Origin of the sequence: Rhodopseudomonas palustris, from assembly GCF_003591005.1 — a bacterium.
Classification (GTDB): domain Bacteria; phylum Pseudomonadota; class Alphaproteobacteria; order Rhizobiales; family Xanthobacteraceae; genus Rhodopseudomonas; species Rhodopseudomonas palustris_K.
In genome coordinates, this window is sequence record NZ_QYYD01000020.1 from 1 (window position 1) to 56,800 (window position 56,800).

The 56,800-nt window shown below is 66.1% G+C and carries 50 protein-coding genes and 2 riboswitches; of the genes, 19 read left to right on the top strand and 31 right to left on the bottom strand.

The window, feature by feature from the left end; genetic code table 11:
* Nucleotides 1-319: 319 nt before the first annotated feature.
* From D4Q52_RS18405 to D4Q52_RS18430, 5 genes are all read right to left on the bottom strand, one after another.
* Nucleotides 320-673 (bottom strand): hypothetical protein, encoded by a 354-nt coding sequence (locus tag D4Q52_RS18405; protein WP_119858035.1) that lies wholly within the window; start codon nt 671-673, stop codon nt 320-322.
* Between the two features lie 351 nt (nt 674-1,024).
* Nucleotides 1,025-1,858, bottom strand: coding sequence for a hypothetical protein (locus tag D4Q52_RS26270; protein ID WP_147407820.1), 834 nt, complete (start codon nt 1,856-1,858; stop codon nt 1,025-1,027).
* Between the two features lie 6 nt (nt 1,859-1,864).
* Nucleotides 1,865-4,900 carry an excinuclease ABC subunit UvrA gene (uvrA, locus tag D4Q52_RS18420; RefSeq protein ID WP_119858038.1) on the bottom strand — a complete coding sequence of 1,012 codons (3,036 nt, stop codon included), beginning with the start codon at nt 4,898-4,900 and terminating at the stop codon, nt 1,865-1,867.
* Nucleotides 4,901-5,364: 464 nt separating this feature from the next.
* Complete coding sequence (locus D4Q52_RS18425) at nt 5,365-6,174, bottom strand: outer membrane protein (RefSeq protein ID WP_119858039.1); 810 nt, start codon at nt 6,172-6,174, stop codon at nt 5,365-5,367.
* Nucleotides 6,175-6,790: 616 nt separating this feature from the next.
* Nucleotides 6,791-7,537: an outer membrane protein gene (locus D4Q52_RS18430; protein WP_119858040.1), complete on the bottom strand. Its 747-nt coding sequence runs from the start codon at nt 7,535-7,537 to the stop codon at nt 6,791-6,793.
* Nucleotides 7,538-7,991: 454 nt separating this feature from the next.
* Here D4Q52_RS18430 and D4Q52_RS18435 point away from each other — a divergent pair, with 454 nt between their 5' ends.
* Nucleotides 7,992-8,519 carry a single-stranded DNA-binding protein gene (locus D4Q52_RS18435; RefSeq protein WP_119858138.1) on the top strand — a complete coding sequence of 176 codons (528 nt, stop codon included), beginning with the start codon at nt 7,992-7,994 and terminating at the stop codon, nt 8,517-8,519.
* 76 nt (nt 8,520-8,595) lie between these two features.
* Here D4Q52_RS18435 and D4Q52_RS18440 read toward each other — a convergent pair whose 3' ends face one another.
* The 3 genes from D4Q52_RS18440 to mazG form a co-directional block, all read right to left on the bottom strand.
* Complete coding sequence (locus D4Q52_RS18440; protein WP_349627414.1) at nt 8,596-8,859, bottom strand: hypothetical protein; 264 nt, start codon at nt 8,857-8,859, stop codon at nt 8,596-8,598.
* Between the two features lie 94 nt (nt 8,860-8,953).
* Entirely contained in the window at nt 8,954-10,249 is a 1,296-nt protein-coding gene (locus D4Q52_RS18445) for a hemolysin family protein (protein ID WP_119858041.1), read from the bottom strand.
* Between the two features lie 84 nt (nt 10,250-10,333).
* Nucleotides 10,334-11,167 (bottom strand): nucleoside triphosphate pyrophosphohydrolase, encoded by an 834-nt coding sequence (gene mazG / locus D4Q52_RS18450; RefSeq protein WP_119858042.1) that lies wholly within the window; start codon nt 11,165-11,167, stop codon nt 10,334-10,336.
* Nucleotides 11,168-11,277: 110 nt separating this feature from the next.
* On the opposite strand from mazG, the gene queC reads away from it, so the two are divergent.
* Together queC and D4Q52_RS18460 are read left to right on the top strand one after the other, a co-directional pair.
* Nucleotides 11,278-11,991: a 7-cyano-7-deazaguanine synthase QueC gene (queC, locus tag D4Q52_RS18455; protein ID WP_119858043.1), complete on the top strand. Its 714-nt coding sequence runs from the start codon at nt 11,278-11,280 to the stop codon at nt 11,989-11,991.
* Between the two features lie 316 nt (nt 11,992-12,307).
* Nucleotides 12,308-13,597, top strand: a complete 1,290-nt coding sequence (locus tag D4Q52_RS18460) for a serine hydrolase domain-containing protein (protein WP_119858044.1) — start codon at nt 12,308-12,310, stop codon at nt 13,595-13,597.
* Nucleotides 13,598-14,064: 467 nt separating this feature from the next.
* Here D4Q52_RS18460 and D4Q52_RS18470 read toward each other — a convergent pair whose 3' ends face one another.
* The 3 genes from D4Q52_RS18470 to nthA are packed head-to-tail and all read right to left on the bottom strand — an operon-like array spanning nt 14,065 to nt 15,751.
* Nucleotides 14,065-14,457 (bottom strand): nitrile hydratase accessory protein, encoded by a 393-nt coding sequence (locus tag D4Q52_RS18470; protein WP_119858046.1) that lies wholly within the window; start codon nt 14,455-14,457, stop codon nt 14,065-14,067.
* Entirely contained in the window at nt 14,457-15,113 is a 657-nt protein-coding gene (nthB, locus tag D4Q52_RS18475) for a nitrile hydratase subunit beta (RefSeq protein WP_119858139.1), read from the bottom strand. Before nthB ends, D4Q52_RS18470 begins: the two co-directional genes overlap by 1 nt.
* Complete coding sequence (nthA, locus tag D4Q52_RS18480; RefSeq protein WP_182915353.1) at nt 15,113-15,751, bottom strand: nitrile hydratase subunit alpha; 639 nt, start codon at nt 15,749-15,751, stop codon at nt 15,113-15,115. Before nthA ends, nthB begins: the two co-directional genes overlap by 1 nt.
* Before the next feature lie 90 nt (nt 15,752-15,841).
* Here nthA and D4Q52_RS18485 point away from each other — a divergent pair, with 90 nt between their 5' ends.
* The gene (locus D4Q52_RS18485) at nt 15,842-16,648 is read left to right on the top strand and encodes an enoyl-CoA hydratase/isomerase family protein (RefSeq protein ID WP_234831245.1); all 807 of its coding nucleotides are present in this window, start codon (nt 15,842-15,844) and stop codon (nt 16,646-16,648) included.
* A 22-nt stretch (nt 16,649-16,670) separates the two neighbouring features.
* A complete protein-coding gene (locus tag D4Q52_RS18490) occupies nt 16,671-17,012 on the top strand; it encodes a YdhR family protein (RefSeq protein ID WP_119858048.1) in 342 nt (113 codons plus the stop codon).
* A gap of 226 nt (nt 17,013-17,238) precedes the next feature.
* Here D4Q52_RS18490 and D4Q52_RS18495 read toward each other — a convergent pair whose 3' ends face one another.
* Both D4Q52_RS18495 and D4Q52_RS18500 read right to left on the bottom strand, forming a co-directional pair.
* Nucleotides 17,239-17,457 (bottom strand): hypothetical protein, encoded by a 219-nt coding sequence (locus tag D4Q52_RS18495; RefSeq protein WP_119858049.1) that lies wholly within the window; start codon nt 17,455-17,457, stop codon nt 17,239-17,241.
* 88 nt (nt 17,458-17,545) lie between these two features.
* Nucleotides 17,546-19,603, bottom strand: coding sequence for an ATP-dependent helicase (locus D4Q52_RS18500; RefSeq protein ID WP_119858050.1), 2,058 nt, complete (start codon nt 19,601-19,603; stop codon nt 17,546-17,548).
* 282 nt (nt 19,604-19,885) lie between these two features.
* Here D4Q52_RS18500 and D4Q52_RS18505 point away from each other — a divergent pair, with 282 nt between their 5' ends.
* From D4Q52_RS18505 to D4Q52_RS18515, 3 genes are all read left to right on the top strand, one after another.
* On the top strand, nt 19,886-20,395 hold the full coding sequence (locus D4Q52_RS18505; protein WP_425328497.1) for a collagen-like protein: 510 nt from the start codon (nt 19,886-19,888) through the stop codon (nt 20,393-20,395).
* Between the two features lie 146 nt (nt 20,396-20,541).
* Nucleotides 20,542-21,240: a RibD family protein gene (locus D4Q52_RS18510; protein ID WP_119858052.1), complete on the top strand. Its 699-nt coding sequence runs from the start codon at nt 20,542-20,544 to the stop codon at nt 21,238-21,240.
* Between the two features lie 57 nt (nt 21,241-21,297).
* The gene (locus D4Q52_RS18515) at nt 21,298-23,073 is read left to right on the top strand and encodes a thiamine pyrophosphate-requiring protein (protein ID WP_210210148.1); all 1,776 of its coding nucleotides are present in this window, start codon (nt 21,298-21,300) and stop codon (nt 23,071-23,073) included.
* Between the two features lie 150 nt (nt 23,074-23,223).
* On the opposite strand, the gene mnhG is transcribed toward D4Q52_RS18515, so the two are convergent.
* From mnhG to D4Q52_RS18550, 7 genes are all read right to left on the bottom strand, one after another.
* On the bottom strand, nt 23,224-23,589 hold the full coding sequence (gene mnhG, locus D4Q52_RS18520) for a monovalent cation/H(+) antiporter subunit G (RefSeq protein ID WP_119858054.1): 366 nt from the start codon (nt 23,587-23,589) through the stop codon (nt 23,224-23,226).
* The gene (locus D4Q52_RS18525) at nt 23,586-23,867 is read right to left on the bottom strand and encodes a K+/H+ antiporter subunit F (protein ID WP_119858055.1); all 282 of its coding nucleotides are present in this window, start codon (nt 23,865-23,867) and stop codon (nt 23,586-23,588) included. The genes mnhG and D4Q52_RS18525 overlap by 4 nt, the downstream gene beginning before the upstream one ends.
* The gene (locus D4Q52_RS18530; protein WP_119858056.1) at nt 23,864-24,352 is read right to left on the bottom strand and encodes a Na+/H+ antiporter subunit E; all 489 of its coding nucleotides are present in this window, start codon (nt 24,350-24,352) and stop codon (nt 23,864-23,866) included. Before D4Q52_RS18530 ends, D4Q52_RS18525 begins: the two co-directional genes overlap by 4 nt.
* On the bottom strand, nt 24,349-25,980 hold the full coding sequence (locus D4Q52_RS18535; protein WP_234831246.1) for a monovalent cation/H+ antiporter subunit D: 1,632 nt from the start codon (nt 25,978-25,980) through the stop codon (nt 24,349-24,351). Before D4Q52_RS18535 ends, D4Q52_RS18530 begins: the two co-directional genes overlap by 4 nt.
* A complete protein-coding gene (locus tag D4Q52_RS18540) occupies nt 25,980-26,321 on the bottom strand; it encodes a Na+/H+ antiporter subunit C (RefSeq protein WP_119858058.1) in 342 nt (113 codons plus the stop codon). The genes D4Q52_RS18535 and D4Q52_RS18540 overlap by 1 nt, the downstream gene beginning before the upstream one ends.
* Nucleotides 26,321-29,239 carry a monovalent cation/H+ antiporter subunit A gene (locus tag D4Q52_RS18545; RefSeq protein ID WP_119858059.1) on the bottom strand — a complete coding sequence of 973 codons (2,919 nt, stop codon included), beginning with the start codon at nt 29,237-29,239 and terminating at the stop codon, nt 26,321-26,323. The genes D4Q52_RS18540 and D4Q52_RS18545 overlap by 1 nt, the downstream gene beginning before the upstream one ends.
* Nucleotides 29,240-29,453: 214 nt before the next feature.
* Complete coding sequence (locus D4Q52_RS18550; RefSeq protein ID WP_210210149.1) at nt 29,454-30,368, bottom strand: LysR family transcriptional regulator; 915 nt, start codon at nt 30,366-30,368, stop codon at nt 29,454-29,456.
* 314 nt (nt 30,369-30,682) lie between these two features.
* Here D4Q52_RS18550 and D4Q52_RS18555 point away from each other — a divergent pair, with 314 nt between their 5' ends.
* From D4Q52_RS18555 to D4Q52_RS18565, 3 genes are read left to right on the top strand one after another with little or no spacing between them, the layout of a single operon-like run.
* Nucleotides 30,683-31,240 (top strand): flavin reductase family protein, encoded by a 558-nt coding sequence (locus D4Q52_RS18555; protein WP_119858061.1) that lies wholly within the window; start codon nt 30,683-30,685, stop codon nt 31,238-31,240.
* Complete coding sequence (locus D4Q52_RS18560; RefSeq protein ID WP_119858062.1) at nt 31,237-31,626, top strand: nuclear transport factor 2 family protein; 390 nt, start codon at nt 31,237-31,239, stop codon at nt 31,624-31,626. The genes D4Q52_RS18555 and D4Q52_RS18560 overlap by 4 nt, the downstream gene beginning before the upstream one ends.
* A 19-nt stretch (nt 31,627-31,645) precedes the next feature.
* A complete protein-coding gene (locus tag D4Q52_RS18565; protein ID WP_119858063.1) occupies nt 31,646-33,226 on the top strand; it encodes a 4-hydroxyphenylacetate 3-hydroxylase family protein in 1,581 nt (526 codons plus the stop codon).
* Between the two features lie 281 nt (nt 33,227-33,507).
* Here D4Q52_RS18565 and D4Q52_RS18570 read toward each other — a convergent pair whose 3' ends face one another.
* On the bottom strand, nt 33,508-34,380 hold the full coding sequence (locus D4Q52_RS18570; RefSeq protein WP_119858064.1) for an EcsC family protein: 873 nt from the start codon (nt 34,378-34,380) through the stop codon (nt 33,508-33,510).
* A 64-nt stretch (nt 34,381-34,444) separates the two neighbouring features.
* On the bottom strand, nt 34,445-34,864 hold the full coding sequence (locus tag D4Q52_RS18575) for a DUF1810 domain-containing protein (protein WP_119858065.1): 420 nt from the start codon (nt 34,862-34,864) through the stop codon (nt 34,445-34,447).
* Between the two features lie 76 nt (nt 34,865-34,940).
* Between D4Q52_RS18575 and D4Q52_RS18580 the strand changes: the two genes are divergently transcribed.
* The 4 genes from D4Q52_RS18580 (at nt 34,941) to D4Q52_RS18595 (ending at nt 38,784) form a co-directional block, all read left to right on the top strand.
* Nucleotides 34,941-35,747 (top strand): NAD-dependent protein deacetylase, encoded by an 807-nt coding sequence (locus D4Q52_RS18580; RefSeq protein WP_119858066.1) that lies wholly within the window; start codon nt 34,941-34,943, stop codon nt 35,745-35,747.
* Between the two features lie 107 nt (nt 35,748-35,854).
* A riboswitch (cobalamin riboswitch) is annotated at nt 35,855-36,053 on the top strand.
* Nucleotides 36,054-36,095: 42 nt separating this feature from the next.
* The gene (locus D4Q52_RS18585; RefSeq protein WP_119858067.1) at nt 36,096-37,127 is read left to right on the top strand and encodes a FecCD family ABC transporter permease; all 1,032 of its coding nucleotides are present in this window, start codon (nt 36,096-36,098) and stop codon (nt 37,125-37,127) included.
* The gene (locus D4Q52_RS18590) at nt 37,124-37,912 is read left to right on the top strand and encodes an ABC transporter ATP-binding protein (protein WP_119858068.1); all 789 of its coding nucleotides are present in this window, start codon (nt 37,124-37,126) and stop codon (nt 37,910-37,912) included. The genes D4Q52_RS18585 and D4Q52_RS18590 overlap by 4 nt, the downstream gene beginning before the upstream one ends.
* Complete coding sequence (locus D4Q52_RS18595) at nt 37,912-38,784, top strand: ABC transporter substrate-binding protein (RefSeq protein ID WP_119858141.1); 873 nt, start codon at nt 37,912-37,914, stop codon at nt 38,782-38,784. Before D4Q52_RS18590 ends, D4Q52_RS18595 begins: the two co-directional genes overlap by 1 nt.
* Nucleotides 38,785-38,824: 40 nt before the next feature.
* On the opposite strand, the gene D4Q52_RS18600 is transcribed toward D4Q52_RS18595, so the two are convergent.
* Together D4Q52_RS18600 and D4Q52_RS18605 are read right to left on the bottom strand one after the other, a co-directional pair.
* Complete coding sequence (locus tag D4Q52_RS18600; RefSeq protein WP_119858069.1) at nt 38,825-39,154, bottom strand: cysteine-rich small domain-containing protein; 330 nt, start codon at nt 39,152-39,154, stop codon at nt 38,825-38,827.
* Between the two features lie 185 nt (nt 39,155-39,339).
* Nucleotides 39,340-39,544: riboswitch (cobalamin riboswitch) on the bottom strand.
* A gap of 57 nt (nt 39,545-39,601) precedes the next feature.
* On the bottom strand, nt 39,602-40,117 hold the full coding sequence (locus D4Q52_RS18605) for a tyrosine phosphatase family protein (protein WP_119858070.1): 516 nt from the start codon (nt 40,115-40,117) through the stop codon (nt 39,602-39,604).
* 58 nt (nt 40,118-40,175) lie between these two features.
* Here D4Q52_RS18605 and D4Q52_RS18610 point away from each other — a divergent pair, with 58 nt between their 5' ends.
* Nucleotides 40,176-41,789, top strand: coding sequence for a cobyric acid synthase (locus tag D4Q52_RS18610; RefSeq protein WP_119858071.1), 1,614 nt, complete (start codon nt 40,176-40,178; stop codon nt 41,787-41,789).
* A 334-nt stretch (nt 41,790-42,123) separates the two neighbouring features.
* Here D4Q52_RS18610 and D4Q52_RS18615 read toward each other — a convergent pair whose 3' ends face one another.
* The 3 genes from D4Q52_RS18615 to D4Q52_RS18625 all read right to left on the bottom strand — a co-directional run bounded on the left by D4Q52_RS18615 (nt 42,124) and on the right by D4Q52_RS18625 (nt 45,126).
* Nucleotides 42,124-42,864, bottom strand: a complete 741-nt coding sequence (locus D4Q52_RS18615; protein ID WP_119858072.1) for a phenylalanine--tRNA ligase beta subunit-related protein — start codon at nt 42,862-42,864, stop codon at nt 42,124-42,126.
* Between the two features lie 66 nt (nt 42,865-42,930).
* A complete protein-coding gene (locus tag D4Q52_RS18620) occupies nt 42,931-44,184 on the bottom strand; it encodes an MFS transporter (protein ID WP_119858073.1) in 1,254 nt (417 codons plus the stop codon).
* Between the two features lie 114 nt (nt 44,185-44,298).
* Nucleotides 44,299-45,126 carry an AraC family transcriptional regulator gene (locus D4Q52_RS18625; protein WP_119858074.1) on the bottom strand — a complete coding sequence of 276 codons (828 nt, stop codon included), beginning with the start codon at nt 45,124-45,126 and terminating at the stop codon, nt 44,299-44,301.
* 791 nt (nt 45,127-45,917) lie between these two features.
* Here D4Q52_RS18625 and D4Q52_RS18630 point away from each other — a divergent pair.
* Genes D4Q52_RS18630 through D4Q52_RS18640 form a run of 3 tightly spaced genes read left to right on the top strand, consistent with a single transcriptional unit; the run spans nt 45,918 to nt 50,524 of the window.
* Nucleotides 45,918-46,937 (top strand): TRAP transporter substrate-binding protein, encoded by a 1,020-nt coding sequence (locus tag D4Q52_RS18630; RefSeq protein WP_119858075.1) that lies wholly within the window; start codon nt 45,918-45,920, stop codon nt 46,935-46,937.
* A gap of 6 nt (nt 46,938-46,943) precedes the next feature.
* Nucleotides 46,944-48,827, top strand: a complete 1,884-nt coding sequence (locus D4Q52_RS18635) for a TRAP transporter large permease subunit (RefSeq protein WP_119858076.1) — start codon at nt 46,944-46,946, stop codon at nt 48,825-48,827.
* 47 nt (nt 48,828-48,874) lie between these two features.
* The gene (locus tag D4Q52_RS18640; RefSeq protein WP_119858077.1) at nt 48,875-50,524 is read left to right on the top strand and encodes an acyl-CoA synthetase; all 1,650 of its coding nucleotides are present in this window, start codon (nt 48,875-48,877) and stop codon (nt 50,522-50,524) included.
* A gap of 486 nt (nt 50,525-51,010) precedes the next feature.
* Here D4Q52_RS18640 and D4Q52_RS18645 read toward each other — a convergent pair whose 3' ends face one another.
* The 4 genes from D4Q52_RS18645 to metG all read right to left on the bottom strand — a co-directional run bounded on the left by D4Q52_RS18645 (nt 51,011) and on the right by metG (nt 56,776).
* Complete coding sequence (locus D4Q52_RS18645; RefSeq protein ID WP_147407821.1) at nt 51,011-52,747, bottom strand: putative bifunctional diguanylate cyclase/phosphodiesterase; 1,737 nt, start codon at nt 52,745-52,747, stop codon at nt 51,011-51,013.
* Between the two features lie 873 nt (nt 52,748-53,620).
* Complete coding sequence (locus tag D4Q52_RS18650) at nt 53,621-54,421, bottom strand: MBL fold metallo-hydrolase (protein ID WP_119858079.1); 801 nt, start codon at nt 54,419-54,421, stop codon at nt 53,621-53,623.
* A 22-nt stretch (nt 54,422-54,443) separates the two neighbouring features.
* On the bottom strand, nt 54,444-55,232 hold the full coding sequence (locus tag D4Q52_RS18655) for a TatD family hydrolase (RefSeq protein WP_119858142.1): 789 nt from the start codon (nt 55,230-55,232) through the stop codon (nt 54,444-54,446).
* Nucleotides 55,232-56,776 carry a methionine--tRNA ligase gene (gene metG / locus D4Q52_RS18660; RefSeq protein ID WP_119858080.1) on the bottom strand — a complete coding sequence of 515 codons (1,545 nt, stop codon included), beginning with the start codon at nt 56,774-56,776 and terminating at the stop codon, nt 55,232-55,234. The genes D4Q52_RS18655 and metG overlap by 1 nt, the downstream gene beginning before the upstream one ends.
* Nucleotides 56,777-56,800 lie beyond the last annotated feature (24 nt).

The window sequence follows — 56,800 nt, forward strand, 5'->3', positions numbered from 1 at the left end:
CATAATATCCCCACCCCCCCAACGCCTTGCTGGGGCGGCGGGGGGGGGGCGGGGGGCCCCCCCCCCCCCCGCCGGGCCCCCCCCCCCCCCCCCCCCCCCCCCCCAATCCCGGGCCCCCCCCCCCCCCCCCCCCCACGAACCCGGAATCTCGGCACCGCTCGGTCGGCCACCATCTCGGGATTCCGGATCGGCGCGCTGCGCGCACCGTCCGGAATGACGGCGTGTGCGGCGAGCGGCCCGGCCATGACGCGTGGAGGCGTCTTTTGTTCACAGCCGCCGCAGCGAAGTGTCGAGCGCCGTTACCGCGCGCGTAATCGCCTTACTGCCCGCAATTCCACACCGGTCCGATCGGCGTCTGTGTCCAGCACGGCCCGATGCTGCCGCCGTTGTAGCGGCCGCGGTAGAAGCCCGGCCGGCCGAGATAGCGCCAGTCGCCGTTCCAGCGTGGATAGTCCGGCGTCGGGTCGATGTACCACGGCCGCGGCTTGTGCAGCAGCGCCAGCTGCGCGCGCGACAGTTTTTGCATGAACAGCGGCACCGAATTGCTCGGCGGCTGCACATAGCCGGGCAGGCCGCTGCTCTGCACGCGCTTGGCCTTCTTGGAGGCCGCCGAAGCGGTGAGGGGAACGAGCGCGAGCGTGGCGGCGAGCGTGAGGGAGGTGAGGCGGGTCATGGCGGGAGTTTAGACAAGCGGGGGCGGGAGGGCGAGACACATTCGGGTGCAACAGGCCGTAGCCAGCATGAAGCGAAGCGGAATGCGGGGGTCTTTGACCTACCAGCCCCGGATTGCGCTTCGCTCCATCCGGGCTACGCTCGCTTTGAACAGTGCTCGTCCGTAGCCCGCATGAGCGAAGCGAGATGCGGGAGCGCTCAGGCCCCGGGTGTCGCTTCGCTCACCCGGGCTACGCTTGCTAGCTTGTTTTCATGTACTGAAGGAATGTGAATGCCACCGAGGTCGTCAATTTGCTGTTCACCAAGTTGATAGTATGTGAACCATGGTCGCATATCTGGAAATTTCCATGTTTCATTTTCCCTCATCATCTCGGCGAGCTTTCCAATATCGGGATGCTCGCTCATTCTCTGTATGATGTGGGGGTCGTGAAACTCCGCGTCGCTCGAAAGATAGCTGAGGAAGACGTCGTTTTCGCTTTGCCGCAGAAGGAACGGATGGATCAACCCACCGCGACTGCCGACTTCCGAGGCTATACGTGCCATCAATATTGGAATGAGCGAAATCTGCAAATTGGCGCTCCAATTTTAAAGTGCAGGCGCGGCGGATATTTTCGTCTAGGACCAGAGCCACGCCATTTGCAATTACTTCCCATACAGGGCGATCATTGTACTGTTTGCCCTCCCAGTATCGCGAAATCCATTCGAGGCTATCGATTGGTATCCGCCCAGACTTGTCCACTTCTGCAAAAGTGATCCAATTCGCGTCCACGACAGTCGGCATTTCGTCGCAATGCAAATCGAATTCGACCAGATTCTCAGGCTTAAAGTAGGCCGGCCAATCGGCGTCGTTGATCCGTGCTTCAGCTTCAGCGCGAGATCCAAAAAAATACATTCCTCGCATTCGCGATTGATTCTTCTGAAAATTCTTCTGTCGATACAGCTCGATGATTGCTTCGTTGAAAAGACGGGCATTGTTGCCAGCAGCAACTATGCCCGCTTGCATAAAAGAAACGAACCCCTCTGAATCAGAAACGTGAGAAGAGGACACGAGCATTCCTCTCATCACTGCCCACTGGACGGCAGGATGATCTACATCCAAGAAGGCGTATACACTTCCTATGCTTTGAAGAGATTCAAACGGAAGCGCTGTGTTGTCTGCCGATTCCAAGTCTAACGACGACGACATAGCAGCTCACTCCGCCGCCTCGTCCGTCCTCCGCTTCTTTGCCACCGCCTTTGGCCCCTTCTTCTCCAGCACCGGCTTCAGAAACTTCCCCGTGTAGCTGCGGGGGGCCTTGACGATGTCTTCCGGCGGGCCCCAGGCGACGATTTCGCCGCCGCCGTCGCCGCCTTCGGGGCCGAGGTCGATGACCCAGTCGGCGGTCTTGATGACTTCGAGGTTGTGCTCGATCACCACCACGGTGTTGCCCTGGGCGACCAGCTCGTGCAGCACCTCGAGGAGTTTCGCGACGTCGTGGAAGTGCAGGCCGGTGGTCGGCTCGTCGAGGATGTAGAGCGTGCGGCCGGTGGCGCGCTTGCTGAGTTCCTTGGCGAGCTTGACGCGCTGGGCTTCGCCGCCGCTGAGCGTCGTGGCTTGCTGGCCGACATGGATGTAGTCGAGGCCGACGCGGTGCAGCGTCTTGAAGGTCTCGCGGACGCGCGGCACCGCCTTGAAGAAGTCGGCGGCTTCCTCGACCGTCATGTCGAGCACGTCGGCGATCGACTTGCCCTTGAACAGCACTTCGAGCGTTTCGCGGTTGTAGCGTTTTCCTTTGCAGACGTCGCAGGTGACGTAGACGTCGGGCAAAAAGTGCATCTCGATCTTGATGACGCCGTCGCCCTGGCAGGCCTCGCAGCGGCCGCCCTTGACGTTGAAGCTGAAGCGGCCCGGCTCGTAGCCGCGCGCTTTGGACTCAGGCAGGCCGGCGAACCACTCGCGGATCGGCGTGAACGCACCGGTGTAGGTTGCGGGGTTAGAGCGCGGGGTGCGGCCGATGGGCGACTGATCGATGTCGATGATCTTGTCGATGTGCTCGAGGCCTTCGATACGGTCGTGCGGCGCCGGCGGCTCGCTGGCGTTGTTGAGCTTGCGGGCGATCGCCTTGTACAGCGTGTCGATCAGCAGCGTCGACTTGCCGCCGCCGGACACGCCGGTGACGCAGGTGAACAGGCCGAGCGGGATCTCGGCCGAGACGTTCTTGAGATTGTTGCCGCGGGCGTTGATCACTTTCAGCGTGCGGCGATGGTTCGGCGGCCGGCGCTCCGGCACCGGAACGAACATCTCGCCGGTGAGATATTTGCCGGTCAGCGATTTCGGATTGGCCATCACTTCGGCGGGCGTGCCTTCGGCGACGATGTGGCCGCCATGGGTGCCGGCACCGGGGCCGATATCGAGCACGTAGTCGGCGAGGCGGATGGCGTCCTCGTCGTGCTCGACGACGATCACGGTGTTGCCGAGGTCGCGCAGCCGCTTCAGGGTGTCGAGCAGCCGGGCATTGTCGCGCTGGTGCAGGCCGATCGACGGCTCGTCCAGCACGTAGAGCACGCCGGTGAGGCCGGAGCCGATCTGCGAGGCGAGGCGGATGCGCTGGCTCTCGCCGCCCGACAGCGTGCCGGCGGCGCGCGCCAGCGTCAGATAGTTGAGGCCGACGTCGAGCAGGAAGCTCAGCCGCTCGCGAATCTCCTTGAGGATGCGGACGGCGATCTCGTTCTGCTGGGTGTTGAGCACGCCGGGCACATTGGCGAACCACTCGCCGGCGGCCTTCACCGACAGCTCGGAGACTTCGCCGATGTGCTTGCCGCCGATCTTGACGCTGAGCGCCTCGGGCTTGAGCCTGTGGCCGTGGCAGCCGGCGCAAGGTACGTCGGAGAAGTACTTGCCGAGCTCCTCGCGGGCCCACTCGCTTTCGGTCTCGCGGAAGCGGCGTTCGATATTGGTGACGACGCCTTCGAACGGCTTCCTGGTGTCGTAGGAGCGCACCCCGTCCTCGTAGGAGAACTTGATCTCGTCGTCGCCGGAACCGTACAGCAGCGCGTTCTGCGTCTTCTTCGGCAGGTCCTTCCACTTGGTATCGAGCGTGAATTTGTAGAACTTGCCGAGCGCAGTCAGCGTCTGGACGTAGTAGGGCGACGACGACTTCGCCCATGGCGCGATCGCGCCCTTGCGCAGCGTCAGGTCCTTGTCGGGCACGACGAGGTCGGGATCGATGTGCTGCTCGATGCCGAGGCCGCCGCATTCCGGGCAGGCGCCGTAGGGGTTGTTGAAGGAGAAGAGTCTGGGCTCGATCTCCGGAATGGTGAAGCCGGACACCGGACAGGCGAACTTCTCCGAGAACAGGATGCGCTCGGCGCCGCTCTTGTCGTGGATCTTGGCGACCTTCTTGTCGGCCTTCTTCTTCTTGCCCTCGGGCTCCTCTGCCGGGACCGGCGCGGGCGCGGCTGCCGCAGCGGGCGCGTCGGCGAATTCGATCACCGCCAGGCCTTCCGCCAGCTTCAGCGCGGTCTCAAAACTCTCGGCCAGGCGCTGGCCGATGTCGCTGCGCACGACGATGCGGTCGACCACGACGTCGATGTCGTGCGGGAATTTCTTGTCGAGCACCGGGGCTTCGGCGAGCTCGTGGAAGGCGCCGTCGATCTTGACGCGCTGAAAACCCTTCTTCAGCCACTCGGCGAGCTCCTTGCGGTACTCACCCTTGCGGCCGCGCACCACCGGCGCCAGCAGATACAGCCGCGTGCCTTCCGGCAGCGCCAGCACGCGGTCGACCATCTGCGACACGGTCTGGCTCTCGATCGGCAGGCCCGTGGCCGGCGAATAGGGCACGCCGACGCGCGCCCATAACAGGCGCATGTAGTCGTAGATCTCGGTGACGGTGCCGACCGTGGAACGCGGGTTCTTCGAGGTGGTCTTCTGCTCGATCGAGATCGCCGGCGACAGGCCGTCGATCTGGTCGACGTCCGGCTTCTGCATCATCTCGAGGAACTGCCGCGCATAGGCCGACAGCGATTCGACGTAGCGGCGCTGGCCCTCGGCATAGATGGTGTCGAACGCCAGCGACGATTTGCCGGAGCCGGACAGGCCGGTGAATACGGCGAGCTTGTCACGGGGGATGGTGACGTCGACGTTCTTGAGATTGTGCTCGCGGGCGCCGCGAATGGTGATGGAGGTACGGCTCGAGGGCGCCGCCGGCTGCTGCGACGGCTGACGCTTGGCCTTGATCACTTCGTCCATGCAGGGTGTCCAGGCGCGGCAGGCGCGCGAGTTGGGGCGCCGTCGCACACGGGCCGACGCCGAAGGGAGCTTTGCTGGAACATAGGAAGAACGGCGATGGATTTCCAGTGGTCGGGCGCCGCCATCAACCGATTGTTGCGCACGGTCGGCAATGCCGGAGCGGGGGGCGATGTTCCGGAGGGCGTGGCAGAAGCATCAGGGTGCGGCTGGCACTTCCGCCCCGCCCATCTTCTCTGGGGTACTGGGTCCTCCGCTTGCTGCGGAGGATGACGGCTGGCGGCAGTGGCGAGCCGGTGCTTTGCGACCGGCCCCCAATGCTGCCCCGTCACCGATCGTCGTCGCCCGCTTGTTGGGGCGAGTCAGTATCGCAAAGCGCAGGCTGCTTAATGCGAGGTCTTGGCCACGGAGCCAAAAAATAGGCCGGCGCGAGGCCGGCCTTGGAAAGCTCCTGGAGTTCGGCCCACTCAGTACTTGGCGAGGATCGGGCCGCCCCAGCGATAGTTGATGCCAACGCGGACGAGATCGCCGCTGGTCTTCCAGTCATACGCGACCTGGAAGGGCGGATTGGCCGGGATCGGGTTGGCAATCGTGCTTTCGTTGCCGAGGTCGTAGTGCAGATATTCGAGCTTCGCCGACCAGTTCGGCGCGAACGCCCACTCGGCGCCGGCACCGACGGTCCAGCCCACCTTGGTCTTGGAGAACGAGGTCGGATACTGGATCGTGCCAATCGGCAGGAAGCTGGTGTTGGCGGCATATTCGACTTCGCCATAGGCGAGACCGCCGGTGGCGTAGAGCAGCAGAGTGTCGGTGGCGGTGAAGCCGGCGCGGCCACGGACGGTGCCGAACCATTTGATCTTCTCGGAGGTCGCCAGATACGAACCGGCGCCGAACGGCGCCAGATTGTTGGCGATGATCGGGGTGACGATGGCGTCGGCGCGGATATCCGACCACTGGATATCGGCTTCGAGGCCGCCGACAAAAGCGCCCGACTGCCAGTTGTAGCCGGCCTGACCGCCCGCGAGCGCTCCCTTCGGCTTCAGCCCGAGCGTGGTCGGCGCCAGATCGATGAAGGCGACGGGGTTCGGCAGCGGGTCGTAGTTGGTGTCTCCCGTGCCCCAGCCGTAGCCCGCGTTGGCGCCGAGATAGAACCCGGTCCAGTTGTAGGCCACCACCAGCGGAGGCGGGGCCTTGTAGGGACGGGGAGCAAGATCCGCAGCGACGGCGGGAACGGCGAACGCGACTGCGGCGACGCCGGTGAGCAACAGCCTTTTCATAGCATTCTCCACTGAAAGATTCGGACTTCCAGTTGCAACGATAGTCGAGCACCGAACCAAGCGCTGTAACGCGGCCGCAACAGTTGGTTCCAAAATACAATCAGTAGTTTTACTTGAGCAGAAATGCACAACGTATACGAGTACCGCAGGGAGGCTTGGTTCGAGGCTGGCCCGGCATTGCACGCGGGCGCAGCTCACGCTGGAGCCTATTCTCCCCGCTGCAGTAGGTGTCGACGCTATCCGCCACCCGGCGAACCATCGTTCGAGGCCTCATCTCCAGGGCGCCAGGCCGCCGGAGGTGGCCGTGCGCAGATCTTGCCAGCGCGCGGCTGGCAGCCGCTGGGCCAATGGAGGTGCACCGCTCCGAGCGTCAGATGGTGGATGCGATCAAGGTGCCGTCGGCCGGAAAGTGCCTCAGAGCGGGGTACGATGTCCGATCGAGCCGCATCGACCGTCCCGGCGGCGGCCAATCGCGCTACATATGTGCGTCCGGCTGCGAAGCCGCATTCGAAACCAGCAACGCGTCCAAAGCAAGCAACGCATTCAAAACAAAAAGGCCGGCGCGAGGCCGGCCTTCCGTGGGTCGATGATCGTCTCTCGAAAGAGAAACCTGATCTCAGTACCTCGCGACTACCGGGCCGCCCCAGCGATAGTTGATGCGGGCGGTGACGATGTCGGCGTCCTGCTTGATGCGGTCGACGGTGGTGGCGGGCGACGTGAAGGTCACGTCCTTGCTGTCCAGGAACAGATGGTTGTACTCGACCGCGAACGACCAGTTCGGAGTGAAGCCGTATTCGAAGCCGGCGCCGACCGTCCCACCCCAGCGGGTCTCCGACGCGGTACCCGTCGTCAGGCCGCCGAGCGTGGTGTAGTAGTTGTACTTGTCGCTGACCACCGCCGCGCCGCCCTTGGCGTAGAGCAGGGCGTTGTTCCAGGCATAGCCGATGCGGCCGGTAAACAGGCCGAAGGCCTCGATCTTGGACTCGTTGGTGAAGCCCGGGAACAGCGTGCTGACGTTCGAGCCCTTGAAGTCGGCCCAGTTGCCCTGCGCTTCGATGCCGAACACCCAGGTGGAGAACTGCCAGTTGTAGCCGATCTGACCGCCCGCGGTGGCCCCCGACGCGTCATGGCAGCCTTCGCCGATATTGGTGACGAGGGGAGCCGCGGCCGTACCCGCATAGTCCCAGCACTTGCGGCTGGTACCCCAGCCGCCGTTGCCGCCGATGTAGAAGCCCGTCCAGTCATACACCACCGGGATGATCGGCGGAGCCTTGGTGTAGGGACGGGCGGCGAGATCCGCCGCCATCGCCGGCGCCGCGCCCAAAGCAATCAGTGCAACTGTACCCAGGAAAAGCTTTTTCATCTGAAAACCCCATCCAGCTGGAGCCTGCTGTGTCATCCCCGTCGCAGGTCAGGCTCGGCGCGAGCGCCTTCTCAATTCATGATGGAACTATACCGTGTTCCGCGGAAAACGCAGTCGCTGAAAAGTCACACTCGCTAACCAAGTTGAAACTGGAACGTCCTGAAATCCCACAGACAATTCCTGGCAGGAATGGCATTTTGTTACCGGCGCGCCGCCTGCTGTCGGATTAGCCGCGCTCCAGAGACAGAAACGCCAAAGTATCCGACGGTTGGGTCTTGCGAAGAACAAAACTGGAACATAACTTGGAGCGATCCCGGTGGATAACGGGGGCAGCGCCGTGGTTTCCCGGCCCTGGAGGATGGGCGCCGCGTGGCGGACAGCGTAAGCGCTAGGGCATCAAGACTTGCGCGCGCGCGGCAGGCCCGGCGCGACGATCGATTCGAAGGAGACGGCGATGGCTGGAAGCGTGAACAAGGTGATCCTGATCGGCAATCTCGGCGCCGATCCCGAGATCAAGCGGACCCAGGATGGCCGGCCGATCGCCAATCTGCGCATCGCCACCTCGGAGAGCTGGCGCGATCGCGCCACCGGCGAGCGTAAGGAAAAGACCGAGTGGCATCGCGTCGTGATCTTCAATGAAGGGCTGTGCAAGGTCGTCGAGCAGTACCTCAAGAAGGGCGCCAAGGTTTATATCGAGGGCCAGCTGCAGACGCGCAAATGGACCGACCAGAGCGGCGCCGAGCGCTACAGCACCGAGGTGGTGCTGCAGAACTTCAATTCGGTGCTGACCATGCTGGACGGCCGTAGCGGCGGCGGCAGTGGCGGCGGTTACGGCTCGGACGATGCGGGCGGCGATTTCGGCTCGGGCGGTCCGTCGGGGGGCGGCTATAGCTCCGGCGGCCAGTCGCGCCGGCCGGTCGCGGCCAGCGGCGGCGGTGGCGGTGGCCGCGCCAGCGACATGGACGACGATATCCCGTTCTGAGGTTGTCAGCGGGTGGGGAAGGCGCGGCCGCTCGGGCAACCGGGCGGCCGCTGCCGTTTTGGCGGGGCGCTTGGGATCAGTCGCGCAGCAGCGCGTGGCCGAGCAGCAGCTGGCCTGCGGCGAACAGCGTGCCGAAGATGCGCTGATTGTGGCGGGCCAGCCAGCGCGGCAGCCAGATGTCGAAATTGTCGGCGCGATCAGTGGTGTAGCGCGCCGCGATGTCGGTCAGCGGACAGCGCATGCGGTTGAGCAGCAGCACCAGCACTTCGCCCCAGACGAACACGCTCATCCATAGTGCGGCGACAAATTCGCCGCGCAGCGTGGCGATCGGGATCAGCACGATCGATCCGGCAAAGAACGCCAGATCGCCGTGTGCGCCGCGCGCACCGCCGTCAGCGCCCGGGCGCGGCTGTGCGCCGAGCCTGCGGACGACGTCATGCCGCCGCCTCGATCTCGGCGATCCGGGTGGCCATGATCTTGTCGATCCGCCGGCCATCGAGATCGAGGATCTCGAGCTGCCAGCCCTGATACTCGAACTTGTCGCCGATGTTCGGCAGCGCGCCGTAGTGCTGCAGCACCAGGCCCGCGACGGTGTGATAGTCGCGATGCTCGGGAATCGACACCGGCAGCAGATCGCCGAATTCGTCGACCGGCATCCAGCCTGCGATCAGATACGAGCCGTCCTCGCGACGCACCGCGGCGGGCTCGGGCGGGCCTTCCTCATTGCCGAACGCGCCGACGATCGATTCCAGAATGTCGGCGGTGGTGACGACGCCTTCGAAGGCGCCGAACTCGTCATAGACCAGCGCCATGTGCACCGACGATTGCCGCAGCGTCGCCAGCACGTCGCGGGCGTCGGCCGAGGACGGGATGATCGGGGCTTCGCGCACCAGCGCGCGCAGGTCCGGCTTGTCGCCGCGCAGATACACTTCGAGCAGGTCCTTGGCCTGGATAATGCCGATCGGATCGTCGCGATTGCCGTCGGTCACCGGAAGCCGCGAATGCGGGCTGGTGAGGAAAGCTTCGCGGATGTCCTCCAGCGAGTCGCCGAGGTCGACCAGATCGACCTCCGGCCGCGGCGTCATCACCGCGCCGACCGGGCGGTCGCCGAGCCGCATCACGCCGGCGATCATCTCGCGCTCGCCGGGTTCGAGCACGCCGGCGGTCTCGGCTTCCATCACCAGATTGTGGATCTCCTCCTCGGAGATCTTGTCCTGCATCACGCCGCTCTGCCCGAGCAGGCTGAGGATCGCCTTGCCGGAGAAATCCAGCACGAACACCAGCGGCCGCGAGATCTTGGCGATCAGCGCCATGGCGGGCGCGACCTTGGCGGCGATGCCTTCGGGATTGCGCAGCGCGACCTGCTTGGGCACCAGCTCGCCGACGATCAGCGTCGCATAGGTGATCAGCGCCACCACCAAACCGAAGCCCAGGATGTCGGGAAACGGCACCGACAGGGCTGTCAGGTATTCGGTTAGTCGTTGGCCGAGCGTGGCACCGGAGAAGGCGCCTGACAGCACGCCGACCAGCGTGATGCCGATCTGCACGGTGGACAGGAACTTGCCCGGGTCTTCAGACAGTTTCAGCGCCTGCTTGGCGCCGCGGACGTTCTTCTGGGCGAGCAGAGCCAGCCGGGCCGGGCGGGAGGAGACAATCGCCAGCTCAGACATCGCGAGCAACCCGTTGGCGACGATGAGCGTCACCACGATTGCCAATTCCACCGATAGCATGGCGCCTGCGCCGCCTCCTCTGCTGCTTACACCGGCGCTGAACATAGGGCGTCCCACGCCCGACCGGAACCAGCCAAGGCAGCTTTATCTCGCTTGCTCGTCGGCTTCGTCGGCTTTCGCCTCGTTCCACAGTGCATCCATCTCGGCCAGCGTCGCGGCCTGCGGCGAGCGGCCGCGGGCGGCGAGGGCGCGTTCGATGTAGGCGAAGCGGCGCTCGAATTTGGCATTGGTGCCGCGCAGCGCCATTTCCGGGTCGGCGCCGGTGTGGCGGGCGAGGTTGACCAGCGCGAACATCAGATCGCCGGTCTCCTCCGCCATCTCGCTCTTGTCGCCTCGGTCGAGAGCGGCCTCGATCTCGTCGGCCTCCTCGCGGATCTTGTTCAGCACCGCGCGCGGATCGTTCCAGTCGAAGCCGACCTTGGACGCTTTGCGTTGCAGCTCCATGGCGCGCGACAGCGCCGGCTGCCCGGCCTTGACGCCCGCCAGCACGGAATTCGCCGGCGGCTCGACGTGGCCGCGGCGGGCGGCGCGCTCGGCCTTTTCCTCGGCCTTGATGCGGTCCCACACGCCCTCGACATGCGACGGCGCGATATTGCCGTCGGCGTCGGCGAAGACGTGCGGATGGCGGCGGATCATCTTAGCCGTGACCGCCTCGACCACGTCGCCGAATGCGAACGCGCCGCGCTCCTCGGCGATCCGCGAGTGAAACACCACCTGCAGCAAGAGGTCGCCAAGCTCGTCGCGCAGATCCTCGAGATCGCCCCGGGCGATCGCCTCGGCGACTTCGAACGCCTCCTCGATGGTGTAGGGTGCGATCGTCGTGAAGTCCTGTTCGAGGTCCCATGGACAGCCGGTGCCGGGCGTGCGCAGCTGGGCCATGATCTCGATCAGGCGGGCGATGTCGCGGGAAGGGGTCATGGCAAGATCCGGTCGTGAGGCTGTGCCTTCCTATGCCGTATGCGCGCGGCGCGGCCCAGCAAAAATCAGCGTGATTGGCTGCGGCGCCGCGCGGTGCTAGAGCCAGCCGCATGACCGAACCGACATCCGATAAAACCGCGCTGGTGCTGTTCTCCGGCGGGCAGGACTCCGCGACGTGCCTGGCGTGGGCGCTGGCGCGGTACGCCCGCGTCGAGACCATCGGCTTCGACTACGGCCAGCGCCACGCCATCGAGCTCGATTGCCGGGCCAGACTGCTCGACGGTTTTCGCGCCATCGATCCGGCCTGGGCCGCCAGCTTCGGCGACAGCCATACGCTGTCGATCCCGACGCTGAGCGCGATCTCCGACACCGCGCTGACGCGCGACGTCGAAATCGCGATGGGGGCGGACGGCCTGCCCAACACCTTCGTGCCCGGCCGCAACCTGATCTTCCTGACGTTTGCGGCGGCATTGGCCTATCGCCGCGGCATCGCCGACATCGTCGGCGGCATGTGCGAGACCGATTATTCCGGCTATCCGGATTGCCGCGACGACACCATCAAGGCACTGCAGAGTGCGATCAGCCTCGGCATGGCGCGCGACGTCACGCTGCACACGCCGCTGATGTGGCTGGACAAAGCCGCGACCTGGCGACTGGCGCGTGACCTCGGCGGCAATGCGCTGGTCGATCTGATCCGCGAGCATTCGCACACCTGTTATCTCGGCGAGCGCGGCGCGCGCCACGACTGGGGCTATGGCTGCGGCGAATGCCCGGCCTGTGCGTTGCGGGCCAAGGGCTGGCGCGAGTATCAGGCGAGGGCGTAGCTCACGCAGACGTCATCGAAATCACACTTGGGTATGATGGAATGCGAAGCGCTCGGTCGTAATGATCGGAGCTGTGTCGGCTGCAGTTTCATTCGTTGTTCGAACGGACGGTCCTTGCATTGAGCACTGAGTCATTATCCTGAGAGCCTGGCCGGAAATGCCGCCATTAAGTTCGGGCACTTCCCTCTCCCCGCGTCATGCCCGGCCTTGTGCCGGGCATCCACGCCTTGCGGCCGGAAATCCAGAAAAGCCGTGGATGGCCGGGCCTTTGCCGCGCCGAAGCGGCTTCGGCCGCGCAGGCGGGACAAGCCCGGCCATGACGGAATTGATATCGCGCCCCGCGTCGCGCCTCGTCATCGCGGCGTGCGCACTCCTTTCGTTGGTTGCGCCGGTCGCCGCGGCGGATTGCGACCCGGGCGCGACGGCGCCGGCGTATGGCCGGTTCAAGGCCGTCACCGCTTACTTCGACAACGAGATCGCCACCGGCAAGCTGCCGGGTGCGGTGGTGCTGATCGAACAGCGCGGGCATCCGCGCTATCTGCAGTGCTTCGGCTATCGAACGCCGGCGCGCACGCAGCCGATCACGCCGGACACGCTGTTCGCGCTGCATTCGATGACCAAGCCGATCACCAGCGTCGCCGCGATGATGCTGATCGACGCCGGGAGGCTGTCGCTGCAGGATCCGGTGTCGAAATACATTCCGGCCTTCGCCGATGTGCAAGTCGGCGTCGAGAGCAAAACGGAGGACGGCAAGCCTGTGCTGAAGCGCGTGCCGCCGGACCGGCCGGTGACGGTCGAAGACCTGATGCGGCAGACCTCGGGGATCACGTATAGTTATATCGGCGGCGAGCTGATCCGGCAGGCCTATGCGGATGCGCATATCTTCGACGGCGCGTTCGACAATGCCGCCTTCGCCGAGCGGATCGCGCGGCTGCCGCTGGCGCGCCAGCCCGGCACGCTGTGGCGCTACGGCCATTCTACCGACGTGCTCGGCCGCATCATCGAGATCCTCTCGGGGCAGACGCTATACCAGTTCGAGAAGCAGCATTTGTTCGATCCGCTCGGTATGACCAGCACCAAGTACGTGCTGGAAACCGATGACGAGCGGGCGCGGATGGCCGAGCCGTGGCCCGACGATGTGGTGCTGGGCCGCGCCGAGCGGCTGCGGCGGGCGCATCCGGAGTGGCAATCCGGCGGCGGCGGGCTGGTCTCGACCATCACCGACTACGCGCGTTTCGCCCGCATGATCCTCAACGGCGGCGAACTGGACGGCCGGCGCTATCTCAGCCCAGCGGCGTTCGCGGCGATGACCACCGACCACATCGGCCCGGGCTCGGGCGTCGAGCGCGATTACTTCTACTTTCCGGGCGATGGGTTCGGCTACGGTTACGGTTTCGCGGTCCGCACTGATCCGGGCGAGGCCAAGCCGCCGCCGCCGGGCTCACTCGGCGAGCTGAAGTGGGACGGTGGCGCCGGCACCTATTTCGGTGTCGATCGCAAGCTCGGGCTGATCTACATTTTGATGGAGCAGACCGAAACCGAACGCGGCCGCGTCGGCCCGGCGTTCAAGAAGCTACTGTATGAGGGGCTGACGGGGCGGGACTGATCGCAACTCCAACCGCGTCGTACCGGGAGAGATGGTGTGCGACCTCGGAGCCTGACCCAAGCTCAGCCCTGTAAAATTGGGCCTTTTCGTATCCACGCGTCATGCCCGGCCTTGTGCCGGGCATCCACGCCTTGCGGCCGGAAATGCAGAAAAGGCGTGGATGGCCGGGACAAGCCCGGCCATGACGGGCGGAGAGGGCGGTGTGTTGATGAGAGCTTTTGACTAATCAGAGCCTTTGACTTCTGCGTCATTGCGAGCGAAGCGAAGCAATCCAGGGGCCGCAAAGTCGTTCTGGATTGCTTCGTCGCTTCGCTCCTCGCAATGACGACGTTCAAGGCCTGCTTTCACCGTTCGAAGTTCTGGCCAGAGACTGTGGCCGCATCCTTCGAGGCGCGCTGCGTGCGCGCCTCAGGATGACGGCGCTGTGCTTCTGTCAGGGGCATTGATTCAACCGGGAGCTAAGCTCGCTATTGCCGCGGACAAAAATCATCCGGCGTCAGTTCGATCGGCCTTCCATGCGGCGTGCGGTCGGCGGCGCGGTCCCAGGCGTTGCGGTAGTGGGCCTGGGTGTCGGCGCTGGCGATGCCTTTGGCGGCGAGCATGTGCTCCAATGTCGCCAGCCAATGCTGGTAGTAAGTCTCGCCGGTGTCCGGATCACCGCCTTGCTGTGCACGGACAATCTGTTCGGCAAGCGCCGCCGCCCATTCCGGCCAGGTGAACAGCCCGCGGGCGTGCAGCGTCACCGCCATGGCGAAGGCGTGCGCCTCCCACGGCTCGCGGAACACCGGGCCGTCATGATCGCGCGGCAGATCCGGCAGCGCGTCGGCGGCGAGCGCGGCGGCGCGGGCATCGGGCGTCATCAGGCCGGCTCCAGATAGCTGTCCCAGGCGTCGACCGAGACGCGTAATCCCGGCTCGGCGTCGTCACCCCAGATGTCCCGGCCGTCGAACGTGACGGTGTACAGCCACTGCGGCTGCTCGCCCTGGCCGAGCGCATTGCTGTCGGGAAAGACGTGGGCGCCGTGCAGCAGCTCGATCACCCCGACATGGCCGCGGACGTAGCGCGGCAGCCGCGTATGAGTGCGCGGATGCATCGTTTTGGTGCGAACGCGGTCGCCGACCTTGAACCTAGCAGCGGCCGCGGCCGGCCGGTCGGTCGGGCCGCCGCGCGCCAGCATCGGGCCGACTTCGCTGGCCCCGAGCGCCGGGATGTCGCGGCGGCGATGCAGCGGCTTTCCGGCTTCGATTTCGTCTGCCGTCACCAGCTCGCGCTCCGCCATCAGCTGTTCGAGCCCGGCGATCCAGATCTGGTAGTAGCTCTTGCTGAGATAGTCGGCCGGCGAACGGTTTTCGCGGGCGAACCGCGTCATGTCGAGATTCCAGCCGCCGTGCCGGGCCATCGCCAGCGTGATGGCGAAGGCGCGGCGCTCCCAGGGGGCGTGAAACGCCGGCTCGTCCGGCTCCGGGACCACCGGGCCGAAGCCATCCATCCCGCCCATGTCATGCGCGCCATCCATCACGCCACCTCGGCAGGCGAGCGGGCGAGGCCGGTGCCGATCATGCTGTCGCGGGTGACGAGATCGGCGAGGCGGTCTTCGCTGAGGCCTTCGGTGCCTGCCGGGCGCATCGGCACCACCAAGTAGCGGATCTCCGCGGTCGAATCCCAGACGCGGATGGCGGTCTCGTCCGGCAGCGTCACGCCGAAATCGGCCAGCACCGCGCGCGGCTCCTTGACGGTACGCGAGCGATACGGCGCCGATTTGTACCAGACCGGCGGCAAGCCGAGCACGGACCACGGATAACAGGAGCACAACGTGCAGACGACCATGTTGTGGGTCGCCGGCGTGTTCTCGACGGCGACGATGTGCTCGCCCTGGCGGCCACTGTAGCCGAGCTCGGCGATCGCCGCGGTGGCGTCCTTGAGCAGCCTCTCGCGATAGGCCGGATCGTTCCACGCTTTGGCGACCACGCGCGCCCCATTGCGCGGCCCGACCTTGGTCTCGTAGGTCTCGATCAGCACGTCGAGCGCTGCCGGATCGACATAGCCTTTCTCGGTCAGGATGGTTTCGAGCGCGCGGACGCGCAGCTCGGTGTCCGACAGATCGGAATGGTCGTGGTCGTGATGATGCGCGTGCACGTCTTGATCATTGCTCATGCGAAGCAACATAGAGTGGAAAAGATTGCGCTGTCGAGCCGGGAAGCTGGTAGCCTGCGGCCAAATCAAGAACGACCACCGGGAGGCAGCGTGACTGTTTTGGTGAGCATTGAACGCGGCCTCGGACCAGAGGGCCGCGTTGCCGTGGTGCGGTTTGATCGCGGCGATGGGCTCAACGCCTTATCGCCGGAGGCGATGCGGCAATTGACTGACGCGGCGCGTGGCTTCGAGGACGATGCGGAAACCTCCGTGGTGGTGCTCACCGGCAGCGCCAAGGCGTTCAGTGCCGGCTTCGACCTCAAGGACGCCGAGGGCCGCAGCCGCGCCGAGATGGACCTCGGCACGCTGCGCCGGCACCTCAAGCTCGGGCCGCGGCTGACGCGAGCCTGGCAGGAGTTGGAGCAGGTCACCATCGGGGCGATCGAGGGCTTTTGCGTCGGTGGCGGCGTGGCGCTCGCGGTCGCACTGGATTTCCGGGTGATGGCGAGGGACGCGCACATGCGGGTGCCCGAGATCGGGCTCGGCATGAACATGAGCTGGCAGAGCGTACCGCGGATGCTGCATCTGATCGGGCCGGCGCGGACCAAGCAGGCGGTGATCCTCGCAGACGATCGGATCGGCGCGCGCGAAGCCTACGAATGGGGACTGGTCGAGCACCTTGCCAAGCCGGGGCAGGCGTTTGCGGGCGCGATGGCGCTGGCCGAGAAGGTCGCGGCGCAGCCGCCGATCTCGGTGGCGATGACCAAACTCACCGTCAACCGGCTGGCCCACGCGCTCGACGATCTCGCCAGCCATATGGATCTCGATCAGTTCGCGCTCGCCGGGCTGACCGAAGACCACAAGGAGGGCGTCGCCGCGTTTCTCGATCGGCGCAAGCCGCGGTTTCGCGGGCGCTAATTTGCACCGTCAAGAGAGAGCCATGATCACCACCATCGTGCAGTTCGCTCTGGCCGAGCCGATCAGTCTTGAAGCTGCCGCGAAGCTGTTCAAGAGCAGCGCGTCAAAGTATCAGCAGATGCCGGGCCTGATCCGCAAATACTACATCCGCTCCGAGGATGGCCGCACCGCCGGCGGCGTGTATTTGTGGGAGTCGCGGCAGGCGGCCGAAGCCGTCTATGCCGGCGAATGGCGAGCCCGCGTTGCGCAACTTTACGGTGCCGAGCCGGTGATCTCGTGGTTCGACAGCCCGGTGATCGTCGACAACGCCGCCGGCGGCGCGATCAAGACGGCGCTCTCGTCGCATGCCGGGTCGTCATCGTGAGTGCGCGCAGCGCCGCGGACAGGGACTTCGAAAGACGCGTTCAGACCTTCGCGAACTCGCCACCACGAGTCATGCCCGGTGCCGGGTATTCACGCCTTGCTGACGGAAATGCACAAAAGCGTGGATGACCGGGACAAGCCCGGCCATGGCGGAATTTGTCGCGAGCTTAGCGAGCTTCAACGGTCGCTTTGCAGACATCGCATCAATTCGATCGATTGAATTTTCCTTATCCGCTCAGGGCGCGGCCGAGTGCGAGGCCGAGGCCGACGATCAGGCAGCCGCCCGCAGCATAAGCGAGGTATTCCGGTTGATTGCAGAACAGCGGCGAGGCGCCGCAGACTTGGCTTGCCCAAGACGCCCCGTAGTAAAGCTGGCCGTGCGCCGTATGAAACACAGCCGCCGCAGCACCGAGCGCCGCGGCTGCAAAAATGAAGAACGATGCCATCCAGAAATCCCCGAATCGTCTCGGGAGTTTCCGGGGCAGTGCGCCGCGGGATCTTTGATCCAAATCAATTCGCGCGCGGCGGTTGCGTTCAGCGCCACATCCCGCGCATTCGCGCCCCGATGTCGATCGGCGGCGCCTTGCGGGTCGGGTAGCCGGGCGTCGCACTGGGCTTCGGCCAGCTGACGCGCTCGAACGCGCCGAGCAGGCGATCGGGGATGAAGCGGCTGCGCGAGGCGTAGACGTGGCGGTCCCCCATCGCGGCCTGGCCGTGGACGAAGAAGCGCTGCGGCACGACGAGGTGCAGATCGTCCTTGGCGCGCGTCATTGCGACATAGAGTAGGCGGCGCTCTTCCTCGATCTCGGCCGAACTGCCGGTGCCGAGATCGGACGGCATGCAGCCGTCGACGACGTTGAGCACGAATACCGACTTCCACTCCTGGCCCTTGGCGGAGTGGATGGTCGACAGGATCAGATAGTCCTCGTCCAGCATGGGTACGCCGGCCTGGTCGGAGGTCGCGTCCGGCGGATCGAGCGTCAGTTCGGTGAGGAAGCGCTCGCGTGACGGATAGCCCGATGCGATCTGCGCCAGTTGCACCAGGTCGGCGCGGCGCGTCTCGGCGTCGTCGTGGATACGGTCGAGATGCGGCTCGTACCACTGCCGCGCGAATTCGATTTCGGCCGGCCAGCCGGCGCCGCCGCTGCGCAATTCGCCGATCGCCTCGACAAAGCTGCGCCAATCGCCGGCGCGCGGCGGCGCCGGCAAATCCGCGAGGGCGCCGAGCGGATCGGCGGCGGTGCCGATGGCATCCAGTACTTTCTGCGCGGAGGCCGGGCCGACGCCCTGCATCAGCAGCAGCACGCGGAAGCCGGCAACGCGATCGCGCGGGTTCTGCACGAAGCGCAGCAGCGCCAGCATGTCCTTGACGTGGGCGGCGTCGAGGAATTTCAGGCCGCCGAATTTGACGAACGGGATGTTGCGCCGGGTCAGCTCGAGTTCGAGCGGCGCCGAATGCGACGAGGTGCGGAACAGCACCGCCTGCTGCTTCAGCGTCGCGCCGCCTTCGCGATTGTCGAGCACGCGCTCGACGATGTAGCGCGCCTGATCGGCCTCGTCGCGAACGCCGACGAGCTGCGGCGGCAAGCCGGCGGCGCGGTCGGTCCACAGGTTCTTGGTGAAGCGCTCTTTGGCGAGATCGATGACCGCATTGGCGGCGCCGAGGATCGCCTGGGTCGAGCGATAGTTGCGGTCGAGCGTGATCAGCCGCGCCGGCGGGCTGAAGGCTTTCGGGAAGTCCAAGATGTTGCGCACCGTGGCGGCGCGAAACGAATAGATCGACTGGGCGTCGTCGCCAACGACGGTGAGGCCGTGGCCGTCGGGTTTGAGGCCGAGCAGCACCTGCGCCTGCAGCGCGTTCGTGTCCTGATACTCGTCGACCAGCACGTGATCGAAACGGTCGCCGATCTCCTCGGCCAGTCCCGGCTCCGCCATGGTCTGGGCCCAGTACAGCAGCAGGTCGTCATAATCGAGCACGTTGTGGCGCTGCTTGGCGTCGACGTAGCCGGCAAACAGCTGCTTCAGCTCGTTCGCCCAGCCGGCGCACCACGGATAGTTGGCGCCGAGCACCTGATCGAGGGCCTGGCCGGCGTTGACGCAGCGCGAGTAGATTGCAAGGCACGTGCCTTTGGTCGGAAACCGGCTCTCGGTCTTCGAGAAGCCGAGATCGTGCCGCACCAGATTCATCAGGTCGGCGGAATCTTCGCGGTCGTGAATGGTGAAGGCGGGATCGAGCGCGAGCCGCTCGGCATATTCGCGCATCAGCCGGGCGCCGATGCCGTGGAAGGTGCCGGCCCAGCTCAGTGCGCCGGTGAGGGCGCCGGCGCGGTCGCCCATCACCTTGCGGGCGATGCGCTCGACGCGGCGGGTCATTTCGGCAGCGGCGCGGCGCGAGAACGTCATCAGCAAAATGCGATGCGGATCGGCGCCGTTCAGCACCAGATGCGCCACACGGTGCGCCAATGTGTTGGTCTTGCCGCTGCCGGCGCCGGCGATCACCAGCAGCGGCGGACACGCTGCGCCGATGCCGTGCTCGACGGCACAGCGCTGCTCCGGATTGAGGCTCTCAAGATAGGTGGCGGTAGCGGGCACGAATCAGCGTCTGTCTGGATGAGGACCGACGCTCCCAGATTCCTGCTTTGTTCGCAACGGCGTTCTGCCGCGCGCCGGCAAGGGCCCACCGCCGTCCTCGGGTGCCGCGACGGCGTGAACAAAATTGTCACGGACTGCCGGCTATGCTGCTGCCGATGTTGGGTTATGCTTCGACAAGGTCGCGGGCGGTCTGCGATCGGCGGCAAGGCGGCGGATGCAACGCCGCGAGAGGGGAACTGGATGTTGCGAGGATCGATAGTTGTTGCGGCTGCGATTGCGGTGATGACCTCGGCGAGCGCGCAGGCGCTCGATCTCGACACGGTTGCGATCCAGAGCGGCAAGCTGGTGATCACCGGCAAGACCACCAAGCCCGGCCAGGAGGTCGAAGTCGTCGGCCCCGGCGACAAGGTCAAGAGTTCGTCCTCGCGCCGCTTCCGGTTCTCGCTCAGCTATCTGCCCGAAACCTGCAAGATCGACCTGAAGTCCGGCGAGGAAGTCGCCAAGGACCTGATCGTCGCCAATTGCGGCACGCGCGGCCCGAAGGGTGAGCCCGGCGCTGCAGGCATGGCCGGCCCCGCCGGCTCGCGAGGTCCAGCCGGCGCTGTCGGTCCGAAGGGTGAGGCGGGTCCCGCTGGTCCGGCAGGCCCAGCCGGTCCCGCAGGCCCGGCGGGCCCGAAGGGCGACACCGGTCCCGCAGGGCCGAAGGGCGAGGCAGGTCCGGCCGGCCCAAAGGGTGACACCGGCCCCGCCGGCCCGAAGGGCGAGGCCGGCGAAGCCGCGCCAAAGAACTAACGCACGGCGATACCTCGGCTGTGGCCCTGAGCGTCGCACGCTGTCGGAGCCGGGCCGGATGAACGAAAGCTGCCGGCGCGGTTTATCCGTGCCGGCAGACGCGTTTGTGCGGCGACGCGGGCCGCTGCACCAACAAGGATGGTCCAATGAAACCTCACGTCACCTGCCTGATGGCCTCCAGCGTCGACGGCCGCACGCTGCATAGCCGCTGGCGGCCCAAAGGCACCGCCGGCGACCTGTTCGAGCAGGTTCACGACGAACTCGGCGGCGACGCCTGGCTGATCGGCCGCGTTACCGGCTCGGAATTCGCCAAGGGCCAGCCGTATCCGACCGGCACGGCGCAGCGCTATCCGCGCGAGCACTGGCTGCCGAAGCGCGACGCAGACAGCTACGGCATTGTGCTCGACGCGCACGGCAAGATCGGCTGGGGCCGCTCCGACATCGGCGGCGATCCGATCGTGGTGGTGCTGACTGAGCAGGTCTCCGACGCGCATCTCGAAGGGCTGCGCGGCGAGGGCGTCTCTTACATCTTCGCCGGCACACGCGAGATCGATCTGGCGCTGACACTCGACATCCTCAATCGCGAGCTCGGCATCGAGCGGCTGCTACTCGAAGGTGGCGGCGGCACCAATGGCGCGTTCCTGCGCGCCGGCATGGTCGACGAACTGCAGCTGATCCTGTGCCCGGCCATCGACGGCGCAAAGGGGGCGCCGTGCGTGTTCGACTCGGCGGAGGACCAGAGCGAGCAGCGCGCGCCGGTCACCGCCATGACGCTGGAAAGCACCCGCCCACTCGACGGCGGCGCGCTGCTGCTGACCTACCGGATCGAGAACGGAGGCGCCTGAAGGAACCGACGCTGCGACCGCTGGTTGGACCGGCGTTCAACCTTCCGGAGCAGCGCCTTGAAAGTCAGCGATTTCATCGTCGAGCGGCTCCACGCCTGGGGCGTGCGGCGGATCTACGGTTACTCCGGAGACGGCATCAACGGCGTGCTCGGCGCGCTGCAACGCGCCGGCACCATCGAGTTCGTGCAGGCGCGGCACGAAGAGATGGCGGCGTTTATGGCTGTGGCGCACGCCAAGTTCACCGGCGAGATCGGCGTCTGCCTGTCGACCGGCGGGCCGGGCGCCACCCATATGATCACCGGCCTGTACGACGCCAAGCTCGACCACGCGCCGGTGCTGGCGATCTGCGGGCAGGCGGAGGCGACGGTGCGCGGCGCCAGCTATCAGCAGGAGCTCAATCTCGACCGGATGTTCGCCGACGTCGCCGACTTCGCGCAGGAGCTGTCGGCGCCGGCGCAGGCGCGGCATCTGGTCGACCGCGCGGTGCGGATCGCCACCGCACGCAACGGCGTGTCGGTGCTGGTGCTGCCGAAGGACATTCAGGATCAGACCTACGAGGAGCCCCAGGTCGCGCACGGCTTCACCCGCTCCGGCATCGGCTACACGCGGCCGCGCGTGGTGCCGTATCCTGAGGATCTGCAGCGCGCCGCTGACGTGCTCAATGCCGGCGAGAAGGTCGCGATCCTGGTGGGCGCCGGCGGGCGTGGCGCGGCGAACGAACTTATCGCGGTCGCCGATGCGCTCGGTGCCGGCATCGCCAAGGCGCTGCTCGGCAAGGATGTGCTGCCCGACGATTTGCCGTTCGTCACTGGCGCGATCGGACTGCTCGGCACCGAGCCGAGCTGGGACCTGATGCAGAACTGCGACACGCTGCTGATGGTCGGCACCGGCTTCCCCTGGGCGGAGTTCCTGCCAAAAGACGGCAAGGTGCGGGCGGTGCAGATCGACATTGAGCCGGCGATGCTGTCGCTGCGCTATCCGGCCGAAGTCAACCTGCACGGTGACGCCGCGGAGACGCTGAAGTTGTTACTTCCGCTGCTCAAGCCGAAGACCGACGGCAAGTGGCGCAAGACCATCGCTGGAGGGCTCGACGCATGGTGGAAGAAGCTCGAGGCGCGCGCGATGACGGCAGCCAAGCCGGTCAACCCACAGCGCGTGGTGTGGGAGATGTCGCCGCAACTTCCGGCCGACGCCATCATCACGAGTGACAGCGGCTCCTGCGCCAACTGGTACGCGCGCGATTATCGCGTCAAGCGCGGGCAGGCGGCGTCGCTGTCGGGCGGGCTGGCGTCGATGGGCGCGGCGGTGCCGTATGCGATCGGCGCCAAGTTCGCGCATCCAACGCGGCCGGTGGTGGCCCTGGTCGGCGACGGCGCGATGCAGATGAACAACCTCGCCGAGCTGATCACCGTGCAGAAGTACTGGCGGCAATGGGCCGATCCGCGCTTCGTGGTCTGCGTGTTCAACAACGAGGACCTCAACGAAGTCACCTGGGAGCAGCGGGTGATGGAAGGCAACCCGCGGTTCGACGCGTCGCAGTCGATCCCGAATTTTGCCTACGCCAAATTCGCCGAGCTGCTCGGCTTCACCGGCATCTATGTCGACAATCCTGACGCGCTTTCGGCGGCGTGGCATCGCGCGCTGGCGAGCGACCGCCCGGTGGTGATCGAGGTGAAGACCGACCCCGACATCGTGCCGCTGCCGCCGCACGTCACGCTCAAACAGGCGCGCGGCTTTTTATCGTCGATCGTCAAGGGGGATCCGGGGAGCGGAAGCGTCATCGCCGAGACCGCGGCGCAGTTGCTGAACGCGGTGGTGCGGAAGAAGGAGTAGTTCGCTCCCGATTTCCGTCATGGCCGGGCTTGTCCCGGCCATCCACGCCTTTGCTGAACGCTGGCCTCCAAGACGTGGATGCCCGGGACAAGCCCGGGCATGACGGGGAGGGACCTGTTTCCAAAATCGAAGGACGATGCCGCGCGTCGTTCAGTCTTCCTTGCGCCGTCCGGCCGGCGGTGGCGGCACTCCGTCGCGGCCTTCGGCGGTGTCGCGGAACAGGGCGGCGCGCGTCAGCAGCATCAGCGTGACCGGCGTGGTGATGGTGACGAAGCCGAGGATCAGCACCTCGTGCAGCAGCGGCCGTGCCTCCAGCATCGAGAAGCACAGCATCGAGGCGCCGCAGATCAGCGCGGTGCCGAGCGAGGTGCCGAGCGTCGGCGCATGCGCGCGCTGATAGAAGCCGTCGAGCCGCAGCAGCCCGAGCGAGCCGACCAGCGTGATGCCGGCGCCGAGCAGCAGCAGCAGCGCGACGGCCCATGCCGCCCACGCCGGAAGATCCGCGGCGTGGCTCATTCGATCACCTCGCCGCGCATCAGGAATTTGGACAGCGCCACGGTGCCGACGAAGCCAAGCAGCGCGATGATCAACGCCGCCTCGAAGTACACGTTGCTGCCGGTGCGGATGCCGATGGTCAGCATCAGCAGCATAGCGTTGACGTACATCGTGTCGAGCCCGAGCACGCGATCCTGCGCGCGCGGACCGTTCAGCATCCGATACGCCGCACAGGCCATGGCAAGGGCCAGCATGCCCTGCGCGATCCCGATCGACCAGATCAATACCAAGCTGCTCATTCGAAGATCTCCAACAGCAGACGCTCGTAGCGGTTCTTGATGCGGTCGATCCATTCGGTTTCGTCGACCAGGTCGAGGACGTGGAGCTGCAGGATTCCGGAGTCGAGATTGTAGTTCACCCACAGCGTGCCGGGTGTCGAGGTGATGATGCAGGCCAGGATCGCCAGGCCCTGCCGGCTGCGCAGATCGAGCGGGATGTCGACGAAGCCGGACGTGATGTTATGGCGCTGGCCGCCGAGAATGATCGCGGCGACGGCGATGTTGGAGCGGATCACGTCGACCAGCACCAGGCCGGCGAGCCGGACGATCGCGACCGGATTGCGCACCGCCTTGGCGTCGGGCTGCAGCATGCGCAGCAGCCAGCCGCCAAGTACGGCGAACAGGCTGCCGAGCAGGATCGGGCCGAGCGCCAGCGACTGGCTCAGCCACAGCCACATCGCCAGCAGGCACAGCGAGATCAGCGGGAAGGGGAGCACTCTTGTCATGAGCCACCCCCGGCTTTCACGCGGGTGTCCGCCGGCGCCAGCACGCTGTCCGTGTACGCGGCCGGCGCGTGCAGCGAATTGGCGGCGCCCTGCATATAGCTCATCACCGGCTGCGCCCGCACCGTCATGGTCGCGCATCCGAGCAACAGCAGCACGATCGGCAGGATCTCCACCAGCCGCACCCGCGGATCGGCACGCTCCAGCGGCGTCCACAGCGTGCGGATGCCGGCGCGGGTCATGGCGATCAGCATGGTCAGGCCGGACAGCATCAGCAGCGCCAACAGAGCCCAGTGCAGCGCCGAGATGTGTCCCGCCGAATCCTCGCCGACCAACGCGGTCAGCATGGCGAATTTGGCGATGAAGCCGGACACCGGCGGCAGCCCGGCGATCACCGCGGCGCAGCCGACGAAGCACCAGCCGAGGATCGCCATCGAGGCCGGAATCACCAGGCCGATCTCCTCGGCATCGGGATCGTCCGGCGCGCCTTCGCCATAGGCCTCGCGCGTCACCGCGAGCATGTCGGCGCCGGGATCGCGGCCGCGCTCGAGCAATTCGATCAGCATGAAGAAGGCCGAGATCGCCAGCGTCGAACTCACCAGATAGAACAGCGCGGACGCAGTCACGGCGGACTTTCCGGCGGCGGCCGCGACCGCCAGCACCGTCCCCGACGACACCAGCACCGCGTAGCCGCCGAGCCGAGAGATCTCCTGCGACGCCAGCGCGCCGATCAGGCCGAACACGATCGTCGCCATACCGGCCGCGATCATCACGTCGTGGCCGAACAGCGCCGATCCGCCGCTGCCGGCGCCGAAGAACAGCAGCGACAGCCGCAGCAGGATGTAGACGCCGACCTTGCTCATGATCGCGAAGATAGCCGCCACCGGTGCCGCGGCCGCCGCGTAGGTGGTCGGCAGCCAGAAGCACAGCGGCCACATCCCGGCCTTGACCAGGAACGCGACGCCGAGCACCGCGGCGCCGGCTTCGAGCAGCGCGCGGTCCTGCGGCGCCACCTGCGGGATGCGGACCGCGAGATCCGCCATGTTGAGCGTGCCGGTCACCGCGTAGATCAGACTGACCCCGATCAGAAACAGCAGCGAGGCGGCAAGATTGATGGCGATGTAGTGCAAGCCGGCCCGAACGCGCGCGGGGCCGGAGCCGTGCAGCACCAGGCCGTAGGACGCGGCCAGCAGCAGTTCGAAGAACACGAACAGATTGAACAGATCGCCGGTCAGAAAAGCGCCGTTCAGCCCCATCAGCAGGAACTGAAACAACGAATGGAAATGCGCGCCGCCGCGGTGCCAGCGCGCCAGCGCGAAGGTGGCGGCCGCGAAGGCCAGCACGCTGGTGAGCGCCAGCATCAGCGCCGACAGCCGGTCCGCGACCAGCACGATCGCGAACGGCGCCGGCCAGTCGCCGAGCCGATACACGCCGATCGAGGCCACACCCGCCGCCGTCGGCGCATCCGCGGCGCGCATCAGCAGCAGTGCGACGATGCCCATGACCAGGATCGAGGCGAGATTGGCCGCGGCCTTGACCTGCTGGTAACGCTCGTCGATCAGCACCAGCGCGGCGCCGACGAACAGCGGCAGCAGAATCGGCAGGATGATGAGATGGTCGATCCAGTTCATCAGTCGTGATCCCGGCCGTCGACGTGATCGGTTCCGGTCAGGCCGCGCGACGCCAGCAGCACCACCAGGAACAGCGCCGTGGTGGCGAAGCCGATCACGATCGCGGTCAGCACCAGCGCCTGCGGCACCGGATCGGTGAGCCGGGCCGGATCGACGGCCTGGCCCTTTTCCAGGACAGCGGCGGCACCGACCCGCAGGCGGCCCATGCTGAAGATGAACAGATTGACCGCATAGGACAGCAGCGCCAGGCCGATGATCACCTGGAAGGTGCGCGGCCGCAGCAGCAGCCAGACTCCGGAGCCGGTCAGCGCGGCGATGGCGAGCGTGACGATCAATTCCATCAGTTCGCCTCGGGCGTGGAGGCGCGCGCGCCGGGCGGCTGGCGATGACCGCGGATCGACTGGTGCGCCAGCGCGATCAGCATCAGCGTGGTGGCGCCGACCACCAGCGCGAACACGCCGAGGTCGAACAGCGCGGCACTGGCGAGCGGTACTTTGCCAATCCAGGGAATGTTCGCATAGGCGAACGCCGAGGTGAGGAACGGCTGCGCGAACGGCAGCGCCGCTGCGCCGGTCGCGAGCGCCAGCAGCAGGCCGCTGCCGATCCAGCGCAGCGGATGCACGCGCAGCCGCGCCTCGAGCCAGCGGGTGCCGCCGGCCATGTATTGCAGGATCAGCGCTGCCGCCATCGCGATGCCGGCGACGAAGCCGCCGCCCGGCTGGTCGTGGCCGCGCAACAACAGATACATCGCGGCGATGAAGATGAACGGGAACAAGAGCTGCATGATCACCGACGGCACGGCGAGATAGTCCGCTGCCGTGTCGCCCCGGCGGCGGCCCTCGAGTGCGTCGTCGTGCTCGTCCTGCAGCCGCTGCTGCTCGGGCAGATCGACGCTGTCGGCAGCGGGACGGAAGCGGCGCAGCAGCGCGAACACGGTCAGAGCCACCACCGCCAGCACGGTGATCTCGCCGAGCGTATCGAAGCCGCGGAAGTCGACCAGGATGACGTTGACGACGTTGGTGCCGCCGCCGTCGCTGTAGGCGTGGCGCACGAAGAATTCCGAAATGCTGTTCGGCGCCGCGCGGGTCATCGCCGCATAGGCCAGCAGCGACACGCCAGTGCCGGCGGCCGCCGCTACCGCCATATCGCGCAGCCGCTGCGTACGCAGGATCAGCGGACGCGCCGCGGTGTGTTCGCCGCTCTCGATCTGCTTCGGCAGCCAGCGCAGGCCGAGCAGCAGCAGCACGGTGGTGACGATCTCGACGCCGATTTGGGTCAGCGCCAGATCGGGCGCCGAGAACCACACGAAGGTGAGGCATGTGGTCAGCCCCGAGCCGCCGATCAGGATCAGCGCCGCCAGCCGGTGGAATTTCGCCACCGCGGCACCGCCGAGCGCGCAGGCGATGCCGACCGCCCATACGGCGGCCAGCACCGGGTCGATCGTGTCGAATCTCACCGGCGCCAGCCGCAGCCCGTGATCGATCGCCGCCCAGGCCGCGCCGAATAGCGCCACACAGATCAGAAGCAGCAATTGCGGCTGCAGCCGGCGGGTGCCGATCACCTGCTCGATCGCGCGGGCCCAGCGCCACGACACCGTCACCAGCACGCGGTCGAAGATCCGCTGGGTCTTGAACCGGCCGTTGAACAGCGAACTGGTCAGCCCCTCCTGCAGCGGCTTGCGCAGCATCATGTACAGCAGCACGCCGCCGACCAGCGCGATCACGCTCATCATCAGCGGCCAGTTGAGGCCGTGCCACACTGCAAGGCTGTAGTAAGGCGTCGCGGTGCCCATCACCGACTCCACGGCGACGTGCAGGAACGGCCCGATCGTCAGCGACGGCACGATGCCGACGACGAGACAGGTCAGCACCAACAGTTCGACCGGAAACCGCATCCAGCGCGGCGGCTCGTGCGGCACGCGCGGCAGGTCGACCGGCGGCGGGCCGAAGAACACCTCGCGGACGAAGCGCAGCGAATAGGCCACCGTGAACATGCTGGCGAGGGTGACGATATAGGGCAGGGCGTCGTCGAGCATCGAGCCGTCATGGGTCTCGATGGTCTCGGCGAAGAACATCTCCTTGGACAGGAAGCCGTTGAGCAGCGGCACGCCGGCCATCGACGAGGCCGCGACGATCGCCAGCGCGCCGGTCTTTGGCATGAACTTCCACAGCCCGCTGAGCCGGCGCAGATCGCGCGTGCCAGTCTCGTGGTCGATGATGCCCGCCGCCATGAACAGCGACGCCTTGAAGGTGGCGTGGTTGAACAGATGGAAGATCGCCGCGACCAGCGCCAGCGGCCGGTCGAGCCCGATCAACAGCGTAATCAGGCCGAGATGGCTGATGGTCGAGTAGGCCAGCAGGCCTTTGAGGTCTCGCTGGAACACCGCCAGATAGGCGCCGATGATGAAGGTGGCGAGACCGGTGGTGCCGACGAACCACAGCCACTCGTTGGTGTTGCCCATCACCGGCCACAACCGCACCAGCAGAAACACGCCGGCCTTCACCATGGTGGCGGAGTGCAGATAGGCCGAGACCGGTGTCGGCGCCGTCATCGCCCGCGGCAGCCAGAAGTGAAACGGAAACTGCGCGCTCTTGGTCAGCGCGCCGAGCAGAATCAGGATCAGCGCCGGCACATACAGCGCGTGGTCGCGGATCTGGTCACCGGCCGCCAGCACCGCACCGAGGTCGTAGCTGCCGACGATATGGCCGAGAACGATGACGCCGGCGAACAGACACAGGCCGCCGGCGCCGGTGACGGTCAAGGCTACGCGGGCACCTTCACGCGCCGCCGCGTTGTGGTGCCAGTAGCCGATCAGCAGGAACGAGAACAGGCTGGTGAGTTCCCAGAAGAACACCAGCTGGATCAGATTGCCCGACAGCACGATGCCCAGCATCGCGCCCATGAAACCCTGCAGAAACGAAAAGAACCGCGGCACCGGGTCGGACGGCGACATGTAGTAGCGCGCATACAGCACGACCAGCGCGCCGATGACCGTGACCAGGCAAGCGAACGCCCAGGCAAAGCCGTCGAGCCGCAGCGTGAAGGTCAGGCCGAACTGCGGCAGCCAGGCGAACTGGTGCAGGATCGGAGCGCCCGAGGCGCCGGGATACAGAAACGCCAGCAGCGCCAGGCAGCCGAGCGCGACCAGCGCGGCGAGCCAGGCTTCGGCATTGCGGGCATTGGCGGGCAGGAGGGCGGCCAGCAGGCTGCCGGCGAAGGGGAGGAGGAGAACCGCAAGAAGATAGACGTTCTGCGGCATTCCGGCTCCTTTCAATCGTGCGTCGTCTTCCGCTGCCCCCGTTGGCGACGTGCGTCGTCCGCCTTTATGCGGCCGGGCGGCTGTGTGAGCAAGCGCGATGGAAGATTTCAGAGATTATCGATCGAAACATTGATTGTCGGCAGCGCAGACTGCGACAAATTGAGCCGATGCTGATCACGCGCGATCAAATTTCGGCAGGCTGGCGCAAGCGGCGTCAATCGAGCGCGGCGGCCACGCTCTGCAGCTGGTCGCGCAGCCATTGGTGCCCGGGGTCGGTGGTGTGGCGCGGATGCCAGTACATGGCTTCGTGAATATCCGGCACCGCGATCGGCGATTCCAGAAGTTTGATGTCGGCGCTTCCCAGCAGGCGCTCCGCGGCCCGCTGCAGCACCAGGCTGACCAGGCGCGTGCCCTCGATCATGAACGGGTTGAGCAGGAAGCTCTCCACGGTGACTTCGATTCGGCGACGAATGCCGAGATCGGCGAGGTGCTGGTCAGCCAGATTGAGCTGCCGATCATTGCCGATGCCGTAGACCAGATGCGGCAGCCCGAGGAAGCACTGCTCGGTCAGGACGTCGCCACGGATGTCGGGATGGTGGGCGTCGACCGCGCACAGCCAGCGATCGGTCAGCAGCAGTGAACTCGGGTAGTCGCTATGCCCGAACAGTTCGACCGGCTCGATGACGATGTCGGCCTGGTTGGTGTGCAGCACCCGCGCGGCGTCGCGCGCCCGCGGCAAGAGATGGATGGTGACGTTCGGCGCCTCGTTGGCGATCATCCGCACCAGCGGCGTCAGCAGGATCAGCCCGGCGTAATCGGAGGCGCTGACCGAGAACGTCCGCGCGTCGGTCGCCGGGTCGAAGCCCGGGCGGCGCATCAGCGTCTGCTCGATCTTGCCGAGCGCCTCCTTGAGCGGAACGATCAGATCCTCCGCGTTCCGCGTCAGCACCAGATCGCGCCCGACGCGGACCAGCAGCGGGTCGTGGAAGATGTCGCGCAGTCGGGCGAGCGCGGCGCTCATCGCCGATTGGCTGAGCCCGATCCGCTCGCCGGCGCGGCTGACGTTCCGCTCCGTCAGCAGCGCATCGAGGATGACGAGCAGATTGAGGTCGACGTTTCGCAGGTTCACGAATTTCCCCGTGCAGGCGAGGTCGAAGCGTAACAACTTGCCTGGCGATCCGCTACCGAGCGCGGTGGTTCGCCGCAATCCAATCGCTCGGCTTTAAATTTCTTGCATCGCGAAGCCGCTGGCCTGCCGACGATTTGCGCGGTTTGCACACGGCCTGGGCTGGGACTGACGTGTTGCTACGCATCATGCGGTTTTGGCGTGCCTCGCGCGGTGCGCAATCGATGCCACGGATAGTTAGGATACAGATTATCGATTAGACCGAGACGACGCACGCCTCTTAGCTTCGCAGCAACAACGTCGCAAAGAGGCGCGCCATGACGGCAGCAGAAGCGGGCACCGCGAGCCCCGGAAATCATCTCCCCGTGCAGTCCGGCCCGACTGCGCCGGTGTTTCGCAGTGCGATGCGCCAGTTCGTCGGCAGCGTCAGCGTCGTCACCACGTGGCACGGCGACCGGCCATGGGGCATGACGATCAGCTCGTTCACCTCGGTGTGCATCGACCCGCCGACGATCCTGGTCTGCCTCCACGGCAGCACGGTGACGGCCTCGCATGTGCGCGGCTGCGGCCGGTTCGGCGTCAATCTGCTCGGCCGCGATCAGCATCATCTGTCCGAGCTGTGCGCGAAGCCGCAGGCCGACAAATACATCGACGACTACGTCGTCTCATCCTGCAATGGCTCGAAGGAGCTGAGCCCGCCGCGGCTGGCCGGCTCGCCGGTAGTGTTGGCTTGCCGCACCATCGAACAGCTCAGCGTCGGCAGCCATCTCGTGGCGATCGCCGCCGTCGAAGCCGTCGACCTGCCCGACGCGGCGGCGCCGCTGCTTTACGGACAGGGGCGCTACATGCACGGCGTCGACCTGGTGCGGGCATGACCGCGCAATCGACCGACCACGACATCGCCCGGCAGCTCTACGCCGCCTATGACGACCACGACGCGGAGGCGATCGAGCGGCTGTATCACGCCGATGCGACGCACGACGAGATCGCGCAGCAGCGCAGCAAGCGCGGCGCCGGAGAGATCGCCGCCGGCATGCAGAAGCTGTTCGGTTGGCTGCCCGATGTCCGCTGGCAGATCGGATCGATCGTGGCCGGGCAGGAGGGCACCGTCGCGGTCGCTTACGAGATGCGCGCCACGGCGCCCGGCAAGGGCAGCAGCGTGTCGCTGCGCGGCGTGCAGCTCATCACCATCGACGCCGGGCGGATCCGCCACAGCGAAGATTACTGGGACGCTACGACGTTCCAGCGGCAAATTTCCTGACAACAGAGGAGGACTGACGATGAGAACCGGTGCGGAATATCTACAATCGCTGCGTGACGGCCGACGCGTCTATGTCGGCGGCGAACTGATCGAGGACGTGACTACCCATCCGATGACCAAGGGCTACGCGCACGCCATCGCTGAGTACTACGACCTGCATCTCGACCCGAAGAACCAGGACATTGCGACCTTCGTCGACGACAGCGGCCAGCGCCAGTCGATGCACTGGTTCCTGCCGCGGTCGAAGGCCGATGTGGTCAAGCGCCGGGAATATTGCGATTTCCTGTGCCGGCACTTCAAGGGCGGCATCTTCACCAGGCCCCCGGCCGGCATGAACGTGGTGATGTTCACCCAGGTCGACGACCAGAAGCCGTGGTCGGAGAATTCGCGCTTCAGCGGCACGCCGCGTGATCTGTCGGGCAACATCCAGCGGCAATGGGAGGAGGTGACGTCGCAGGATCTGGCGATTTCGCCGATGTTCCTCGACGTCCAGTTCGATCGCGGCCGCGACAATGCGATGGCCGAGACGCCGATGCTCAAGATCATCGAGGAGCGCGACGACGGCATTTTGGTGCGTGGGTGGAAAGCGATCGGCACCTCGGTCCCGTTCGTCAATCATCTCTTGATCGGCAACCTGTGGCGCCCGGGCCAGACCGCGGAGCAGACCGTCTACGCGCTGGTGCCGATCGCCACCAAGGGCATCTCGGTGGTGGCGCGCAAGTCGAACGCCCAGCCGGATGCCGATCCGTACGACCGGCCGCTGGCGACGATCGGCGACGAGCTCGACGCCATGGTGTATTTCGACGACGTGCTGATCCCGTGGGACCGCGTCCAGCATATCGGCAATCCGGACCACGCCAAATGGTATCCGCAGCGCCAGTTCGATTGGGTGCATCTCGAAACGCAGATCCGGCATTGCGTCCACGCCGAGCTGATGGTCGGTCTGGCGCTGTTGCTGACGCAATCGCTCGGCACTGCGACCAGCCCAGTGGTGCAGGCCCAGCTCGCCGAGCTGATCCGTTTCCGCGAGACCTGCCGGGCCTTCATGATCGCGGCGGAAGAAACCGGCTTCGCGACGCCGGGCGGGCTGTTCAAGCCAAACAACATCTACATCGATTTCGGCCGGGCCTATTATCTTGAAAACCAGAACAAGATGGTCAACACGCTGATCGATTTCTGCGGCCGCGGCGTGGTGATCCAGCCGTCGAAGCGCGAGATGGAGGATCCCTATCTCGGGCCGAAGCTCGCGGAAGCGCTGCGCGGTGCCGAGATCAGCGCCTACGACCGCATCAAGATCTTCCGCCAGATCAGCGAGCGCTTCCTGACCGAATGGGGCAACCGCCACGAGATGTTCGAGAAGTTCAACGGCACGCCGCTGTATCTGATCAACCTGCTGACGATGCAGCGCACCGAGTATCAGGTCGACGGCCCGCTGACCGAACTCGCCCGCCAGGTGCTCGGCTTCGGCGACACCGCCGAACTCGGCAAGCGGGCGCAGGAGGCGGAGAAGAATTCGCACTATGCGAGCGTGCGTTTCCAGCCCGACTACGCCAAGGCGCAGGACGTGCAGAAGGGCTACATGAACGAAGCGGCCGAGTGATAGCGGCCCGGAGCGCGGATAACGGTCCGCGCTACGGCTGTTCTTTCGAAGGCGACCCAAAACAAGGCGCGCTTAGCGAGTCCCTGAAATAGTTTTTAGTTCGTCATGGCCGGGCTCGTCCCGCCTGCGCGGCCGAAGCCGCTTCGGCGCGGCGAAGGCCCGGCCATCCACGCCTTTTCCGCGTCTCAATCAGCAAGGCGTGGATGCCCGGCACAAGGCCGGGCATGACGAGCTGAGACGAAAATGCCTGATTGCATTGGCCGCATTCCCGGGGCTGGCGCTTAGGACAGCGTCGTGCTCGCCGTGAGATCGAGCGAGGGCGGCGGCGGGGGCTCGCGGCCGGCGATGCGGTCGTATTCGGCGCGGATGGCCTGTTTGCCGTAGATGCGCTCCAGCCGGCGCACGATGAAGTGGCCGCGGGCGACATCCTGGAAGTGATCGATGAACGCGTAGTTGATGGCGGCGCCGCCGATCGCGCCGGCGACCGGAAGCGCCTGCGCAGCGACTTTCTGCGACACCACCATGCCGAACCGCGCCGCCACCTGGCTGACGAATTTGACCAGGATCGACGCGCCCTCGTTGGCGAGGCCGCGCTCCGCGATCAGCCGTGCGGCTTCCGACACCGTCTTGGCCAGCACCGCGCGGGTGGCGAAGTAACCGCTCTCCGCCGCGTCGGTCGAGCCGGCGCGGCCGCCCAGCGCGAACACCTCGACGCAGGCAAGGGCGGCTTCGGGATCGGCGAGGTCTTCGCCTTCGCTTTTGGCAATCTCGGCGATCGCGCGCAGCATGATGACGGTGGAGACGGGCAGCTCGACCGGCAGCGCCGCTAGCCCAAAGCTGCCGCCGACCGCGCCCGACGCTGCTGCCAGCGCGCGGTGCAGGCGCGGCGACCCCGACGCGCGCGACGCCGGCAGCGTGCGCAGCGCCACCTTCAGCGCGGCTTCCAGACCTTTTGAGGTCGCCGACGAGATCGCCTTGGCGACCGTGGCGGGCAGGGCGAAGCCGATCAGTTCGACCGGCCTGCCGGCGAGACTGGTCAGCCGGCCGGCAAGGCTCGGATGCTCGAGCAGACCGACGGCGCGGCGCAGCGCCTCGTGGTCATCCGGGGTGAGGTCGGGGGCGTTTTGAAGGGAGGGGGTGGTTTGAGGAAGCAATGCGGTCCGTCCTGAAGGTTCCAAGACAAACGAAACCAGGCTGCGGCGGTTCCCTCGGCCCGGTTCAGCGCAGCCGCGCCAGCGTCGCCGTGTCCGGGCCGTCCGGGTAGAACGCCGCGACGGCTTCGCCGAACAGCGGCTCGCTCGAGACCGCAGCGAACAGCGTCATGCTCGAGCGAAATTTCATGTCGTCCGGTGAACCAAGGATCGCGCCGATCGGCTTGCCGCGCGCCGCCAGTACCAGCCGGGTGCATTCGATCAGCCGCGGCCCCAGCACTTCGTGGGCCAGATAGGCGGCGGCCTGTGCGCGCGAGCCGATCGCGAAGCGCTGCGCCATCGGGCTCAACCCGAGGCCGGCGATCTGCGGGAAGATAAACCACATCCAATGCGAGGCCTTACGGCCCCGCGTCAGTTCATCGACGACGCGGCGGTACACCGGGTTCTGGGCGTCGACGAAGCGCTGCAGGTCGAACGGGTCGCTCACGCGTCATTCCTCCCATGGCGCCGGCCCGTCCTGCTGCCGTGGCGGCGCGGATCGGGACTGCCTATCTACATCGCAAATGGCAAACAACGATCTCAGGTCCTTCATCGAAGACCACCAGCGGCTGTTCGTGCTGACCGGTGCGGGCTGCAGCACCAATTCGGGCATTCCCGATTATCGCGACACCGACGGCAGCTGGAAACGCACGCCGCCGGTGCGGTTTCAGGCGTTCATCGCCGACGACGCCACCCGGCGCCGCTATTGGGCCCGCAGCATGATCGGCTGGCGCCGGTTCGGGCAGGCCAAGCCGAACGACACCCATCACGCGCTGGCGCGGCTCGAGGCCAGCGGCCGCAGCCGGATGCTGCTGACGCAGAATGTCGACCGGCTGCACCAGGCGGCCGGGCACCGCGACGTCGTCGACCTGCACGGCCGGCTCGATCTGGTGCGCTGCCTTTCGTGTGATGCCAGTATCCGCCGCGCCGATTTCCAGGCCGAGCTGACGCGGCTCAACGCCGCCTGGGCCGACCTCGATGCCGCGGCGCTGCCGGACGGCGACGCCGAGCTGGATGATCAGGATTTTTCCAGCTTCGTCGTCCCGGACTGTCCGCGCTGCGGCGGCATGATGAAGCCGGACGTCGTGTTCTTCGGCGAAGCCGTGCCCAAGGACAAGGTCACCACGGCGATGGAGCAGCTCGGGCAGGCTGATGCCTTGCTGGTCGTCGGCTCGTCGCTGATGGTGTATTCGGGCTACCGCTTCGCCCGCGAGGCGGCGCGGCTCGGCATTCCGATCGCCGCGGTCAATCTCGGCCGCACCCGCGCCGACGATCTGCTGACCCTCAAGGTCGAGGATCGCTGCGAGAAAGCGCTCGCGTTTCTGCTGTGAGGCCCTCCGATCCGCGATCGGCGACTGCGACGAGCCGCGCGTCCTCCTCGGCTTCCGGATGATTACGTAAGTGTCCGCCCTGCATTGTGCGGGAGCATCGCGCGTGCTTAACGGGCGAATGGACCGGTGCCTCTCGCAAGAGGGGTGAAACGGGAATGCGGTGCGGGGCTTCGCCCCAACGCCGCGGCTGCCCTCGCAACTGTGGGCGGATTGGAGCGTCCTCGATGCCACTGGCCTGCGGGCCGGGAAGGCGGACGTCTCCACACATCCGCGAGCCAGGAGACCGGCCGGTCCTTGCGAAACTCGTTCGGCGATGGGCCGACGGAGGACCGACCATGAAGATGTTGGATGCGCCGCTGCGCGGCGTGGGTTGTCGTGCGCGCTGATCGGGCTGTCCTGCCGATCCTGGCGTGCATCGTCGCCGTGCTGTTTCTGCTGTCGCTCGGCATCGGCCCGGTGCGGCTGTCGATCGGCGCGGTGATCACCGCGCTGTTCGGCGGCGGCAGCGACGCAGAGCGCTCGATCGTCCAGGATATCCGCCTGCCACGCGCCATCCTCGCGCTCGCGATCGGCGCCATGCACGGCCTTGCCGGCGCGGCGCTGCAGGGGCTGCTCCGCAATCCGCTGGCAGCGCCGTCGCTGTTCGGCGCGCCGCAGGCCGCGGCGTTCGGCGCCGTGCTGGTGATTGCGCTCGGGCTCGCCGATGCGCTGTCGTTCCTGCTGCCGCTTTCGGCGATCGCAATGGCGTTCGTCTCGGTGTTCATCCTGATCGCGGTCGCCGGGCGCAGCGCCAATCTGCTGCTGCTGATCCTCGCAGGCCTTGCATTGTCGAGCCTCGCCGGCGCGGCGACCTCGCTGGCGCTCAATCTCGCCTCCAATCCGTTTGCCGCGCTGGAGATCTCGTTCTGGCTGCTCGGCTCGCTCGAGGACCGCAGCTTCCAGCACGTCGCGCTGGCGTTGCCGTTCATCGTCTGCGGCGCGGCGCTGCTGCTGACGCGCGGCGAGGCGTTTCGCGTCCTCAGCCTCGGCGAGGAGGCTGCGCAGAGCCTCGGTGTCGACGTCGACCGGCTGCGCCTCCAGGTGATCCTCGGCGTTGCGCTGGGCGTCGGCGCCGCCGTCGCCGTCTCCGGCACGATCGGCTTCATCGGCCTGGTGATCCCGCATCTGATGCGGCCGCTGGTCGGGCACGATCCTGGCCGCCTGATGCTGCCGAGCGCGTTCGGCGGCGCGGCGCTGCTGCTTGCCGCCGATATCGCGGTGCGCCTGATCCCGTCGAGCAGCGGCATCAAGGTCGGCGTGCTGACGGCGCTGATCGGCGTCCCGTTCTTTCTCTATCTGGTGGTGCGCGAGCGCCGCGCACTGGGCAGCAGCATGACATGATCCAGGATGATTACTTCGTGGTCGACCAACTGCAGGTCAGTCTGGGCGGCCGCCTGCTGGTGCAACCGATCTCATTCGGTCTGCCGCGCGGCTGTATGGCGGCGGTGGTCGGGCCGAGCGGAGCCGGCAAGACCACGCTGCTGCGCGCGCTCGCCGGTCTCGTGCCGGGCGAGGGGCAGGTGCTGATCGGCGGTCAGGATGTTGCCCGGATGCCGGTGCGGCAGCGCGCCCGGCAGCTGGCTTATGTGCCGCAAGGCGAGGCGGTGCACTGGCCCCTGCCGGTACGCGACGTCATCGCGCTCGGCCGCTATCCGCATGGCGGCGCGGATCTGCGCCAGCTGGCGGCAAGCGACCGCGAGGCAGTCAGCCGCGCCCTGAACGACGTCGACCTCGAGCCGTTGCAGCATCGTGCCGTGACGGAGCTATCCGGCGGCGAGCGGCGGCGCGTCGCAATCGCGCGGGCGCTGGCGACCGCCGCGCCGGTACTGCTCGCCGACGAGCCGATGGCTTCGCTGGATCCCTACTTCCAGCTCTCGGTGATGGCGCTGCTGCAGCGTCAGGCCCGCGCCGGCGCGCTGGTGATCGTCGTCACCCATGACATCGGCCTCGCCGCCCGGTTCGCCGATCAGGTGCTGATGCTGCGCGACGGAAGGCTCGCCGCGAAGGGGCCGCCGAGCGCCGTGCTGGGGCCGCCGAAGCTCGCCGAAGTATTCACGATCGATGCCTACCGCGCCGATCACGAGGCGCAGCCGGTGCTGGTGCCGTGGGCGATGCGGAGCGCGTGATGCGGAAGTGGCTCTTCGTTGTGGCGATCAGCTGCGTGGCGCTAATCGCCGCGCCCTCGGCCGCGGCCGCCGCGGTCAAGCGCATCGCGTCGATCAATATGTGCACCGATCAGTTGCTGCTGGTGTTGGCCGATCCCGATCAGATCGTCGGGCTCGGACCCTATGCGCGCGACCGGCATCTGTCGTGGCTGGCCGAACAGGCCCGGCACTATCCGCGGCTCTCGGGGGAGGCGGAAGACCTCTTGATGCTGGCGCCCAATATCATCCTGGCCGGTCGCTACGGCAAGCGCGCCACGCGTGAGATCCTGCGCGCGAAGAAATTGAAGGTCGAGGAATTCGACACGCCGCGCAGCGTCGACGACGTCAAGGCGCAGATCGCACGAGTCGGTGGGTTGGTCGGGCATCCGGACCGGGCCGATGCGGTGATCGCCGAACTCGACCGGGCGATGACGCGCGCGCGGCGCGCTGCTTCGAGGCATCCGGCGCGCGTGCTGGCGTTGTCACGGCGCGGCTGGGTGACAGGCGGCGACAGTCTGTTGAGTTCGCTGCTGCAGACGGCGGGCCTGTCCAACGCCGCAACCGACCTCGGCTACGCCTATGGCGGTTTCGCGTCGCTGGAAACCATCGTCGCGGCGCGGCCGGACCTGCTGCTACTCGCCGAGGATCAGCCCGCGGCCGAGGATCAGGGCAAGGCGCTGCTGCTGCATCCGTCGATCCAGCGTGCCTATCCGCCGAACCGGCGCATCGTCATTCCGGAGCCGCTGACGATCTGCGGCGGCGCGATGTTCGCGGTGGCGCTGGACCGGCTGGTCGAGGCGATCGAACGCATCGATCCAGCGCGGCGGACGCCGGACGCCAGCGTGAGCCAGTGATGCCATGAGCACTTGCGCCACCAGCAGATCGATCGCTGGCTCATTGCTCGGACGATGCCTCTTTGATCCGCCTGGGATCCTGCGCGCGGCCGTCCCAGATCCGCGGCTTCTCCAGCCAGCGCTGAATGAAATTCCAGGAGCGACGGTAGCCGTTATGCGGCAGCGTGCACGCGCTGCAGTCCTTGCGCAGCATGCCGTTGCGGTCGGTGAAGACCTGATAGGGCCCCGGGCACTCATAGGCGATCAGCGGGCAGTAGCAGAACAGGCAGTTGAACTCGCGCTCGACGCCGCTGTGGCACGGCAGGAACGGGCAGGCCTCGTTGGTGAAGCCCTTGAAGGCTTCGTTAGTCGTGGTGTCTTTCGGTTGCATGATATCTCGACGGCAGGCGCCGTCCGCGGCGCGCGCAGGCGAGGCGGCGCAGACCGACGGCGATCGACGCCGTGGTGCGGCGTCAGCACAGATCAGTGGGGAGGCGGCGCACGAGGCGCCCGGCACGTGCCGCTTAGTCGACCGCTGTCATCGCGTGCTCCTGTTATCGACCCACCGTCGATCCGGGTTGAACCACGCCTGCGGCCGGTCTCCTGGCTCGCGGATATCGTCCGGATCGCCTTCCCGAGTCGCCTTGCGACGCAGTGGCCTTTTGATCCGAACAGATCCGCTTACAGTTGCGGGGGCAGCTGCGGCATGGGCGATCTCTCGCCGCACCGCATTCCCAGTTTCACCTCTCATCCGAGAGGCACCGTAGGCAGCGCGAAGCACAGCACGCCGCGCGGCGGCACGCAAGACCAAAGCGAACCGTCTTGTCTGTTGGTCGAACTACGCCGAGCGACCGAGTGGCAATTCGAACGGCGGCACCTCGCCATCGACCTCCTGGCCACGGCCGATCGCCGCGATGGCGTCGACCATGCGCCCGCTGCGGCCGAGCAGGTCGTCGGCGAGGGCGACGATCAGTTTGTTCGGCGTCGCGGTCGGCGCGGCGCGGCGCAGCGCGTTGGCGATGATCACTTCGTCGCCCGGCGCGCGTTCGCACGCCATCACATAGGCGGCTGCCGGCGAGCGGCTGACGCCCATCCAGCAATGCACCAGCACGTCATCCTCAGCGTTGCAGCCGCGCGCGAACTCGATGATCCGGCACACGATCGCATCGTCCGGCGCAACGTGGACCGAGCCGGCGACGTCGACATCGTTGAACGCGAGGATCAGGCGGTCGGCCGGCAGCCAGCTTTCGTCGAACACGACGTGCTGCCACGGCGCCATCAACGACAGCGATCGCACCGGACGGCGCTCGGCGACAAGGCGAGGGGCGTGATCGAGCGCGCTGACGATGATCATAGCGGCGTCCTATCCGGCACGGCGCGACCGCCGTCAAGTTCACCAACCGAGTATAGCCATGACCGTCGACGTCGATGACCTGATTGCACGTATCCACTATACGCCGCGCCCCGACACCGGCCCGCGGTGCGCCCGCGCGCTGATGATCCAGGGCACCAGTTCGGATGTCGGCAAGAGCATGGTGGTGGCCGGGCTGTGCCGCGCCTATGCGCGCCGCGGCCTCGCGGTGCGTCCGTTCAAGGCGCAGAACATGAGTAACAACGCGGCCGTCGCGGCGGACTCCGATCTGCCGCCGGGACCGGAAGGCACGGCGCCGCGCGGCGAGATCGGCCGCGCGCAGGCGCTGCAGGCACGGGCCTGCGGCGTGGCGCCATCGATCCACATGAACCCGGTGCTGCTCAAGCCGCAGAGCGAGATCGGCGCGCAGGTGGTGCTGCGGGGGCGGGTGCTTGGTAACTGCCCGGCGCGGATCTATCACCACATGCGGCAACGGCTGATCCCGGCAGTGCTCGACAGTTTCGAGCGCGTCGCCGCCGAGTCCGATCTGGTGCTGGTGGAGGGCGCCGGCAGCGGCGCCGAGGTGTATCTGCGCGCATCCGATATCACCAATATGCGGTTCGCCGAGGCGGCCGATCTGCCGGTCGTGTTCCTATCTGATATCGACCGCGGCGGCACCATGGCGGCGCTGGTCGGCAGCTATGTGCTGCTCAGCGAGAGCGATCGGGCCCGCGTCGCCGGCTATCTGATCAACAAATTCCGCGGTGACTTCTCGCTGTTCGAGCCAGGCTGCCGCACCATCACCGACGAGACCGGCTGGCCGTTCCTCGGCGTGCTGCGCTGGTTTCCCGGCGCCGACCGGCTGCCGGCCGAGGACTCGCTGGCGCTCGAGCGTGCCGCCGCGGCGAGCCGCGGCCGGCTCAAGATCGCCGTGCCGCGGCTGGCGCGGGTCGCCAATTTCGACGATCTCGATCCGCTCGTCGCCGAGCCCGATGTCGATCTGCGCTGGATCCAGCCCGGTTCGCCGATCCCGGCCGATATCGACGTCGTAGTCCTGCCGGGCTCCAAGGCGACGCGCAGCGAACTGGACCTGATCCGGCGTGAAGGCTGGGACATCGACATCCGCACCCATGTCCGGCGCGGCGGCCGCGTGGTCGGGCTGTGCGCCGGCTTCCAGATGCTCGGCCGCGTCGTCCGCGATCCGCTTGGCCTCGAAGGTCCGGCCGGCGAAACCGCCGGGCTCGGCCTGCTCGATATCGAGACCGAGATCTCCGGCGACAAGCGCCTGGTCGAGATCGACGCGTTGGACCGACGCAGCGGTTGCCGGGTGACAGGATACGAGATGCACATGGGCCGGACCACCGGCGCCGGCCTGGCGCGGCCATGGCTGACGCTGGACGACGGCGCCGGCCTGGCGCGGCCATGGCTGACGCTGGACGACGGCGCCGGCGGGCCTCGGCCCGAAGGCGCGATGTCGGCCGACGGCCGCGTCGTCGGCGGCTATCTGCACGGCATCTTCGGCGGCGACGATTTCCGGTCTGCCTGGCTGGGGCAGGTCGGCGCCGCGACCTCCGGCCTCGATTTCGAACGCCGCATCGACGACGCGCTCGAGGCGCTGGCAGACCATTGCGAAAGCAATCTCGACCTCGACGCGCTGCTGGCGCTCGCGCGGTGATGCGAGGCGCCGTCGCGGTCAGCCGAGCATTGCGACGGCGCACCGCCAGGCCGAGTTGTTGGCAGGCTCGTGCTGCGGTTTGGCTCAAGCGGTGTGGACGAGGCCGAGGGGCTTAGCGTTTGGGAGAACCGATGTCGCTCACCCCAAAAGAGCGCTGTCCCGTCAAGAATTTTCCAATGATCTCAGGAAGGTTCCACCCATAAAGCTGCCGCGGTTCACCCCATAAAGACGTCGCATCGAGGCTCAAGAACCCTATAAGTACGTCGCGTTTTTGACTTTTGCCGCTCCTTTGAGTTGCAGTTTTTAGCCACCGCTGTTAGCGCAAGATTGCGATCTAGGTTTGTGCCCTCGGAACCGCGTCGAAGGCTTGCGCCAGTCCAGTGATCGCTTCGTCGAGTGCACGCCGGATGAGTAGGTCGCTAATGCCCGGCACTTGGCATGCGAGCAACATCAGTTCTCGGGTGTCCTCCGTGACCCTTTGGGCGTGCGCGTCCCGATATCCGAACTGCGACAGAATCTTGTCATCGTCACGGAGCACGACGACTTCCGCCGGTATGTCTATCGGCGACGAAGCGCCGATCGGAGTGATGCGCTCGCCCTCCACGGCGACGTCTAGCCTGACGTCGCCGGCCAGCGCTCCGCAATCGAAAGCGCCCAGCGGCACCAGCGTGCGGACCGCCACGATATTGACGAGGTTCACCGCGGCAGGAAGCGGTGGTAACGGCCGAATGATTTCGCCGGCTAGATAGCGTTGGATCAGGCCCTGGGTCGACGGCGGCGTGCGGTCGACGTTGAGGCCGATCTGACGATAGAACGCCCGGTAGGCGGCGATCTCGGGCGTCTGCGCAATCGCACTGCGTCCGGTCCCACACCAAACCCGGTGCAACGCCTCCCATTGCTCGGCAAGGTCCAGAACGCTCGTGCTCCGTCCGAGTCTCAGGCGGGCAGACCGGACATATACGCCGGGATACATTTCAGAAAACATCGGCGTTGCCGCCAGCAAAGGATAGGAGGCTTGTCGGCCTCTTTGCGCCAGGTCGTCCGTGGACGTTTCAACTGGCTCACACTTATTCATGGTAACATCTCCATCAGTCGGAAGGTCGATTGAGAGCGATCTGAATCTCGTCGTCAACGCGTGCCTCTACGCCTCATGACGTCGCACGAGAGAACCGATCGAAGTCGCGGCTTGCGCACCTTGCCGACTGGTCAATTGATCACCGAACAGGAAAAGCAGGGCACTCGTGCCCAGCGCGGCAAACAGCGAGGCGACGCCGTAGCAGAGCGCGTCATCGACACCGATCCGCAGCAATCCGCCGAACATGACCGGGCCGAATACGAGACCCGCATAGGCTGCGCTCAGCATGCCGCCGGTCACTTCCGAAGCGCGGCCAGTGGGAGCTATGCGTGCAACCTCTGCCAGAAAGACGCCGTTCCACCCTGTCGCCGAGAACCCGACGAGCACGCAAACCGACATGATAACCATCATCGAAGCTTCGATCCGGAGCATGGCGAGGCCGGCGGTGCCGAGCGTCATCAGAATCCCGACACCGACCAGAACCGATCGCGCTCCGAACAGCCGATCAGCGGCGATGCCCTGGACGAGGCGGCCTGCGATGCCGGCGATCTGGGCGACGGCGAGCACGGCTCCCGCCGAAGCCACGGATTGTCCGAGGTGATGCACCAGATAGACGACGAGAAAGGCGTTGAAACATTGCTGCAGGGCCGAGAAGCAGAAGGCGGTGGCGGCCAGGCTGCGCAACGAAGTCGAATGCAGAACGAGCCTTAAGGACTGCTTCAACGCCATTGGACGGATCGTCACGGTCGGATCGCGGTCCGTGTCGTATCTGACGTGGAGACGCTGCAGGGATATCGAGAGCGCCAGGGTCGCAACCGCGATGGCGGTGAGCGCAGCTCTCCAGCCGTATAGTTCGAGGAGTAGCGGCATCAACAGACCCGCCGCGATACCCCCGATCTGCATCCCGCTCTGCTTGATCGAGAACAGCAAGGCCCGGTTGCCGGGTGCGATGACGCGCGCGAGAAGATGTGAGGCGGCCGGCGTCTCCGGCCCGAAGGCAAGACCAAGCGCCACAGCCGACAGGGCGACCGGAACGACTGATCCCGTTGCAGCGAGAAGGGCGGCTGCCGCGCCGACGACAAGGCAGATTTGTCCGGTTCGTACGGCACCCCATCGTGCAACGACGGCACCCGCCGCCAGCGCAGACATGATGGCACATCCGGAAATCGACGCGGAGTACGCACCGATCCATGAGGGATCGAGACCCATGTCGGCCGCAGCTTGCGGAGCGATCACCGGCAGAGCGAACAGGTTCATCGACAGAGCGGCGATGATCGACGTCGTCGCAATCATCGGAAGCATCGGACTGAGACGCGGCATGAGGGCTCGCCTTGTGGATTCATGAAGTGGCGGAATCGCCGCCTCTTGGGCACGAGCAAGACTGCCACGGAGCGATCCATGGTGATTGAACGTTATTGCTGTGTGCTCGGGACGTTATTGCCCGGCGGCGATCCAACGTCCGGGCGAAACGCCATAGGAGCGCTTGAACAAGCGGCTGAGGTGGGCTTGGTCGGCAAACCCGACCGTGATCGCCACCTCGGCGATCGGCTGTCCCTCGCGGAGCATGTTTCGGGCGCGCGCGAGCCGGAGTTGCACCTGATAGGCGTGCGGCGGCAACCCCGTCGCCGCGCTGAAACTGCGCAAGAAATGGAATCGACTGATGCCCGACATCTCAGCAAGATGATCGAGTGATACGTTCTGATCGCTACAGCTGTTGAGATAATCGATACTGCGGAGGATCGCGCCGGGAAGGGGCTTTGCGGTTTGCGGTCCGGTCAGATCAGTGTGGTGACGGACGAGCCATGCCAGCGTCTCGACCAGATTGGTCTCGCATTCGAGGCGCGAAGTCGGCCTCATGAACGATGCAAACATCCGCCGCAGCAGTCCCGCTGCCACGACGTCGTCAATGACGCTCGAATGCAATTCGGGAAGTTGCATCGGCCTATCGTAGAGGTCCTCAGCAACCCGCGTCAGCGTTTCTGCGGATGGAAAGAAATTCCAATAAGTCCAGCCGTCGGATCCTGGGTCACCGGTGTGGATTTCGCCCGGATTGACTGCGCAAATGCAGCCAGCGGGAGCGATCCGTTTCTCACCACGGTGAAGAAAGGTGTTGGCCCCGCGTTCGACAAGGCCGATCGAAAACGTTTCGTGGCTGTGCTTCGCAAATTGATGCGTCGCGTAAGTTGCGTATACGAATTCGAGTTCGTCGAGCTGTGCCAAACGCCGATAGTCGACCTTGTCTTCAACTCGTGGTGCTCCCATACGACAGCTCCAATGTGCGTCTGAGCGCTACCAGGACCAGAGGTCGCAAATTCCCGAACGGAGCCTCCTGAGGTTTCCAGAAGAGACCCCGAAGCGCTGCTGTGAGAATAGGGTGGTCTCAGCCAATTTTCACCCAGAATCGCGAAGGGGGCGCTTGTATCACCACCTCAGTGTGGTCAAGAGGGCCTTTGCCCATGGCCCGAAGTCCGATTTGGGAGCTCATTTAAAGCTCCAGACAGAGAGAGCCGAAGAAGCAGATCATTCTCCCGCAGCCTCGGCCGTCGCAAAACGGGCCGAGAGCACGACATGCATATGGGGTGAGTGACGACGTTGATATGGGGTGAAATGCAAGTTTATGGGGTGTCCGACAACCGAAGCTCATGGGACTGGCCCATCGCCATATCCGTGATTCGCATAAGGTATATTATGGAATATATAGATGTAGCTTTTTAATCAATACGTTGCGCGAGTTTGCGCATGTTGGCGTTGCCGGGCCTGCGCAGCGGTGCGTCGTCGTAGGATGGGTTGAGCGAAGCGAAACCCATCGACGACGTGCAAGACTCTTGATGGGTTTCGCTGCGCTCAACCCATCCTACGCTCGCTGGCCGTCACGCCGTCCGTGTCCCGGACAAGGCGCAGCGCGAAGCGCTGGGCCGCACCGGGACAACTCCGGCGGCGCCGGTCCGCGCGCCTGAAATTGCTTGACCGGCTGGGCCGAAATGATGACCAAAGGCGCGTCGACTTTTCGGGTCGGGTCGCAGAAAACAAGAAGCGTTATTGGGAGGAAGCAGATGAGCGTTTCGCGCAGGATGGTGTTGAAGGCATCGGCGGCGGCGGCCGTTATGAGCGGCGTCGGGGCGCCGTGGGTGGCGCGCGCGGCGGAGGCCGAGTTCGTCTACAAATATGCCAACAACCTGCCCGACAGCCATCCGCTCAACGTCCGCGCCCGCGAGATGTCGGCGGCGATCAAGACCGAGACCAATGGCCGGGTCGACCTGCAGGTTTTCCCGAACAACCAGCTCGGCTCCGACACCGACGTGCTGAGCCAGATCCGCTCCGGCGGCGTCGAGTTCTTCACGCTGTCCGGCCTGATCCTGTCGACGCTGGTCCCGGCCGCGTCGATCAACGGCATCGGCTTCGCGTTCCCGGACTACGACACGGTCTGGAAGGCCATGGACGGCGAGCTCGGCGCGCATGTCCGCGGCGAGATCAACAAGGCCGGCCTGATCGTGATGGACAAGATCTGGGACAACGGCTTCCGCCAGACCACGTCGTCAACCCGGCCGATCAACGGCCCCGAGGACTTCAAGGGCTTCAAGATCCGCGTGCCGGTGTCGCCGCTGTGGACCTCGATGTTCAAGGCGTTCGATGCGGCGCCCGCCTCGATCAATTTCAGCGAGGTCTATTCGGCGCTGCAGACCAAGGTGGTCGAAGGCCAGGAAAATCCACTGGCGCTGATCTCGACCGCCAAGCTGTACGAAGTGCAGAAGTACTGCTCGCTGACCAACCACATGTGGGACGGCTTCTGGTTCCTGGCCAACCGCCGCGCTTGGGACCGGCTGCCGGCGGACGTGCGCGAGATCGTCGCCAAGAACATCAACGCCGCGGCCGTCAAGGAACGCGAGGACACCGCCAAGCTCAATGCCACCGTCAAGGAAGAGCTGACCGCCAAGGGCCTGATCTTCAATCAGCCGACGGTGACGCCGTTTCGCGACAAGCTGCGCAGCGCCGGCTTCTACGCCGAATGGAAAGGCAAATACGGCGACCAGGCGTGGTCGCTGCTGGAAAAGTCCGTCGGCAAGCTGGCGTAAGCCACTATGGCGCACGCCCCGGTCTCCGAACTGACGGCTGCCGAGCCGCTGGTGCTGCCGACGCGCCGGTCGCTGATCGGCACGCTGGAGGCCGGGCTTGGCCGGCTGGTCGAAATCCCCGCGGCCATCCTGGTGGTCGCGGAGATCGTCGTGCTGTTTGCCGGCGTGGTGTCGCGCTACGTATTTCACAGCCCGCTGATCTGGTCGGACGAACTCGCCTCGATCCTGTTTCTGTGGCTGGCGATGTTCGGCGCGGCGGTCGCATTCCGCCGCGGCGAACACATGCGGATGACCGCGCTGGTGGCGAAAGCATCGCCGCGGCGCCGGGCGTTTCTCGATCTGGTGGCGATCTGCGCCGCGCTGGCCTTCCTGCTGCTGATCGCGGCGCCGGCGGCCGAATACGCTTACGAAGAGAGCTACATCACCACGCCGGCGTTGTCGCTTGCCAACAGCTGGCGCGCTGCGGCGCTGCCGGTCGGCACCGCGCTGATGGCGGCGTTCGCGCTGCTGCGGCTGATCCGGTTCGGCGACTGGAAGCTGGTCGGTACGGCCGCCCTCACCGTCGCGCTGCTGATCGGCGCGTTCTGGCTGGCGCAGCCAGTGTTCAAGCCGCTCGGCAACATCAATCTGCTGATCTTCTTCGTCGGCGTCGCGGGCTGCTGCGTGTTCGCCGGCGTGCCCATTGCTTTTGGATTCGGGCTGTCGATCTACGGCTATCTGGCGCTGACGACGCGGACGCCGCTGATGGTGCTGGTCGGCCGGATGGACGAGGGCATGAGCCACCTCATCCTGCTGTCGGTGCCGCTGTTCGTCTTCCTCGGCCTGCTGATCGAGATGACCGGCATGGCGCGGGCGATGGTGGCGTTTCTGGCAAGCCTTTTGGGCCATGTCCGCGGCGGACTGCATTACGTGCTGGTCGGCGCGATGTATCTGGTGTCGGGCATTTCCGGCTCGAAGGCCGCCGACATGGCGGCGGTGGCGCCGGTGCTGTTTCCGGAGATGAAGGAGCGGGGCGCCAAGCCGGGCGATCTCGTCGCCCTGCTCTCCGCCACCGGCGCGCAGACCGAAACCATCCCGCCGAGCCTGGTGCTGATCACCATCGGCTCGGTCACCGGCGTGTCGATCTCGGCGCTGTTCACCGGCGGCCTGCTGCCGGGCGTGGTGCTGGCGATCACGCTGTCGGCGCTGGTGTGGTGGCGCTATCGCGGCGAGGACCTCAGCCACATCAAGCGCGCCTCGGGCGCCCAGATCGGCAAGCTGCTGATCATCGCCCTGCCCGCATTGGCGCTGCCATTCGTGATCCGCGCCGCCGTGGTCGAAGGCGTCGCCACCGCGACGGAAGTCTCTACTATCGGCATCGTCTATGCGGTGCTGGCCGGCCTGCTGATCTATCGCCGCTTCGATTGGAAGCGGGTGCTGCCGATGCTGATCGAGACCGCGGCGCTGTCCGGCGCCATCCTGCTGATCATCGGCACCGCCACCGGAATGGCGTGGGGCCTGACGCAGTCCGGATTCTCCCGGTCGCTGGCCACGGCAATGACCGGCCTGCCCGGCGGCGCCGGCACGTTTCTCGCGGTGTCGATCGTCGCCTTCGTCATTCTCGGCAGCGTGCTCGAAGGTATTCCGGCGATCGTGCTGTTCGGGCCGCTGCTGTTTCCGATCGCCCGCACCGTCGGCATCCACGAAGTGCATTATGCAATGGTCGTGATCCTGGCGATGGGCATCGGATTGTTCGCACCGCCGTTCGGCGTCGGCTATTATGCGGCCTGTGCGATCGGCCGGGTTGATCCGGCCGAGGGCGTGCGCCCGATCTGGGGTTATCTGCTGGCGCTGATGGTCGGCCTGATCATCGTCGCGGCGGTGCCGTGGATTTCGATCGGATTCTTGTAAGCGCCGCGGGCTGGGCCAGTGGCGCGACGTGACGGAAGAGGTTAGTCATGAGCGCTCCGCAGGGTCATTACAGCATCGGGCTCGACAAGACGCCGGCCAACTACGTGCCGCTGTCGCCGCTGAGCTTCCTCGAGCGCTCCGCCAACGTCTATCCGGACCTCACCAGTGTGGTCTATGAGGGCCGGCACTACACCTGGAAGGAAACCCGCGCGCGCTGCCGGCGCTTCGCGTCCTGGCTGGTGCGCAGCGGCATCGGCCGCGGCGACACCGTGGCGGTGATGCTGCCGAACGTGCCGGCGATGGTCGAGGCGCATTTCGCCGTGCCGATGGCCGGTGCGGTGCTGAACGCACTCAACATCCGGCTCGATGCGCCGGCGATCGCGTTCCAGCTCGAGCACGGCGGCGCGAAGATCATCCTGGTCGATCCGGAATTCTCGGCGGTGATCGCCGAGGCGCTGCAGCTGATGAAGTCGCCGAAGCCGCTGGTTCTCGACGTCGACGACAAGATGTTTCCCGGCAGCCATCGCATCGGCGAGCTCGAATACGAATATGCCGTCGCCTCCGGTGATCCGTCCTTCGTCGGCGAGCGGCCGCAGGACGAGTGGGACGCGATCGCGCTCGGCTACACCTCGGGCACCACGGGCAATCCCAAGGGCGTGGTGACGCATCACCGCGGCGCCTATCTCAACGCTGTCAGCAACATCCTCGCCGGCAATCTGGGCACGCACCCGGTGTATCTGTGGACGCTGCCGATGTTTCACTGCAACGGCTGGTGTTTCCCGTGGACACTGGCGGCCGCGGCCGGCATCAACGTCTGCTTGCGCAAGGTCGATCCGGCCAAGATCTTCGAGCTCATCCCCAAGCACAGTGTCACCCACATGTGCGGCGCGCCGATCGTCTACAACGCGCTGATCAACGCGCTCGACGCGCCGAAGGGGGCCTCGGCCAGGCCGGTCGTCGGCCTGATCGCCGGCGCCGCGCCGCCGATGGCGGTGCTGGCCGGCGCCGAGACCATCGGCATCAAGCTGACGCATGTGTATGGCCTGACCGAAGTCTATGGCCCCGCCTCGGTCTGCGCCGAGCAGCCCGGCTGGGACGATCTGCCATCTGCCGAGCGCGCCAAGCTGAAGCGCCGGCAGGGCGTGCCCTACCCGCTGCAGGAAGCCGTCACCGTGCTTGACCCCGAGACGCTGCAGGAAGTGCCGCGCGACGGCGAGACCATCGGCGAGGTGATGTTCCGCGGCAACATTGTGATGAAGGGCTATCTCAAGAACGAGAAGGCCACCCGCGAAGCGCTCGAAGGCGGCTGGTTTCACACCGGCGACCTCGGCGTGCTCGACGCCGACGGCTACGTCATCATCAAGGACCGCTCCAAGGACATCATCATCTCGGGCGGCGAGAACGTCTCCTCGGTCGAGGTCGAGGACGTGCTGTACAAACACCCGGCGATCCTGTTCGCCGCCGTGGTCGCCAAGCCCGACCCGAAATGGGGCGAAGTGCCCTGCGCTTTCGTCGAACTCAAGGAGGGCGCCAGCGCCTCCGAGGCCGAAATCATCGCCTATTGCCGCGAGCACCTGCCCGGCTTCAAAACCCCGAAGAGCATCGTGTTCTCGGCGATCCCCAAGACCTCGACCGGCAAGATCCAGAAGTTCATGCTACGCGATCAGGTCAAGTCGGCGAAGGCGATCAGCGAGTAGCTATCGCAACCCTCCCGCTCCTCTGCCCAAGCCCCGTCATTCCGGGGCGCACTACCGGCCAGCCGGCCGGTGGTGCGAACCCGGAATCCCGACGTTGCTGTGCGCGGCTTCCGCCACACCGTGCCAGCGGCAGATTCCGGGTTCGCTCGCTACGCTCGCGCCCCGGAATGACGAGGCTGCGGGTGTGTCGCGGCTGGAGATCGATCACGTGTTGAGCAGCGGTCGTGAAGATGATGTCGATGGTGTTGAGCCTATGTGTTGAACGGCGAGGTCGCAAGTTGACGTCGATGAGATCGAGCTCGCTGCACCCTTTCGACCCCACGAGGTCATTCCGGGGCGCACTACCGGCCAGCCGGCCGGTGGTGCGAACCCGGAATCCCGACGTTGCTGCGCGCGGCGCCCGCCACGCCGTGCCCCTGGCAGATTGCGGGTTCGCTCGCTGCGCTCGCGCCCCGGAATGACGAGGCTGAGGGCGTGGCTACGCGCTCAGGCGCGCAGGCCGTAGCGGCTGAGCGCGGCGGGTCCGCGGTCCGTGTGCTCCATTTCATGATGCAGCATGCGGAGCTGGGCGACGGCCACGGCAGCTGGCAGTTCGGCGGCCGGCACCGGCCGTGCGAAGTAGTAGCCCTGGAACGTCGTGCAGCCGCGCGACAGCAGATGCCGCACCTCCTCCTCGCGCTCGGCGCCTTCGGCCAGAACGTTGATGCCGAGCCCGCGCGACAGCACGATCAGCGCGTCGCAGATTGCCTGGCTCTCGCCGGAGCGGTCGACGTGATGCACGAATTCGCGGTCGATCTTGAGTTTGTTGAACGGCAGCTTGCGCAGGTAGCTCATGCTCGCATAACCGGTGCCGAAATCGTCCAGCGCGATGCCGACCCCGAGGTCGCGCAGCGCTGTGAACACACGCCTGGTGTGGGCATGGTCGGCCATTGCGGCAGTCTCGGTGAGCTCGATTTCCAGCCGGTCGGGACTGATCCCGGCCGCCTCGATCGCGGCGCGGACGTGCGGGACCAGATCCTTGTCGAGGAATTGCCGAGCCGACAAATTCACCGCGAGCCGGATGTCGCCGAACTCCGTGTCCGACCACTCCCGGATCTGCATGCAGGCGCGCGACAACACCCATTGGCCGATCGGCTGGATCAGGTCGGTCGACTCGGCCAACGGAATGAACTCGGCCGGCGAGACCATGCCGCGCCTCGGATGCTGCCAACGCAGCAGCGCTTCGGCCCCGATCACGCTGTGGTCGGCGAGATCGACGATCGGCTGGTAGTGCAGATCGAGCTGGCCCTCCGGCAGCGCGCGCCGCAGGTCGTGCTCGAGCTCGAAGCGCGATCGCGCAGCGCGCGTCGCCGCCGCCGAATGCAGCACCAGGGGCGCGGCGGGCCCACTTTGCGTCGCTGCGGCAGCCGCGGCATCGAGCAGCTTCTCGGCGCTGGCGCCGTCAGCCGGATAGAACGCAAGACCGGATTGGAGCGTCGGCTCCAGCACGATGCCGCCGATCGCGAATTCGCCGGACGATGATTTGACGACGTCGCGGATGCGGAAGGCGAGCGCCGCCTGGGTCGCAGCATCGTCGCGCGTCGTTCCGAAGATCGCCAGTTCGGCGCGGCCGGGGCGCGCCAGGATCTTGCCCTCGGCAACGAAGGAGCCGATCCGCCGCGCCAGGATCGCCATCGCGCGTTCGGCGGCGGCGTTGCCATAGGCGTTCTTGACGCGGGCGTGATCGGCGAAGCGCACCACGGCAAGAGCCACCGCTGTCCCCTGCTCGATCGCCTCAGTCATTGTTGCGAGCAGCTGCCGGCGGTTCGGCAGGCCGGTGGCCTCGTCGACGTGTTCGAGACGATCGAGCGTGGTCTTGAGATGGTCGATCGTTTCGGCCGCGCAGGCCATCAGCCGCCCGGCCTCGTCGGTGTAGTGGCGCGGTAGCTCGCCCAGGCTGCGGTCACGCCTGAAGCCTTCGAGCGCCTGCGCGGTCAGCAGGACCGGGCTTAACAATTTGTTCAGCACGAACAGCGTGAGCCCCGTCCCAAGCAGCGTTGCCAGCAGTGTGACTACCAGAGTCCCGATAAACTGGCTCCAATTCTCCGCATTGAGTGCGGCAATGTAGAGAACGACGGCGATCAGCGGAACGTGGATGCCGAGAAAAGCAACCAGCATGATCTTCAGCCGGTAGCTCAGCACTCCTACTCGCGACATCCGATCGTACAGCCAAAGGTCCGGCACCTCGGTCTCCGTGCACACTCCGCATTTTGCGTAGTATGGACGGATCAAGTATTAGCAAATTGCGAACGCTACCCGCACAACCTCGTGTCCTCCGGCATAGCAAGTATCTTGCTACGCGAACTGCGACGCCGCAGCGCGTAGTCGGCGAGTAGAGCCACGACGAGTAGGCATCAACAGCGCCGAGTTCCGAAATGGAACTTCACACGATTGCGACAGTCACGGCCGTTTCGGGATGCCTGAAGCACTCCGGCTCGCCGATGACAGTTCCCGCGCGAAACGAAGCTCGACGTTGGTATGCGCGGCGTCTCCCACGCCGCGCCCGCGGCGGATTCCGGGTTCGCTCGCTGCGCTCGCGCCCCGGAATGACGAGGCTGAGGGTGTGGCACGGCTTGAGTTCAACTGTGTCTTTGGCGCCATCACGTCGAACACGTCGATGAAGTAGGTCACGTCGATGACATGGAGCCACGTTGCGCCTCTCCGCCCACCCCGTCATTCCGGGGCGCACCATCGGCCGAACGGCCGGTGGTGCGAACCCGGAATCCGGAGGTTGGTATGCGCGGCGCCCGCCACGCCGTGCCAGCGGCAGATTCCGGGTTCGCTCGCTGCGCTCGCGCCCCGGAATGACGAGGCGGGAAGGCGCGGCAGCGAGTCTTGCATGCGCCTTCGCCTCCGCGCCCGCCGTCATTCCGGGGCGCGCGCAGCGCGAACCCGGAATCCAGAGGTTGGTATGCGCGGCGCCCGCCACGGCGTGCCCGCAGCAGATACCGGGCTAGCTCGCTGCGCTCGCGCCCGGAATGACGAGGCTGAGGGTGTGGCGCGCCCGGAAATACGGGGCTACGGGTCAACAGGCCACGGAACGACGGACTGGATTGATCAGCCCGCGATGTCGAGACGCATGCCGTCGAAGCCGGGTACAACGCCGTCGGGCAGTTCACTCAGCAGCGTCTCGTAGTCGATATCGGCGTGCATGTTGGTGATCACCGCGCGCTTCGGCTTGAAGCGCGCGATCCACTTCAGCGCGGTCTCGACGTTGAAATGGCTGCCATGGTGCTTGTAGCGCAGGCCGTCGATGATCCACAGCTCGAGGCCTTCGAGTTGCGCAAAGCTCTCGGGCGGGATGTCGTGGACGTCGGGCGTGTAGGCGGCGCCGCCGATGCGATAGCCGAGTGCCGGAATATCACCATGCTGGACCAGGAACGGTGCCAGCGTCAGTGCTCCGCCTGCCCCGGCGATCGTGCGGGTTTCGCCGGCCTCGATGCGGTGCTCGTCCAGGATCGGCGGATAGGAGCTGCCGGGCGGCGTGACGAAGCAGTAGTTGAAGCGGAAAACGACGTGGTCGGCGGTCGACTGGTTGAGATAAACCGGAATTCGCCGTCGCATGTGCATCGCCACCGAACGCAGATCGTCGATGCCGTGGGTCTGGTCGGCGTGCTCGTGGGTCAGGAACACTGCGTCGAGATGGTCGACGTCGGCGTCGATCAGTTGCTCGCGTAGATCCGGCGAGGTGTCGATCAGCACGCGAGTGATGCCGTCGGGCGTGACGCGCTCGGCGAGCAGCGAGCAGCGGCGGCGGCGGTTCTTCGGGTTGGACGGATCGGCGGCGCCCCAGCCGAGCGCCGGGCGCGGCACGCCGGCGGACGAACCCGAGCCGAGGATGGTGAGCGTCAGCGTCATGCGGACTCCGTCGCGAATTGAATCAGGCAGCGGCGGGCGCCGGCACCTTGCCGAACAGGCGGAAGAAGTTCTCGGTGGTCTGCTGCGCGAGTTCGTCGAGCGTCACGCCGCGCGTCTCCGCCAGCACCTTGGCGGTCTCGACCACGTAGGACGGCTCGTTGCGCTTGCCGCGATATTTGCCCGGCGCCAGATACGGCGCGTCGGTCTCGACCATGATGCGATCGGCCGGCAGCTCGGCGGCGAGGTCGCGCAGGCTTTGCGATTTCTTGAACGTCACGATGCCGGTGAACGAGATCAGCAGTCCGAGATCGATGGCTTTCATGGCGAGCTCGCGGCCTCCGGTGTAGCAATGCAACACCGCGCGAAAAGCTCCCCTCCCCATCTCGTCCTCGAGGATGCGGCCGCAATCCTCGTCCGCCTCGCGGGTGTGGATCACCAGCGGCAGGCCGGTCTCGCGCGCCGCCGCGATGTGGGCGCGAAAGCCCCGCTCCTGCGCGTCGCGCGAGCCGTGCTCGTAGAAATAATCGAGCCCGGCCTCACCGAACGCCACCACTTTCGGATGCTGCGCCAGCTTCACCAGTTCGTCCGTCGTGATGCCGTCTTCCTCGTCGGCGTGATGCGGATGGGTGCCGACCGAGCAGTACACGTTGGGGAATCGCTCGGCGATCGCCAGCAGATCAGGGAGCTTCCTGACCCGCGTCGAAATCGTCACCATCCGCCCGACAGCGCTGGCCTCGGCGCGGGCGACAATGCCGGCGAGATCGTCGGCAAAGTCGGGGAAGTCGAGATGGCAATGGCTGTCGACCAGCATCATGCGGTCGCCGGCTCGACATAGCGCGGGAAGATCGGCGCCGGCGCGGGCAGCGGCGTGCCCGGCACGATCCGCGTCGGAAGCGCAGCAAAGTCGCGCGCATCCGCAGCGATGCCGAGGATGTCGAGCAGCTTCGCCGCTGCGGTCGGGATTGCCGGCTGCGCCAAAATCGCGATCTGCCGCAGCACCTCGGCGGTGACGTAGAGCACCGTCTTCTGCCGCGCCGGATCGGTCTTGGCGAGCGCCCACGGCGCCTCGCCGGCGAAGTAGCGGTTCGCCTCGGCCACCACCGCCCACACCGCGTTCAGCGCCTGATGGATCTGCTGCGTCGCCATCGCGCTGCGCGCCTGATCGACCATGCCGTCGGCCATCGCCAGCATCGCCTTGTCGGCTTCGCTGAATTCGCCATGCGGCGGCACCTGGGCGTCGCACTGCTTGGCCACCATGGTCAGCGAGCGCTGCGCCAGATTGCCGAGGTCGTTCGCGAGGTCGGCGTTGATGCGGTTGACGATCGCCTCGTGATTGTAGCTGCCGTCGGAGCCGAACGGCACCTCGCGCAGGAAGAAATAACGCACCTGATCGACGCCGTACTGGTCGGCGAGGTTGAACGGGTCGACGATGTTGCCGACCGACTTCGACATCTTCTCGCCCTTGTTGAACAGAAAGCCGTGGGCGTAGACGCGCTTCTGGATCGGGATGCCCGCCGACATCAGGAACGCCGGCCAGTACACCGCGTGGAAACGGATGATGTCCTTGCCGATGACGTGGACGTCGGCCGGCCAGTAGTGCCAGTTCTTGTCGGCTTCGTCCGGGAAACCGACGCCGGTGATGTAGTTGGTCAGCGCGTCGACCCAGACATACATCACGTGCTCGGGATCGTTCGGCACCTTGACGCCCCAGTCGAAGGTGGTGCGCGATACCGACAGATCCTTAAGGCCGCCCTTGACGAAGCTGATCACCTCGTTGCGGCGTGCGTCGGGGCCGATGAAATCCGGCTGATCTTCGTACAGCTTCAGAAGTTTGTCCTGATAGGCCGACAGCTTGAAGAAGTAGCTCTTCTCCTCGACCCATTCGACCGGCGTGCCCTGCGGGCCGCGGCGCACCTGATCGTCGCCGACGACGGTCTCGTCCTCGGCGTAATAGGCCTCGTCGCGGACCGAGTACCAGCCCGCGTAACTGTCGAGATAGATGTCGCCGTTCTTCTCCATCCGCTTCCAGATCTCCTGGACCGAGCGGTGATGGGCCTCTTCCGAGGTACGGATGAAGCGGTCGTAGGAGATGCCGAAGCGGTCGTCCATGTCGCGGAAGCGGCCGGCGTTGCGGGCGGCGAGCTCGGCCGGCGTCAGGCCCTCGCGCTGCGCGGTCTGGATCATCTTCAGGCCGTGCTCGTCGGTACCGGTCAGGAAGAACACGTCCTTGCCGTCGAGCCGCTGGAAACGCGCCAGCGCGTCGGTCGCGATTGCCTCGTAGGCGTGGCCGATATGCGGCGCGCCGTTCGGATACGAGATCGCCGTGGTGATGTAGAATGACTTTCGCTGCGCCATGTGCGCGGACGCCTTTCAATGATC

Coding starts and splice junctions, on each gene's coding strand:
- D4Q52_RS18495 (WP_119858049.1), bottom strand. CDS start 17,457: ATGGCATCGTTCTTCATTTTTGCAGCCGCGGCGCTCGGTGCTGCGGCG.
- D4Q52_RS18510 (WP_119858052.1), top strand. CDS start 20,542: ATGAAACCTCACGTCACCTGCCTGATGGCCTCCAGCGTCGACGGCCGC.
- D4Q52_RS18545 (WP_119858059.1), bottom strand. CDS start 29,239: ATGCCGCAGAACGTCTATCTTCTTGCGGTTCTCCTCCTCCCCTTCGCC.
- D4Q52_RS18630 (WP_119858075.1), top strand. CDS start 45,918: ATGAGCGTTTCGCGCAGGATGGTGTTGAAGGCATCGGCGGCGGCGGCC.
- nthB (WP_119858139.1), bottom strand. CDS start 15,113: ATGGATGGCGCGCATGACATGGGCGGGATGGATGGCTTCGGCCCGGTG.
- D4Q52_RS18590 (WP_119858068.1), top strand. CDS start 37,124: ATGATCCAGGATGATTACTTCGTGGTCGACCAACTGCAGGTCAGTCTG.
- D4Q52_RS18565 (WP_119858063.1), top strand. CDS start 31,646: ATGAGAACCGGTGCGGAATATCTACAATCGCTGCGTGACGGCCGACGC.
- D4Q52_RS18445 (WP_119858041.1), bottom strand. CDS start 10,249: ATGCTATCGGTGGAATTGGCAATCGTGGTGACGCTCATCGTCGCCAAC.
- nthA (WP_182915353.1), bottom strand. CDS start 15,751: ATGAGCAATGATCAAGACGTGCACGCGCATCATCACGACCACGACCAT.
- metG (WP_119858080.1), bottom strand. CDS start 56,776: ATGGCGCAGCGAAAGTCATTCTACATCACCACGGCGATCTCGTATCCG.
- D4Q52_RS18610 (WP_119858071.1), top strand. CDS start 40,176: ATGACCGTCGACGTCGATGACCTGATTGCACGTATCCACTATACGCCG.
- D4Q52_RS18580 (WP_119858066.1), top strand. CDS start 34,941: ATGGCAAACAACGATCTCAGGTCCTTCATCGAAGACCACCAGCGGCTG.
- D4Q52_RS18405 (WP_119858035.1), bottom strand. CDS start 673: ATGACCCGCCTCACCTCCCTCACGCTCGCCGCCACGCTCGCGCTCGTT.
- D4Q52_RS18535 (WP_234831246.1), bottom strand. CDS start 25,980: ATGAACTGGATCGACCATCTCATCATCCTGCCGATTCTGCTGCCGCTG.
- D4Q52_RS18490 (WP_119858048.1), top strand. CDS start 16,671: ATGATCACCACCATCGTGCAGTTCGCTCTGGCCGAGCCGATCAGTCTT.
- D4Q52_RS18650 (WP_119858079.1), bottom strand. CDS start 54,421: ATGACGCTGACGCTCACCATCCTCGGCTCGGGTTCGTCCGCCGGCGTG.
- D4Q52_RS18505 (WP_425328497.1), top strand. CDS start 19,886: ATGACCTCGGCGAGCGCGCAGGCGCTCGATCTCGACACGGTTGCGATC.
- D4Q52_RS18530 (WP_119858056.1), bottom strand. CDS start 24,352: ATGACAAGAGTGCTCCCCTTCCCGCTGATCTCGCTGTGCCTGCTGGCG.
- D4Q52_RS18430 (WP_119858040.1), bottom strand. CDS start 7,537: ATGAAAAAGCTTTTCCTGGGTACAGTTGCACTGATTGCTTTGGGCGCG.
- D4Q52_RS26270 (WP_147407820.1), bottom strand. CDS start 1,858: ATGTCGTCGTCGTTAGACTTGGAATCGGCAGACAACACAGCGCTTCCG.
- D4Q52_RS18525 (WP_119858055.1), bottom strand. CDS start 23,867: ATGAGCAGCTTGGTATTGATCTGGTCGATCGGGATCGCGCAGGGCATG.
- mnhG (WP_119858054.1), bottom strand. CDS start 23,589: ATGAGCCACGCCGCGGATCTTCCGGCGTGGGCGGCATGGGCCGTCGCG.
- D4Q52_RS18540 (WP_119858058.1), bottom strand. CDS start 26,321: ATGGAATTGATCGTCACGCTCGCCATCGCCGCGCTGACCGGCTCCGGA.
- D4Q52_RS18435 (WP_119858138.1), top strand. CDS start 7,992: ATGGCTGGAAGCGTGAACAAGGTGATCCTGATCGGCAATCTCGGCGCC.
- D4Q52_RS18655 (WP_119858142.1), bottom strand. CDS start 55,232: ATGCTGGTCGACAGCCATTGCCATCTCGACTTCCCCGACTTTGCCGAC.
- D4Q52_RS18640 (WP_119858077.1), top strand. CDS start 48,875: ATGAGCGCTCCGCAGGGTCATTACAGCATCGGGCTCGACAAGACGCCG.
- mazG (WP_119858042.1), bottom strand. CDS start 11,167: ATGACCCCTTCCCGCGACATCGCCCGCCTGATCGAGATCATGGCCCAG.
- D4Q52_RS18605 (WP_119858070.1), bottom strand. CDS start 40,117: ATGATCATCGTCAGCGCGCTCGATCACGCCCCTCGCCTTGTCGCCGAG.
- D4Q52_RS18600 (WP_119858069.1), bottom strand. CDS start 39,154: ATGCAACCGAAAGACACCACGACTAACGAAGCCTTCAAGGGCTTCACC.
- D4Q52_RS18425 (WP_119858039.1), bottom strand. CDS start 6,174: ATGAAAAGGCTGTTGCTCACCGGCGTCGCCGCAGTCGCGTTCGCCGTT.
- D4Q52_RS18595 (WP_119858141.1), top strand. CDS start 37,912: ATGCGGAAGTGGCTCTTCGTTGTGGCGATCAGCTGCGTGGCGCTAATC.
- D4Q52_RS18625 (WP_119858074.1), bottom strand. CDS start 45,126: ATGGGAGCACCACGAGTTGAAGACAAGGTCGACTATCGGCGTTTGGCA.
- queC (WP_119858043.1), top strand. CDS start 11,278: ATGACCGAACCGACATCCGATAAAACCGCGCTGGTGCTGTTCTCCGGC.
- D4Q52_RS18620 (WP_119858073.1), bottom strand. CDS start 44,184: ATGCCGCGTCTCAGTCCGATGCTTCCGATGATTGCGACGACGTCGATC.
- D4Q52_RS18560 (WP_119858062.1), top strand. CDS start 31,237: ATGACCGCGCAATCGACCGACCACGACATCGCCCGGCAGCTCTACGCC.
- uvrA (WP_119858038.1), bottom strand. CDS start 4,900: ATGGACGAAGTGATCAAGGCCAAGCGTCAGCCGTCGCAGCAGCCGGCG.
- D4Q52_RS18635 (WP_119858076.1), top strand. CDS start 46,944: ATGGCGCACGCCCCGGTCTCCGAACTGACGGCTGCCGAGCCGCTGGTG.
- D4Q52_RS18470 (WP_119858046.1), bottom strand. CDS start 14,457: ATGACGCCCGATGCCCGCGCCGCCGCGCTCGCCGCCGACGCGCTGCCG.
- D4Q52_RS18615 (WP_119858072.1), bottom strand. CDS start 42,864: ATGAATAAGTGTGAGCCAGTTGAAACGTCCACGGACGACCTGGCGCAA.
- D4Q52_RS18460 (WP_119858044.1), top strand. CDS start 12,308: ATGACGGAATTGATATCGCGCCCCGCGTCGCGCCTCGTCATCGCGGCG.
- D4Q52_RS18555 (WP_119858061.1), top strand. CDS start 30,683: ATGACGGCAGCAGAAGCGGGCACCGCGAGCCCCGGAAATCATCTCCCC.
- D4Q52_RS18585 (WP_119858067.1), top strand. CDS start 36,096: ATGCGCCGCTGCGCGGCGTGGGTTGTCGTGCGCGCTGATCGGGCTGTC.